51 protein-coding genes (1 of these 51 only partly in view) are annotated in these 57,253 nt (G+C 72.4%); 16 read left to right on the top strand and 35 right to left on the bottom strand.

The features are described 5' to 3' along the window. The 8 genes in view from hisF to hisD are tightly spaced (at most 2 nt apart) and all read right to left on the bottom strand, a layout consistent with a single transcriptional unit that may run on beyond the window. A protein-coding gene (hisF, locus tag ACIBW6_RS24675; RefSeq protein ID WP_399063082.1) for an imidazole glycerol phosphate synthase subunit HisF crosses the window boundary here: on the bottom strand, positions 1-359 show its start. Its footprint begins 397 nt before the window's first position; the window shows 359 of its 756 coding nt (coding positions 1-359); its start codon is at positions 357-359; the stop codon falls past the left edge of the window. Then, complete coding sequence (locus ACIBW6_RS24670; RefSeq protein WP_399063080.1) at positions 356-787, bottom strand: RidA family protein; 432 nt, start codon at positions 785-787, stop codon at positions 356-358. The genes hisF and ACIBW6_RS24670 overlap by 4 nt, the downstream gene beginning before the upstream one ends. After that, on the bottom strand, positions 784-1,518 hold the full coding sequence (gene priA, locus ACIBW6_RS24665) for a bifunctional 1-(5-phosphoribosyl)-5-((5-phosphoribosylamino)methylideneamino)imidazole-4-carboxamide isomerase/phosphoribosylanthranilate isomerase PriA (protein ID WP_399063078.1): 735 nt from the start codon (positions 1,516-1,518) through the stop codon (positions 784-786). The genes ACIBW6_RS24670 and priA overlap by 4 nt, the downstream gene beginning before the upstream one ends. A gap of 2 nt (positions 1,519-1,520) precedes the next feature. Beyond that, positions 1,521-2,177 (bottom strand): imidazole glycerol phosphate synthase subunit HisH, encoded by a 657-nt coding sequence (gene hisH, locus ACIBW6_RS24660; RefSeq protein WP_399063076.1) that lies wholly within the window; start codon positions 2,175-2,177, stop codon positions 1,521-1,523. 2 nt (positions 2,178-2,179) lie between these two features. Further along, complete coding sequence (locus ACIBW6_RS24655; RefSeq protein ID WP_356491198.1) at positions 2,180-2,344, bottom strand: hypothetical protein; 165 nt, start codon at positions 2,342-2,344, stop codon at positions 2,180-2,182. A 2-nt stretch (positions 2,345-2,346) separates the two neighbouring features. Next, the gene (gene hisB / locus ACIBW6_RS24650; protein ID WP_324768309.1) at positions 2,347-2,940 is read right to left on the bottom strand and encodes an imidazoleglycerol-phosphate dehydratase HisB; all 594 of its coding nucleotides are present in this window, start codon (positions 2,938-2,940) and stop codon (positions 2,347-2,349) included. Continuing rightward, positions 2,937-4,055 carry a histidinol-phosphate transaminase gene (locus ACIBW6_RS24645; protein ID WP_399063074.1) on the bottom strand — a complete coding sequence of 373 codons (1,119 nt, stop codon included), beginning with the start codon at positions 4,053-4,055 and terminating at the stop codon, positions 2,937-2,939. The genes hisB and ACIBW6_RS24645 overlap by 4 nt, the downstream gene beginning before the upstream one ends. After that, positions 4,052-5,377 carry a histidinol dehydrogenase gene (gene hisD / locus ACIBW6_RS24640; protein ID WP_399063072.1) on the bottom strand — a complete coding sequence of 442 codons (1,326 nt, stop codon included), beginning with the start codon at positions 5,375-5,377 and terminating at the stop codon, positions 4,052-4,054. The genes ACIBW6_RS24645 and hisD overlap by 4 nt, the downstream gene beginning before the upstream one ends. Positions 5,378-5,646: 269 nt before the next feature. Here hisD and ACIBW6_RS24635 point away from each other — a divergent pair, with 269 nt between their 5' ends. The 6 genes from ACIBW6_RS24635 to ACIBW6_RS24610 all read left to right on the top strand — a co-directional run bounded on the left by ACIBW6_RS24635 (position 5,647) and on the right by ACIBW6_RS24610 (position 11,158). Continuing rightward, positions 5,647-7,161 (top strand): oxidoreductase, encoded by a 1,515-nt coding sequence (locus ACIBW6_RS24635; RefSeq protein ID WP_399063127.1) that lies wholly within the window; start codon positions 5,647-5,649, stop codon positions 7,159-7,161. A 113-nt stretch (positions 7,162-7,274) separates the two neighbouring features. Next, positions 7,275-7,568 (top strand): hypothetical protein, encoded by a 294-nt coding sequence (locus tag ACIBW6_RS24630; protein WP_399063070.1) that lies wholly within the window; start codon positions 7,275-7,277, stop codon positions 7,566-7,568. Between the two features lie 142 nt (positions 7,569-7,710). After that, entirely contained in the window at positions 7,711-8,679 is a 969-nt protein-coding gene (locus ACIBW6_RS24625) for a hypothetical protein (protein WP_399063126.1), read from the top strand. A gap of 11 nt (positions 8,680-8,690) precedes the next feature. Beyond that, entirely contained in the window at positions 8,691-9,476 is a 786-nt protein-coding gene (locus ACIBW6_RS24620; protein ID WP_399063068.1) for an LON peptidase substrate-binding domain-containing protein, read from the top strand. Positions 9,477-9,493: 17 nt separating this feature from the next. Next, the gene (gene ybaK, locus ACIBW6_RS24615) at positions 9,494-9,994 is read left to right on the top strand and encodes a Cys-tRNA(Pro) deacylase (RefSeq protein WP_399063066.1); all 501 of its coding nucleotides are present in this window, start codon (positions 9,494-9,496) and stop codon (positions 9,992-9,994) included. 210 nt (positions 9,995-10,204) lie between these two features. Further along, entirely contained in the window at positions 10,205-11,158 is a 954-nt protein-coding gene (locus ACIBW6_RS24610; RefSeq protein WP_399063124.1) for a dihydrodipicolinate synthase family protein, read from the top strand. Positions 11,159-11,206: 48 nt separating this feature from the next. On the opposite strand, the gene ACIBW6_RS24605 is transcribed toward ACIBW6_RS24610, so the two are convergent. The 4 genes from ACIBW6_RS24605 to ACIBW6_RS24590 form a co-directional block, all read right to left on the bottom strand. Beyond that, positions 11,207-11,890 carry a DUF2567 domain-containing protein gene (locus ACIBW6_RS24605; RefSeq protein ID WP_399063064.1) on the bottom strand — a complete coding sequence of 228 codons (684 nt, stop codon included), beginning with the start codon at positions 11,888-11,890 and terminating at the stop codon, positions 11,207-11,209. Positions 11,891-11,924: 34 nt separating this feature from the next. After that, the gene (locus ACIBW6_RS24600) at positions 11,925-12,752 is read right to left on the bottom strand and encodes an ABC transporter permease (protein ID WP_399063062.1); all 828 of its coding nucleotides are present in this window, start codon (positions 12,750-12,752) and stop codon (positions 11,925-11,927) included. Beyond that, on the bottom strand, positions 12,749-13,729 hold the full coding sequence (locus ACIBW6_RS24595) for an ABC transporter ATP-binding protein (protein ID WP_399063122.1): 981 nt from the start codon (positions 13,727-13,729) through the stop codon (positions 12,749-12,751). The genes ACIBW6_RS24600 and ACIBW6_RS24595 overlap by 4 nt, the downstream gene beginning before the upstream one ends. 184 nt (positions 13,730-13,913) lie before the next feature. After that, complete coding sequence (locus tag ACIBW6_RS24590) at positions 13,914-15,152, bottom strand: NYN domain-containing protein (RefSeq protein WP_399063060.1); 1,239 nt, start codon at positions 15,150-15,152, stop codon at positions 13,914-13,916. Positions 15,153-15,439: 287 nt separating this feature from the next. Between ACIBW6_RS24590 and ACIBW6_RS24585 the strand changes: the two genes are divergently transcribed. Beyond that, positions 15,440-15,631 (top strand): hypothetical protein, encoded by a 192-nt coding sequence (locus tag ACIBW6_RS24585; protein WP_399063058.1) that lies wholly within the window; start codon positions 15,440-15,442, stop codon positions 15,629-15,631. Positions 15,632-15,725: 94 nt separating this feature from the next. On the opposite strand, the gene dnaE is transcribed toward ACIBW6_RS24585, so the two are convergent. Next, positions 15,726-19,265 carry a DNA polymerase III subunit alpha gene (gene dnaE / locus ACIBW6_RS24580; protein ID WP_399063056.1) on the bottom strand — a complete coding sequence of 1,180 codons (3,540 nt, stop codon included), beginning with the start codon at positions 19,263-19,265 and terminating at the stop codon, positions 15,726-15,728. 178 nt (positions 19,266-19,443) lie between these two features. Here dnaE and ACIBW6_RS24575 point away from each other — a divergent pair, with 178 nt between their 5' ends. The 3 genes from ACIBW6_RS24575 to ACIBW6_RS24565 all read left to right on the top strand — a co-directional run bounded on the left by ACIBW6_RS24575 (position 19,444) and on the right by ACIBW6_RS24565 (position 22,424). Beyond that, positions 19,444-20,775, top strand: a complete 1,332-nt coding sequence (locus tag ACIBW6_RS24575; protein WP_399063053.1) for a DUF2252 domain-containing protein — start codon at positions 19,444-19,446, stop codon at positions 20,773-20,775. 92 nt (positions 20,776-20,867) lie between these two features. Beyond that, positions 20,868-21,548: a hypothetical protein gene (locus tag ACIBW6_RS24570; RefSeq protein WP_399063051.1), complete on the top strand. Its 681-nt coding sequence runs from the start codon at positions 20,868-20,870 to the stop codon at positions 21,546-21,548. A gap of 57 nt (positions 21,549-21,605) precedes the next feature. Beyond that, positions 21,606-22,424 carry a thioredoxin domain-containing protein gene (locus tag ACIBW6_RS24565; protein WP_399063049.1) on the top strand — a complete coding sequence of 273 codons (819 nt, stop codon included), beginning with the start codon at positions 21,606-21,608 and terminating at the stop codon, positions 22,422-22,424. 38 nt (positions 22,425-22,462) lie between these two features. Here the strand turns inward: ACIBW6_RS24565 and ACIBW6_RS24560 are convergent, their stop codons facing one another. Beyond that, positions 22,463-23,032 carry a dienelactone hydrolase family protein gene (locus ACIBW6_RS24560; protein WP_399063047.1) on the bottom strand — a complete coding sequence of 190 codons (570 nt, stop codon included), beginning with the start codon at positions 23,030-23,032 and terminating at the stop codon, positions 22,463-22,465. Between the two features lie 62 nt (positions 23,033-23,094). On the opposite strand from ACIBW6_RS24560, the gene ACIBW6_RS24555 reads away from it, so the two are divergent. Then, positions 23,095-24,204: a mechanosensitive ion channel family protein gene (locus ACIBW6_RS24555; protein WP_399063044.1), complete on the top strand. Its 1,110-nt coding sequence runs from the start codon at positions 23,095-23,097 to the stop codon at positions 24,202-24,204. Positions 24,205-24,235: 31 nt separating this feature from the next. On the opposite strand, the gene ACIBW6_RS24550 is transcribed toward ACIBW6_RS24555, so the two are convergent. The 5 genes from ACIBW6_RS24550 to ACIBW6_RS24530 all read right to left on the bottom strand — a co-directional run bounded on the left by ACIBW6_RS24550 (position 24,236) and on the right by ACIBW6_RS24530 (position 29,261). After that, positions 24,236-25,822, bottom strand: a complete 1,587-nt coding sequence (locus ACIBW6_RS24550; RefSeq protein WP_399063042.1) for a Na+/H+ antiporter — start codon at positions 25,820-25,822, stop codon at positions 24,236-24,238. A 198-nt stretch (positions 25,823-26,020) separates the two neighbouring features. Continuing rightward, a complete protein-coding gene (locus tag ACIBW6_RS24545; protein WP_399063040.1) occupies positions 26,021-26,497 on the bottom strand; it encodes a GNAT family N-acetyltransferase in 477 nt (158 codons plus the stop codon). After that, a complete protein-coding gene (locus tag ACIBW6_RS24540) occupies positions 26,494-27,435 on the bottom strand; it encodes an RluA family pseudouridine synthase (RefSeq protein WP_399063039.1) in 942 nt (313 codons plus the stop codon). Before ACIBW6_RS24540 ends, ACIBW6_RS24545 begins: the two co-directional genes overlap by 4 nt. A gap of 111 nt (positions 27,436-27,546) precedes the next feature. Then, on the bottom strand, positions 27,547-28,137 hold the full coding sequence (lspA, locus tag ACIBW6_RS24535; RefSeq protein ID WP_399063037.1) for a signal peptidase II: 591 nt from the start codon (positions 28,135-28,137) through the stop codon (positions 27,547-27,549). An 86-nt stretch (positions 28,138-28,223) separates the two neighbouring features. Further along, entirely contained in the window at positions 28,224-29,261 is a 1,038-nt protein-coding gene (locus ACIBW6_RS24530; RefSeq protein WP_399063034.1) for a TraR/DksA C4-type zinc finger protein, read from the bottom strand. A 380-nt stretch (positions 29,262-29,641) separates the two neighbouring features. Between ACIBW6_RS24530 and ileS the strand changes: the two genes are divergently transcribed. Beyond that, entirely contained in the window at positions 29,642-32,779 is a 3,138-nt protein-coding gene (ileS, locus tag ACIBW6_RS24525; RefSeq protein ID WP_399063032.1) for an isoleucine--tRNA ligase, read from the top strand. A 193-nt stretch (positions 32,780-32,972) separates the two neighbouring features. Here ileS and ACIBW6_RS24520 read toward each other — a convergent pair whose 3' ends face one another. The 16 genes from ACIBW6_RS24520 to rsmH all read right to left on the bottom strand — a co-directional run bounded on the left by ACIBW6_RS24520 (position 32,973) and on the right by rsmH (position 51,061). Then, positions 32,973-34,157, bottom strand: coding sequence for a DivIVA domain-containing protein (locus ACIBW6_RS24520; RefSeq protein ID WP_399063030.1), 1,185 nt, complete (start codon positions 34,155-34,157; stop codon positions 32,973-32,975). Positions 34,158-34,203: 46 nt separating this feature from the next. Then, complete coding sequence (locus ACIBW6_RS24515) at positions 34,204-34,494, bottom strand: YggT family protein (RefSeq protein ID WP_399063028.1); 291 nt, start codon at positions 34,492-34,494, stop codon at positions 34,204-34,206. Positions 34,495-34,566: 72 nt separating this feature from the next. Next, on the bottom strand, positions 34,567-35,217 hold the full coding sequence (locus ACIBW6_RS24510) for a cell division protein SepF (RefSeq protein WP_356491173.1): 651 nt from the start codon (positions 35,215-35,217) through the stop codon (positions 34,567-34,569). A gap of 126 nt (positions 35,218-35,343) precedes the next feature. Then, positions 35,344-36,072, bottom strand: coding sequence for a YggS family pyridoxal phosphate-dependent enzyme (locus ACIBW6_RS24505; RefSeq protein WP_399063025.1), 729 nt, complete (start codon positions 36,070-36,072; stop codon positions 35,344-35,346). A gap of 6 nt (positions 36,073-36,078) precedes the next feature. Further along, on the bottom strand, positions 36,079-36,819 hold the full coding sequence (pgeF, locus tag ACIBW6_RS24500) for a peptidoglycan editing factor PgeF (RefSeq protein ID WP_399063023.1): 741 nt from the start codon (positions 36,817-36,819) through the stop codon (positions 36,079-36,081). A 31-nt stretch (positions 36,820-36,850) separates the two neighbouring features. Next, a complete protein-coding gene (gene ftsZ, locus ACIBW6_RS24495; protein ID WP_399063021.1) occupies positions 36,851-38,080 on the bottom strand; it encodes a cell division protein FtsZ in 1,230 nt (409 codons plus the stop codon). Between the two features lie 288 nt (positions 38,081-38,368). Beyond that, complete coding sequence (locus tag ACIBW6_RS24490) at positions 38,369-39,181, bottom strand: cell division protein FtsQ/DivIB (protein ID WP_399063018.1); 813 nt, start codon at positions 39,179-39,181, stop codon at positions 38,369-38,371. Between the two features lie 28 nt (positions 39,182-39,209). Further along, positions 39,210-40,298 (bottom strand): undecaprenyldiphospho-muramoylpentapeptide beta-N-acetylglucosaminyltransferase, encoded by a 1,089-nt coding sequence (gene murG / locus ACIBW6_RS24485; RefSeq protein WP_399063015.1) that lies wholly within the window; start codon positions 40,296-40,298, stop codon positions 39,210-39,212. Between the two features lie 6 nt (positions 40,299-40,304). After that, complete coding sequence (ftsW, locus tag ACIBW6_RS24480; protein WP_399063013.1) at positions 40,305-41,618, bottom strand: putative lipid II flippase FtsW; 1,314 nt, start codon at positions 41,616-41,618, stop codon at positions 40,305-40,307. Between the two features lie 116 nt (positions 41,619-41,734). After that, positions 41,735-43,177 carry a UDP-N-acetylmuramoyl-L-alanine--D-glutamate ligase gene (murD, locus tag ACIBW6_RS24475; protein WP_399063011.1) on the bottom strand — a complete coding sequence of 481 codons (1,443 nt, stop codon included), beginning with the start codon at positions 43,175-43,177 and terminating at the stop codon, positions 41,735-41,737. Continuing rightward, entirely contained in the window at positions 43,159-44,232 is a 1,074-nt protein-coding gene (gene mraY / locus ACIBW6_RS24470) for a phospho-N-acetylmuramoyl-pentapeptide-transferase (protein WP_399063009.1), read from the bottom strand. The genes murD and mraY overlap by 19 nt, the downstream gene beginning before the upstream one ends. Next, positions 44,229-45,623, bottom strand: a complete 1,395-nt coding sequence (gene murF / locus ACIBW6_RS24465; protein ID WP_399063006.1) for a UDP-N-acetylmuramoyl-tripeptide--D-alanyl-D-alanine ligase — start codon at positions 45,621-45,623, stop codon at positions 44,229-44,231. The genes mraY and murF overlap by 4 nt, the downstream gene beginning before the upstream one ends. A gap of 4 nt (positions 45,624-45,627) precedes the next feature. Further along, the gene (locus ACIBW6_RS24460; RefSeq protein ID WP_399063003.1) at positions 45,628-47,367 is read right to left on the bottom strand and encodes a UDP-N-acetylmuramoyl-L-alanyl-D-glutamate--2,6-diaminopimelate ligase; all 1,740 of its coding nucleotides are present in this window, start codon (positions 47,365-47,367) and stop codon (positions 45,628-45,630) included. A gap of 59 nt (positions 47,368-47,426) precedes the next feature. Then, positions 47,427-49,391, bottom strand: coding sequence for a peptidoglycan D,D-transpeptidase FtsI family protein (locus tag ACIBW6_RS24455; RefSeq protein ID WP_399063001.1), 1,965 nt, complete (start codon positions 49,389-49,391; stop codon positions 47,427-47,429). A 4-nt stretch (positions 49,392-49,395) separates the two neighbouring features. Beyond that, a complete protein-coding gene (locus tag ACIBW6_RS24450) occupies positions 49,396-49,893 on the bottom strand; it encodes a hypothetical protein (protein WP_399063120.1) in 498 nt (165 codons plus the stop codon). Positions 49,894-50,104: 211 nt separating this feature from the next. Further along, positions 50,105-51,061: a 16S rRNA (cytosine(1402)-N(4))-methyltransferase RsmH gene (gene rsmH, locus ACIBW6_RS24445; protein WP_399062998.1), complete on the bottom strand. Its 957-nt coding sequence runs from the start codon at positions 51,059-51,061 to the stop codon at positions 50,105-50,107. Between the two features lie 405 nt (positions 51,062-51,466). Between rsmH and ACIBW6_RS24440 the strand changes: the two genes are divergently transcribed. From ACIBW6_RS24440 to ACIBW6_RS24425, 4 genes are all read left to right on the top strand, one after another. Continuing rightward, positions 51,467-52,009, top strand: a complete 543-nt coding sequence (locus ACIBW6_RS24440; protein WP_399062996.1) for a beta-class carbonic anhydrase — start codon at positions 51,467-51,469, stop codon at positions 52,007-52,009. Between the two features lie 217 nt (positions 52,010-52,226). Then, on the top strand, positions 52,227-53,267 hold the full coding sequence (locus ACIBW6_RS24435) for an AAA family ATPase (RefSeq protein ID WP_399062993.1): 1,041 nt from the start codon (positions 52,227-52,229) through the stop codon (positions 53,265-53,267). Beyond that, a complete protein-coding gene (locus tag ACIBW6_RS24430) occupies positions 53,267-54,691 on the top strand; it encodes a DUF58 domain-containing protein (protein WP_399062990.1) in 1,425 nt (474 codons plus the stop codon). The genes ACIBW6_RS24435 and ACIBW6_RS24430 overlap by 1 nt, the downstream gene beginning before the upstream one ends. Further along, positions 54,688-57,105, top strand: coding sequence for a DUF3488 and DUF4129 domain-containing transglutaminase family protein (locus tag ACIBW6_RS24425; RefSeq protein ID WP_399062988.1), 2,418 nt, complete (start codon positions 54,688-54,690; stop codon positions 57,103-57,105). The genes ACIBW6_RS24430 and ACIBW6_RS24425 overlap by 4 nt, the downstream gene beginning before the upstream one ends. The last annotated feature ends 148 nt before the right edge of the window (positions 57,106-57,253 follow it).

Genomic DNA, 57,253 nt, shown 5'->3' with positions numbered 1-57,253 from the left:
CGCTCCGCGATCTCGCGGATCAGCTCGGGCCGGGCGATGGCGGCGGTGTTCACCCCGACCTTGTCCGCTCCGGCGCGCAGCAGCTTGTCCACGTCGTCGGCGGTGCGCACGCCGCCGCCGACGGTGAGCGGGATGAAGACCTGCTCGGCGGTGCGGCGCACCACGTCGTACGTGGTCTCGCGGTCGCCGGAGGAGGCCGTGATGTCCAGGAAGGTCAGTTCGTCGGCGCCCTCGGCGTCGTAGACCTTGGCCATCTCGACCGGGTCGCCCGCGTCGCGCAGGTTCTGGAAGTTGACGCCCTTGACGACGCGGCCGTTGTCGACGTCGAGGCAGGGGATGACCCGTACGGCGAGGCTCACTGTGCTTCTCCTGCGTGCGCGGGCGCGGCGCCCGGCTGCGGGCGGAACGCCTCGACCTCCACCTCGACGACCAGGCTGGGGTCGATGAAGCCGGAGACGATGATCATGGATGCGGCGGGGCGGACGGCGCCGAACAGCTCCTTGTGGGCGCGACCCACGTCGTCCACGTCCCGGGCGTGGGTGAGGTACATCCGGGTGCGCACCACGTGCTCGGGGCCGAGGCCCAGGTCGCGCAGGGCCTTCAGGGCGACCCCGAAGGCGTTCACCGTCTGCTCGTACGGCGTGCCCGCGTCGATCACGCCGTCGACCACGGAGGTGCAGCCGGAGACCAGGACGAGCCCGGTCGGCAGCTCCACCGCGCGCGCGTACCCGATGGTCTCCTCGAAGGGGCCGCCCGAGGGGTACCGCTTCACCTCGTCGGCGCTCATGCGGCGACCGCCTCCAGCGCGGCCTCCAGCGTGAACGCCTTGGCGTACAGCGCCTTGCCGACGATCGCGCCCTCCACGCCCAGCGGGACGAGCCCGGCGATGGCGCGCAGGTCGTCGAGGGAGGAGACGCCGCCGGAGGCGACGACCGGGCGGTCGGTGGCCGCGCAGACGTTCTTCAGCAGCTCCAGGTTCGGCCCCTGCAGCGTGCCGTCCTTGGCGATGTCGGTGACGACGTAGCGGGCGCAGCCCTCGGAGTCGAGGCGGGCGAGGGTCTCGTAGAGGTCGCCGCCGTCACGGGTCCAGCCGCGGCCGCGCAGCGTGGTGCCGCGCACGTCGAGGCCGACCGCGATCTTCTCGCCGTGCTCGGCGATGACCTTGGCGACCCACTCGGGGGTCTCCAGGGCGGCGGTGCCGAGGTTGACGCGGGTGCAGCCGGTGGCGAGCGCGGCGGCGAGGGTGTCGTCGTCGCGGATGCCGCCGGAGAGTTCCACCTTGAGGTCCAGCTCCGCCATGCGCACGGCGACCTCGCGGATCAGCGCGCGGTTGTCACCGGTGCCGAACGCGGCGTCCAGGTCGACCAGGTGCAGCCATTCGGCGCCGGAGGTCTGCCAGGCGAGGGCGGCCTCCAGCGGGGAGCCGTAGGAGGTCTCGCTGCCGGACTCGCCATGGACGAGGCGGACCGCCTGGCCGTCTCGGACGTCGACCGCGGGGAGGAGTTCGAGCTTGCTCATGGCTAAAGGGTTCCGATCCAGTTCTTCAGCAGCTGGGCTCCGGCGTCGCCGGACTTCTCGGGGTGGAACTGCGTCGCCCACAGTGCGCCGTTCTCCACGGCGGCGACGAAGGGCTCGCCGTGGGTGGCCCACGTGACCTGGGGCGCCCGCAGGTGCGGGTTGTGCACGTCGAGCTGCCAGTCGCGGACGGCGTAGGAGTGCACGAAGTAGTAGCGCTCGCCGGCGTCGAGGCCGGCGAAGAGGGTGCTGTCCTCGGGTGCCCGGACGGTGTTCCACCCCATGTGCGGGACGATGTCGGCCTTCAGCGGCTCGACGGCGCCGGGCCACTCGTCCAGGCCCTCGGTCTGCACGCCGTGCTCGATGCCGCGGGCGAAGAGGATCTGCATGCCGACGCAGATGCCCATGACCGGGCGGCCGCCGGCGAGGCGGCGGCCGATGATCCAGTCGCCGCGGGCCTCCTTGAGCCCCGTCATGCAGGCGGCGAAGGCACCGACGCCGGGCACGAGCAGCCCGTCCGCGTTCATCGCCGTGTCGTAGTCGCGGGTGATCTCGACGTCGGCGCCCGCGCGGGCGAGGGCGCGCTCGGCGGAGCGCACGTTCCCGAAGCCGTAGTCGAAGACGACGACCTTCTTGGTCGTCGCGGTCGTGGAGGAGGTCATGGTCAGTTCCAGTAGTCCAGCCGCAGCACGCCCGCGATCAGGCAGAAGGCCGCGCTGAGGGAGAGCAGGGTGATGAGGCTCTTGCCCATGCCCTGCTTGGCGAACGAGTAGACGCCGCCGAGCAGGAACAGGCCGACGACGATGAGGACGGTCGCGAGGCCGTTCATGGCTAGAGGGCGCCCTTCGTCGAGGGGAGGATGCCGGCGGCGCGCGGGTCGCGCTCCGAGGCGTAGCGCAGGGCCCGGGCGAGGGCCTTGAACTGGCACTCCACGATGTGGTGGGCGTTGCGTCCGTACGGCACGTGGACGTGGAGCGCGATCTGCGCCTGCGCGACGAAGGACTCCAGGATGTGCCGGGTCATCGTCGTGTCGTACTCGCCGATCATCGGCGCCATCTTCTCGGGCTCGGTGTGCACGAGGTAGGGGCGGCCGGAGAGGTCGACGGTGACCTGGGCGAGCGACTCGTCCAGCGGGACGGTGCAGTTGCCGAAGCGGTAGATGCCGACCTTGTCGCCGAGCGCCTGCTTGAAGGCGGCGCCGAGGGCGAGGGCGGTGTCCTCGATGGTGTGGTGCGAGTCGATGTGCAGGTCGCCCTCGGTCTTGACGGTGAGGTCGAAGAGGCCGTGCCTGCCGAGCTGGTCGAGCATGTGGTCGTAGAAGCCGACGCCGGTCGCCACCTCGACCTTGCCCGTCCCGTCCAGGTCGATCTCGACGAGGACCGAGGTCTCCTTCGTCGTCCGTTCCACGCGTCCGATGCGGCTCATGCGCCACGCTCCTGATCGTCCATTGGGGCTTTCTTCACTGCGCGGGCCGCGTCGAGGAACGCGTCGTTCTCCCCGGGGGTGCCGACGGAGACCCGCAGCCGTCCGGGCACGCCGTTGTCGCGGATGAGGACACCGCGGTCGAGGAAGGCCTGCCAGACGGCGTGGGGGTCCTGGAAGACGCCGAACTGGATGAAGTTGGCGTCGGCGACGGTGACGTCGAAACCGAGCTCCTCCAGCTCGGCGACCACCCGGTCGCGTTCGCTCTTGAGCTGTTCCACGTAGCCGAGCAGGGTGTCGGTGTACTCCAGGGCGGCGAGCGCCGTGGCCTGGTTGACGGCCGACAAGTGGTAGGGCAGGCGCACCAGTTGGACCGCGTCGACCACGGCCGGGTCGGCGGCGAGGTAGCCCAGGCGCAGCCCGGCCGCGCCGAACGCCTTCGACATGGTCCGCGAGATGACGAGGTTCGGGCGGCCCTCGATCAGCGGCAGCAGCGAGTCGCCGTGGCTGAACTCGGTGTACGCCTCGTCGACGATCACCATGGCGCCCGGGCCCGCGGCCTCGTACAGCGCGAGGACGTCCTCGGCCGCCACCGCGTTCCCCGTAGGGTTGTTCGGGCTGGTGACGAAGACGACGTGCGGCTCGTGCGCGCGGATCGCCTCGACGGCGGCGGGCACGTCGAGGGAGTAGTCGGCGGTGCGCGGGGCGCTGATCCAGCCGGTGTTGGTGCCGCGCGCGAGCAGCGGGTGCATCGAGTACGAGGGCTCGAAGCCGAGGGCGGTGCGGCCGGGGCCGCCGAACGCCTGGAGCAGCTGCTGGAGCACCTCGTTCGAACCGTTGGCCGCCCAGACCTGCGCGAGGCCGACCTGGTGGCCGGTCGTGCGCGTCAGGTACGCGGCTAGCTCGGTGCGCAGCTCGACCGCGTCCCGGTCCGGGTAGCGGTTGAGGTTCCGGGCGGCGTCGGCGACGCGCTCGGCGATCCGCGCGACGAGCGGCTCGGGCAGCGGGTAGGGGTTCTCGTTCGTGTTCAGCCGGACGGGTACGTCCAACTGGGGCGCGCCGTACGGGGACTTGCCGCGCAGCTCGTCCCGGACGGGAAGGTCGTCGATGCCGGTCACTTGGTGGGCGGGACCTTCCACTCGAAGCGGGCCTTGAGCGCGGCGCCGTGGGCGGGCAGGTCCTCGGCCTCGGAGAGGGTCACCACGTGCGGGGTGATCTCGGCGAGGGCGTCGCGGCTGTAGTCGACGACGTGGATGCCGCGCAGGAAGGACTGCACGGACAGGCCCGAGGAGTGGCAGGCGCAGCCGCCGGTGGGCAGGACGTGGTTGGAGCCGGCCGCGTAGTCGCCGAGCGAGACCGGGGACCAGGGGCCGACGAAGACCGCGCCCGCGTTGCGCACCTTTTCGGCCACGGCGGCCGCGTCCGCGGTCTGGATCTCCAGGTGCTCGGCCCCGTAGGCGTTGACGACGGCGAGGCCGTCGGCGACGGAGTCGACGAGGACGATCGCGGACTGCTTGCCGGCGAGGGCGGGCTCGATCCGCTCCTCGCGGTGCTTGGCGACCGCGACCTGCGCCGCCAGCTCCTTGGCGACCCCCTCGGCCAGCTCCTCGCTGTCGGTGACGAGGACGGAGGCGGCGAGCGGGTCGTGCTCGGCCTGGCTGATCAGGTCGGCGGCGACGTGCACCGGGTCGGCGGTGGCGTCGGCGAGGACGGCGATCTCGGTGGGGCCCGCCTCGGAGTCGATGCCGATGACACCGGTGAAGTAGCGCTTGGCGGCGGCCACCCAGATGTTGCCCGGGCCCATCACCATCGGGGCGGGCGGGCAGGACTCGGTGCCGTAGGCGAACATCGCGACGGCGGTGGCGCCGCCGGCCGCGTACACCTCGTCGACGCCGAGCAGCGCGCAGGCCGCCAGGATCGTCGGGTGCGGCAGGCCGCCGAACTCCTTCTGAGCCGGTGAGGCGAGCGCGATCGAGGGGACCTCGGCCTCCTGCGCCGGGACCACGTCCATGATCACGGAGGACGGGTAGACGGCGCGGCCGCCGGGCGCGTACAGCCCGACGCGGTCCACCGGGACCCACTTCTCGGTGACCGTGCCGCCCGGCACGACCTGCGTGGTCTCGGTGGTGCGGCGCTGGGCGCGGTGCACGATCCTGGCGCGCCGGATCGACTCCTCCAGGGCGGCGCGGACGGCGGGGTCCAGGGTGGCCAGGGCGTCGGTGATCGCCTCGGCCGGGACGCGCACGCTCTCAAGCGTGACGCCGTCGAATTCGGCCGCGAAGTCGATCAGCGCCGCGTCGCCGCGATGATGCACGTCCTCGCAGATCGGCCGCACCTTCTCCAGGGCGGCCGTGACGTCGAAGTCGGCACGGGGCAGCAGCGAGCGCAGGGCCTGACCCTCGGGGAGGGCGGCGCCGCGCAGATCGATTCGAGAGATCACACACCAATTCTCGCAGACGCCCGAGCGGCACCGGCCGCCCGTATCAATGGCTGATACACGGCGGCTTTCGGCCGTTGTCGCGCAACAGGCTTGCGGGCACTCACTTTCAGTGTTCGAGCCGTCACCCAGCGGGCATGAACGGTTGTACGAAACCCGCGAGTAGCAGGTGCCCGAGGGGTCCATGGGGAGGAGGAACAATCGTGGTCGACGCGGTGACCGGCAGCGGTGACGGGGACGTGCCCGAGGGGCTGACCCCCACGGAGGCGGGCATGTGGCTGGCCTTCCGCAACGGCACGGTCTACGACCTGCGCAGCGGGGTCGTGGCGGCCGACGACCCGCACGGCGGGCAGCCCTGGGGACCCGAGCGGAGCGTCCGGGCGCGGGTCGTGGCATGGCTGCTGCTCGACGGGCCGCCCGCGCTCTCCGGCCGGGTCGCCTCGCTCAAGCTGACCGGCCTGCAGATCACGGACGTGCTCGACCTCGCGGGCGGCTCGGTCGGCCCGTACGTGGAGCTGAAGCAGTGCCGCTTCGAGAAGGAGGTGCTGCTGCCCGAGGCCCGCTTCTCGACGGTCCGGCTCGTCGACTGCTCGGTGCCGCGCCTGGAGGGCGCCCGGGTGCACACCGAGGGCGACCTGCACCTGCCGCGCTGCCGGTTCCACCACGGCATCCGGCTGACCGACGCCCACATCGGCACGGACCTGCTGCTCAACCAGGCGGTCGTCTTCCGCGACCGGCGCGGCAAGTCCGTCATGGCCGACGGGCTGACGGTGGGACAGGACCTCCAGGCCGAGATGGTGGAGACGCACGGCGAGGTCAGCCTGCGCGGCGCCACGGTCGGCGTCTCGCTCTCGCTGCGCGGCTGCCGGCTGAGCAACACCCAGGGCCGGCTCGCCCTGAACGCCCCGCAGCTGACCGTCGAGCGCACCCTGTACCTGACTCCGGCCGGCCTCGGCGTGCCGCTCCTGGCGGGCGGGGTGACGCCCGCGCGCGGCACCCAGGTGCAGCGCTTCAGCTGCGTCGGCGGGATCCGGCTCGACGACGGCCGGTTCGGCGACGCGGTCGACCTGGACGCGGCGCTCTTCGTCCTGGAGGACGACCAGGAGATATCGCTGCGCCGGGTGCAGACCCCCGAGCTGCGCTTCCTCGGCGAGCGGCCGCGGCGCGGCCGGATCGTGCTCTCCGGCGCGAAGGTGGTCAACCTGGTCGACAAGGCGGCCGGCTGGCCCGGGCCCGGGCAGTTGCGGATGGGCGGGTTCACGTACGAGAACCTCATACCGTTCGGCCCCTTCCCGCTGGCCCAGCGCCTGGAGTGGCTCGCCGCCGCGACCCCCGAGTACAACCCGGAGCCGTACGAGCGGCTCGCCACGGTGCTGCGCAACAGCGGCGAGGACTCCGACGCCCGCGCGGTGCTGCTCGCCAAGCAGCGCCGCCGCCGCGAGACGCTGCCGCCCGCCGCGAAGGTGTGGGGCTACCTCCAGGACTGGACGGTCGCCTACGGGTACCGGCCGGGCCGGGCCGCGGTGTGGATGGCGGTGCTCTGGGCGGTCGGCGCGCTCGCCTTCAGCCGCGCCTCGCACCCGCCGATGAAGCCCGGCGAGGGCCCGCAGTGGAACGCGACCCTGTTCGCCCTCGACCTGCTGCTCCCGGTGATCGACCTCGGCCAGTCCAGCAGCTGGCAGCTGCGCGGCGGCTGGCAGTGGGCCGCGGCCGCGATGATCATCCTCGGCTGGATCCTGGCGACGACGGTGGCGGCGGGCACGACGCGATTGTTGCGGCGCAACTGAGGCGGGGCGGTGAGCCCCGGGGGGGGGCGGGGTGCCGGGTGCCGGTGCCGGGTGCGGGTGGCGGTGGCGGTTCCGGGTGCGGGCGCCGGTGGCGGTGCCGGGTGCCGGTGGCAGTGGCGGCGCTGGTGCCGGTGGCGCTGCCGGTGCCACTGCCGGTGCCGGTGCCGGTGCCGGTGCCGGTGGCACTGCCGGTGCCGATGCCGGTGCCGGTGGCACTGCCGGTGCCGATGCCGGTGCCGGTGGCACTGCCTGTGCCGGTGGCAGTGGCGGTGCCGGTGCCGGTGGCACTGCCTGTGCCGGTGGCAGTGCCGGTACCGGTGCCGGTGGCACTGCCTGTGCCTGTGGCAGTGGCGGTGCTGGTGCCGGGAAGCGCAACCCGGCGCCAGGGAGGGCGGACTCGGTGCTGAGGGGTGGGGCCGCCGAATTGTTACCGGTGCGTAGGCAACTATCGGGCCGCCCACGCCGTCATTCCAGCGCCACCCCCGTTCCCGTACGCGCGTAGAGGAGGCAGCCGTGCCGTTCCTGCGTGCCTTCATCCGCACCGCCCGCATGATCCGCCACACCGGAGCCCTGGCCGCGGGCCTGCCGCCGGACGACGAGGTGCTGCTCGACGCCCCGGACGAGCGGCTGGCGCCCGCCCTGGTCGCCGCGGGGCGCGGCGAGTTCCGGGCCGCCGCCGAGGTCCTCGCCCGCACCCGGGAGCGGGCCGAGTGGGAGAACCGCGACCGCTACGTGCTGCGCCTGGCCGCGTTCGCCGCGTCCCGCACCGAGTGGTTCGACGCCTGGCAGCGGACCGCGCCGCACGACCCGGACCTGCTCCTCGTCAAGGCCGAGCTGGCGGTGGCCCGCGCCTTCGCCTCCCCGGCCCGGGCCGAGCTGCTGCGCGAGGTCGCCCCGCTGATCACGGCCGCGGCCGAGGCCTACCCCGGCGATCCGGTGCCCTGGCGGGTGGCCCTGGACCACGCCCGCGGCACGAACGCCCCGCACACCGCCTTCGAGGCCGTGTGGGCGCAGGCGGTCCGCCGCTCCCCGCACCACTACGGCTGCCACGTCGCGGCCCTGCAGTACCTGTCGGCGGCCTGGTACGGCTCGCACGCCGAGTGCTTCGACTTCGCCGAGCGGGCCGCGCAGGACGCCCTGCCGGGCTCGCTGCTTCAGGCCCTGCCCGCCCGCGCCGCCTTCGCGTACCTGACGGCGCGGGTCCCGCAGGGCGTGCCGCGCGCCCGGCTGGACGCCGCCGCCGACCTCGCGATCGGGCTGTCCCGCCGCTACGACGCGGCCGACCCCTGGCCCGCCGAGGTCCGCAATCTGCTGGCCTGCGTCCTCATCGAGCTGGAGCGCTGGCCGGACGCGCTGGAGCAGCTGCGGCTGCTCGGCCCGTACGCGACGTCGTTCCCCTGGGACCGGCTCGCGGACGACCCGCTGGAGCGGTTCCTGGAGCTGCGCGACGGCGTCCGCATCGAGGTCGCGGCCACGCTCCCGCTGCGCGGCGGACCGGGCGGCTGCGACGCCCATTAGGCTTGAGCGTCGTGACCACCGTCCGGCTTCCGCTCTTCCCGCTCAACTCGGTGCTGTTCCCGGGGCTCGTGCTCCCGCTGAACGTGTTCGAGGAGCGCTATCGCGCCCTGATGCGCGACCTGTTGAAGGCCTCACCCGCCGATCAGTCCGGCCCCGACGCCGACCCGGCCGTCTCCGACGAGCCGCGCCGCTTCGCCGTCGTCGCGATCCGCGACGGGCACGAGGTCGCGCCCAGCGCGTCCGGCATGCCCGACGACACCACCACCAAGGAGGCGGGCGCGGGGCCCGCCGCCGGGTTCGGCGACGACCCGCTGGCGTCGTTCCACGACACGGGGTGCGTCGCGGACGCGGCGACGATCCGCGAGCGCGCCGACGGCAGCTTCGAGGTCCTCGCCACCGGCACCCGCCGGGTCAAGCTGCTCTCGGTGGACGCCTCGGGCCCGTATCTGACCGCCGAGGTCGAGGAGCTGCCCGAGGAGGACGGGGACGAGGCGGGCGCGCTCGCCGAGGGCGTGCTGCGCGCGTTCCGCTCCTACCAGAAGCGGCTGGCCGGCGCGCGCGAGCGCTCCCTCGCGACGGGCGCGGAGCTGCCCGACGACCCCTCGGTGGTGTCGTACCTGGTCGCGGCGGCCGCGATGCTGGACGTGCCGACCAAGCAGCGGCTGCTCCAGGCCCCGGACGCGGCGTCCCGGCTGCGTGACGAGCTGAAGCTGCTGCGCGCCGAGACGGCGATCATCCGGCACCTGCCGTCGCTGCCCGCGGCGGATCTGACGCGACAGGCGACCAGCCTCAACTGACGTAGGGATTCGGCACGGTGGCGAAGAAGGCCAAGAAGCAGCAGGCGGCGGGGACGCCCGCGACGGTGGCGCTCACCGCCGCGGGTACGGCGTTCACGGTCCGTGCCTACGAGCACGACCCGGCCCACCCCTCGTACGGTGAGGAGGCCGCCGAGGCGCTGGGCATCTCGCCCGACCGGGTCTTCAAGACGCTGGTCGCGGACGTCGACGGCCGGCTGACCGTGGCCGTCGTGCCGGTGGCGGGCCAGCTCGACCTGAAGGCACTGGCCGCCGCGGTCGGCGGCAAGCGCGCCGCGATGGCGGACCCGGCGCTCGCCGAGCGGACCACCGGTTACGTCCGCGGCGGCATCTCCCCGCTCGGCCAGCGCAAGAGACTGCCCACGGTGGTCGACTCCTCGGCCCAGGAGCACGCGACGGTCTGCGTCTCGGCGGGCCGCCGGGGCCTGGAGGTCGAGCTGGCGCCCGGCGACTTGGCGGCCCTGACCGACGCGGTCCTCGCCCCCATCGGCCGCCCCTGACCCCGGCCCCGGAGCGGGCCCGCCCGGTGCCCGTCCCCGAGCCCCTCGGCCGCGCGACGCCCCGCCGTCGTTCACCCAGCGTTCCCCCGCCCGACGCCCCCTTGACACCGCTCGAACCGGTGCCGCACTGTCACCCTGGACATGGGACGTCCCATGTCCAGGGTCATGCCCTCGCCCGCTCGCCGAACCACGCCCCGGGAGACCACCGCCATGCCGCTGCGCGCCCCGTTTCCCGCACCGCTCCGCGGCGTCGTCCCGCCGCTGGTCACCCCGCTCACCGCCGAGGGCGACGTGGACGTCGCGTCGGTGCGGCGGCTGGTGGGGCACCTCGTCGGCGCCGGGGTGCACGGCCTGTTCCTGCTGGGCTCCAGTGGTGAGGCGGCGTACCTCACGGACCTCCAGCGCCGCACGGCCCTGGAGGCCGCGGTGGAAGCGGCGGCGGGCCGGGTGCCCGTGCTCGCGGGGGTCATCGAGACGACGACCGCCCGGGTCCTGGAGCGGGCGAAGGACGCGGTGAAGGCGGGCGCGGGCGCGCTGGTGGCGACCGCGCCGTTCTACACCCGCACGCACCCGGCCGAGATCGAGACCCACTTCCGGCGGCTGCGGGCCGGCGCGGAGCTGCCCGTGTTCGCGTACGACATCCCGTCCGCGGTCCACAGCAAGCTGCGCCGGGACACCGTCCTCGCGCTGTCCGCCGACGGCACGCTCGCCGGGCTCAAGGACTCCAGCGGCGACGAGGGCTCCCTGCGCCGCCTGCTCGGCCCGCTGCGCGCCGCCGCCCCCGCCTTCACCGTGCTCACCGGCGCCGAACTCACCGTGGACGGCGCCCTGCTGGCCGGGGTCGACGGTGTCGTCCCGGGCCTGGGCAACGTGGACGCCCGCGCGTACGTACGGCTCTACGAGGCCGCCCGCGCCGGCGACTGGGCGGCGGCCCGGCGCGAACAGGACCGGCTCGCCGCGCTGTTCGCGATCGTCGACGCCGGCGACCCGGCCCGGATGGGCGGTTCGTCCTCGGCGCTCGGCGCGTTCAAGGCCGCCGTCCACCTCCAGGGGATCATCGCCTGCCCCGCGACCGCGGCGCCGCAGCTCCCGCTGGACGCCGCCGAGACCGCCCGGGTACGGGACCGGCTCACCGACGCGGGCCTGCTACCCGGCGGCCCGTGACCCCCGCCCTCCCCGGCCTGCCGTGACCCACAGAGCTCCCCGGGCCCCTCAGGCCTGCGTGCCCGGCGGCTCCTGCGCGGGGCGCGGGGCGTGGTCGTAGTAACCGGCGTACGGGTCCGGGTCACGGGGTCCGAACAGGCCGGTGAGCCCGAGGTGGACGACGAGCGCGGCCAGCGGCCAGGCGAGCAGCGCCCCCTTGGCCTTCAGTTCGAGCGGCGCGTCGAAGACGACCCCCTTACCGACCTCCTTGGCGTGCGCGGCCACGTCCTGCGCGGGACCGAGCCAGATCCCGAACCGCCAGGCCAGCACCCCCGCGAGCAGGCTGCCGAGGGTGAGCCCCACCACCAGCGGGACGCCGCCGCGCCTGCGCCACAGGAAGACCCCGAGGCCGGTCACGACGCCGAACGCGAGACCGAGCAGGGTGAACGTTCCGTCGACCCCGATGGCCTGCTCGCCCTCGGTGTCCTTGAGGTAGACCGCCGTACTGTCCGACACGAGCGGGATCCGCGGCGCGAGCCACAGCCACACCGCCCCCAGCAGCAGTCCGGCGAGGGCGACCGCCACCGTCACGAGGGCGGCCTCGCGCAGCTCTGTGCGGAGCCCCGGCCCGTCCTGCGCCCGCTGCGGCGCGGGCGGCAGGTGTCCGGTCATCGGGTCGGGGGCCTGCCAGGGGTCACCGTGCCCGTTGTTGTGCGGAGGTTGATGAGGCGGCGGCGTCAGCGGTGCGGTCACCCTGCCATCGTGCCAGGCGCGTCCGCCGGGCGCGTCACCGGACGGCTGCCCGGCGGTAGGCCCAGGTCGCCACGGCCAGCGAGGCGGCGCCGACGGCCGCGCAGACGCCCAGGTCGAGCAGGACGGTGGACCAGTCGGGGTGGCCGCCGAAGGTCCGCGCGAAGGCCTCGACGCCGTACGTCGAGGGCAGCAGGTCCCGCGCGTACTGCACGAACTGCGGCATCCGGTCGGCCGGCAGCACCCCGAGCAGCAGCGCCGCCGACATGCCCAACTGGCCGAGCAGCGTCGCCAGTTCGGGCCGGGGCGCGAGCAGCCCGAGCGCGGCGCCGAGCCCGGCGAGGGCGGCCCCGGCCAGCGGGATCACGGCGGCCAGCACCCACAGGTGGGTCAGCGGCAGGTCGAACATGGCGCAGCCGGCGACCGCGGTGACGACGGTGCCGGGCACGGTGAACGAGGCGTAGGCGCCCGCGGCGCCGAGCACCACGGAGGCGGGCGGCACCGGCAGGGTCGCGTAGTGGTCGAGGCCGCCGGCCGCGCGCAGCTGCCCGAAGTACTGGGCGAGGAGGTTGAGCGCGACGAACGCGACGACCAGCACCGCGGAGCCCGCGACGACGGCCCGCGCCTCGGTGCCGCCCTGGTCGACGACGCCCCGCATGAGGATCATGATCCCGATGGACTGGAAGGTCGCCACGAACAGCAGCGGGATGCGGGCCACCCGGGCCCGGGAGAGCTGGGCGCGGTAGACCGCGGCGAGCGCGGGCAGGAACCGGGCCCGGGGCGCGAGCCCGTCGTCGAGGGGCAGGGCCGGCGGCCGGTGCCCGCGCTCGTGCTCCCGCACGGCTTCGGCGGATACGGCGGTCATGCCTTCACCAGGCCCTTCACGCTGCTGCGGCTGCCGCCGAGCGCCAGATAGACGTCCTCCAGGCTCGGCGTGGCGAGCGTGAAGTCGTCGAGGGAGTCGAAGGCCGGGCCGCCGGTGACCGCGGCGACCGCGGCGCGGGCCGCGTCCGGCGCCAGCCGCAGCGACCAGCGCCGCCCGGCCTCCACCGCGTGCTCGTGCAGCCGGGCCACCTCGGGCAGGTGCAGGGGGGCCTGCTCGCGCCACACCAGCTCGACCCGCACCTCCCCGGCGACGCGGTCCTTGAGCCCGGCCGGGGAGTCGCAGGCGATGACCCGCCCGGCGTCGAGGACGGCGACGCGGTCGAGGACGGTCTCGGCCTCGATGACGTTGTGGGTGACCAGCAGGACGGTCGTGCCGCGCTCGGCCCGCCGCCGGTCCACGGCGGCCCAGACGGCGCGCCGGGCGACGGGGTCCATGCCGGTCGTCGGTTCGTCGAGCACGAGCAGGGGCCGGTCGCCGACGAGGGCGGCGGCGAAGCAGGCGAGGCGCCGCTGGCCGCCGGAGAGCTTCTTGAGCGGGCGGGCGGCCAGCGGGGCGAGCCCCAGCTCCTCCAGGACGGCGTCCCGCTCGGCCCGGGCGTCGCGCAGGGCCAGTCCGCGCAGCCGCCCGGTGGTCTCGGCGGCGAGCGACACGGTCAGCTCGTCGAGGGCGGTCGACTCCTGGCCGAGATAGGCGAGGATGCGGGCGGCCCGCTCGGGGTGGCGCACGATGTCGTGGCCGAGGATCTCCACGCTGCCGGCGTCGGGCCGCATCAGCCCGGTCAGCTGGCGGACGAGGGTGGACTTGCCGGCGCCGTTCGGCCCGAGGAGGCCGAAGATCTCCCCCCGCCCGATGTCGAGCCGGACGTCGTCGGTGGCCCGCACCGGCGGGGTGCCGGGGGCGCCGCGCCGCCCGCGGACGGCGGGATAAGTCTTGCTGAGACCGCGCACCGCGCACACCACAGCGGCCCGTTTGTGGTCCGGGGCGGCATCATCGGTGCGCGTACTCACGAGGAACGAGAGTACGGGGTCCGGGCCGCCTCATTGCGCGCGGGGCCGGACAAATGAGGCGGGTGGCGGCGCCGGGGGCGACCCGGCGCCGGTCGGGGCGGCGGCCCGGCGGCGCCCCCCGCCTGCGGGGTCGTCACTCCCCCGCGGTGGCGTGCTCCGCGGTGCGCACGTCGATCTCGCGCCAGAATCCGGCCCGGATCGCGTACCGGTCGTGCTCGTCGATCTGGTCGTCCTTGTGGGCGAGGAGGCCGAACCGTGCCGCGTAGCGCAGCAGCTCCCCGTCGATGCGGTGCGGCACCCGCGGGTACATGCCGCCGAGCTTGCCGAGCCGGGCCGGGTCGGCGAGGCGCGCCATCCACCGGCGGGCGAAGACCTGGCCCACCTCGTACGGATCGCCGCTGACCGCGGTGATGTCCTCCTCGCGGTCGGCCCAGCGCTGCTCCGCGGTGGTCAGCTGGGCCAGGGTGGGCAGCGAGGCGGCCTCCGGGGGCTCGCCACCGCCGCCGGGCCGCTCGACCCAGCCCTTGTCGGAGGACCAGCGCAGCGTCGCGCTGGTGGGGTGCTGCGCGGCCGCTGGGGCCGCACCGGCGGGCCCGCGCAGGGCGGCCAGGTCCTTGGGGGTGGGGACGCCCTTGACGGCGGCGGCGCGCTCCTCGGCGTCGTGCTGCGGGCGCGCGGCGGGCTCGTGCTGGGCGGGCTGCGTGTCGGCGCCCTCGTCGACCGCGCGGCCGGCGCCGGTGTGGGCGGACTCGGGCAGCGGCGCGGAGAGGATCGCGGCGATCTCGGGGCGCGGCACGGGCTGCGGGGCGCAGATCCCGCCCGGTTCCTTGGCGCGGACGGCCTGGGTGATCCAGGCGCGGTCGAGCACGCGCCGCTCGTCGGCCTCGGCGACGAGGTCCTCGGACTGGTTGTAGTCGCCGTCGGCGGCCTGGACGGCCCAGAGGTGGACGGCGACGCCGTGTTCCTTGGCGGCCATCATGCCGGGCAGCAGATCGCCGTCGCCGGTGACGAGGACCACGTCGGAGCAGGCGCGGTTGCGGGCGAGCTCGGTCAGCTCGGCGTGCATGGCCGCGTCCACGCCCTTCTGCGCCCAGCGTCCGTCGCTGCGGGTCAGGGCGCCGAGCCGGACGGTGACGCGGGGCATCACGCGCAGCCTGCGGTGCTCGGGCTGCGGGACCCGGTCGGGGGCGCCGTCGAACCAGTAGATGCGCAGCAGCTGGCGCTCGGTCTCGGCCTCGGCGCGCTCGCGCAGGCCCTGGATGAGGGCGGCGTGGTCGACGTGGATGCGGGAGCGGGAGGGCTCGCCCGCGAGGAGGCTCGCGGCGGCCCCCAGGAGATACCCGGCATCCACCAGGACGATGCAGCGGTCCACGCGATCCACCCTCTTTCGCCGACTTACGACAGTCCGGACGCGCTCACGGGGCGGCGCCCGCGGATTCGCTTCGGGTTTCCTTCGAGTCTGCCCGACGGCACGGGGGTTAACGGCCCGAACTCGATCTTCGGCGTGGCGGATGCGGTGAAGGCGCGGCGGGTGCGCCCCGATCCTCCGTGTCACGCACGGTAATTGCCCGATATGCGATCTTTATCAGGCTATGTGAATCTGAACGCGAACCTGGCCCCGAGATCTCCCAATCTCCCCCCAATAGGAGGCAGATCAATATGGCCAAGAACAAGAATCGCAAGCAGTCCGGCGACCAGAACCGCGCTTCGGGTGCGGAGCGCGGCCGCGAGGAAGCCCAGAAGTCCACCATGGAGGCCCAGTCGACGTCACAGGCGACGCTGGAGCCGCAGGCGATGGGCAGCCCGTCGGACGTCGCCCGTAAGCACAAGAAGCGCTTCGGGCACAACTGACGCACCGCTCAAACACAGTTGGTACGTGCCGAGGGGCGCACCCAGGATCCGGGGTGCGCCCCTCGACGTACGTACGGCGGTGGCGCGGGCCGGGTCAGCCGGCCAGGCAGGCCGGGCCGAGCAGCACCTTCAGGTCGCCGTAGAGCGCCGGGTCCGGCTTCACGCGGTGCCGGTCGAGCCGCAGCACCGTGGTCTTGCGCGGCCCCTGGAGCCTGATCCGCACCTCGCTGTCGCCCCGGTGGTTGCTGAGGATCTCGCCGAGGCGGCTGATCATCGGCGGGGTCACCTTGAGCGCCGGGATGGTGAGGACCACGGGCGCGTTGGTGCCCGCGTTCGACAGGTCGGGGACCTGCATCTCCATGGCGACTAGCCGCGGCACGTCCTCACGCTTGTCGAGGCGGCCCTTGACGAACACCACGGCGTCCTCGACCAGTTGGGTCGACACGAGCTGGTAGGTCGCCGGGAAGAACATGCACTCGATGGAGCCGGCGAGGTCCTCGACGGTGGCGATCGCCCACGCGTTGCCCTGCTTGGTCATCTTGCGCTGGAGGCCCGAGATGATGCCGCCCACGGTGACGACGGCGCCGTCGGAGAAGTCGCCGCCGGTCAGCTGGCCGATGCCGGCGTCCGCCTTGTCGGAGAGCACGTGCTCCAGGCCGAAGAGCGGGTGGTCGGAGACGTACAGGCCGAGCATCTCCCGCTCCTGGGCGAGCAGATACGTCTTCTCCCACTCGTCGGCGGAGAACTCCACGTCGAGGCCGAAGCCCGGCTCGCTGCTGTCCGCCTCGCCCATGCCGCCGAAGAGGTCGAACTGGCCCTCGGCCTCCTTGCGCTTGACCGCGACCACGTTGTCGATCATCGGCTCGTACTGCGCGGTGAGGCCCTTGCGGGTGTGCCCCATCGTGTCGAACGCGCCCGCCTTGATGAGCGATTCGGTGGTGCGCTTGTTGCACGCGGCGGCCTCGACCTTGTCGAGGTAGTCGGGGAACGAGTCGAACTTCCCCTTCGCCTTGCGCGAGCGGATGATCGAATCCACCACGTTCGTACCGACGTTGCGGACGGCCTCCAGGCCGAAGAGGATCGTGTCGTCGCCCTGCGCGGCGAAGTTGTGGACCGACTCGTTCACGTTCGGCGGGAGCACCTTGATGCCCATGCGGCGGCACTCGTTGAGGTAGACCGCGGACTTGTCCTTGTCGTCCTTGACGGAGGTGAGCAGCGCCGCCATGTACTCGGCCGGGTAGTTGGCCTTCAGGTAGGCGGTCCAGTAGGTGACCAGGCCGTACGCGGAGGAGTGCGCCTTGTTGAACGCGTACCCGGCGAACGGCACCAGGACGTCCCACAGGGCCTGGATCGCCGCGTCGGAGTAGCCGTTCTTCTTCGCGCCCTCCTGGAACAGGACGAAGTTCTTCGCCAGCTCCTCGGGCTTCTTCTTGCCCATCACGCGGCGCAGGATGTCGGCCTCGCCGAGCGAGTAACCGGCGATGATCTGCGCGGCCTTCTGCACCTGCTCCTGGTACACGATGAGGCCGTAGGTCAGGCCGAGCGTCTCCTTCAGGGGCTCTTCGAGCTCCGGGTGGATCGGCGTGATCTCCTGGCGGCCGTTCTTGCGCTCCGCGTAGTTCGTGTGCGAGTTCATGCCCATCGGGCCCGGCCGGTACAGGGCCGAGACGGCGGAGATGTCCTCGAAGTTGTCGGGCTGCATCTGGCGCAGCAGCGAGCGCATCGGGCCGCCGTCGAACTGGAAGACGCCGAGGGTGTCGCCGCGGCAGAGCAGTTCGAAGGTCTTCGGGTCGTCCAGCGGCAGCGAGAGCATCTCCAGGTCGATGCCCTTGCCGGCCCGGACCATCTTGACGGCGTCGTCCATGATGGTCAGGTTCCGCAGGCCCAGGAAGTCCATCTTGAGCAGGCCGAGCGACTCGCACTGCGGGTAGTCCCACTGCGTGATGGTGACGCCGTCGGTGTGCCGGGTCCACAGCGGGGCGTGGTCGACGATCGGCTCGCTGGACATGATCACGCCGGCCGCGTGCACGCCCATCTGCCGGACCAGGCCCTCGACGCCCTTGGCGGTGTCGATGACCTTCTTGACGTCCGGCTCGTTCTCGTACATCCCGCGGATCTCGCCCGCCTCGCCGTAGCGGGGGTGCTGCGGGTCGGTGATGCCGGACAGGTCGATGCCCTTGCCCAGGACGTCGGCGGGCATCGCCTTGGTGAGCCGGTCGCCCATCGCGTACGGGTAGCCGAGCACGCGCGCGGAGTCCTTGATCGCGTTCTTGGCCTTGATCTTTCCGTACGTGCCGATCATGGCGACCTTGTCGGCGCCGTACTTCTCGGTCACGTACCGGATCACCTCGACGCGCCTGCGCTCGTCGAAGTCGATGTCGACATCGGGCATGGAGACGCGCTCGGGGTTGAGGAACCGCTCGAAGATCAGTCCGTGCGTGATCGGGTCGAGGTCGGTGATGCCCATGGCGTACGCGACGATCGAGCCGGCCGCGGAGCCACGGCCGGGGCCCACCGCGATGCCGTTGTTCTTGGCCCACATGATGAAGTCGGCGACGACCAGGAAGTACCCCGGGAACCCCATCTGGATGATGATGTCCATCTCGTACTCGGCCTGCTTCTGCCGGTCCTCGGGGACGCCGGCCGGGTAGCGGCGCTCCATGCCGACCCGGACCTCCTCCTGGAACCAGGTGACCTCGGTGAAGCCCGCCGGGATCTCGAACTTCGGCATGAGGTCGCGCTTCTCGAACATGCCGGTGGTGTCGATCTGCTCGGCCACCAGGAGCGTGTTGCGGCAGCCCTCCTGCCACGCGTCCGAGGAGTCGACGGCGTACATCTCGTCCGTCGACTTCAGGTAGTAGCCCGTCCCGTCGAAGCGGAAGCGGTCCGGGTCGGAGAGGTTCTTGCCGGTCTGGATGCACAGCAGGGCGTCGTGGGCGGTCGCCTCGTGCGCGTACGTGTAGTGCGAGTCGTTCGTCACCAGCGGCGGGATGCCGAGCTTCTTGCCGATCTCCAGCAGGCCGTCGCGGACCCGGCGCTCGATCTCGATGCCGTGGTCCATCAGCTCCAGGAAGTACCGGTCCTTGCCGAAGATGTCCTGGTACTCGGAGGCGGCCTTCAGGGCCTCGTCGAACTGGCCGAGGCGCAGGCGGGTCTGCAGCTCACCGGAGGGGCAGCCGGTGGAGGCGATCAAACCCTCGCTCCACTGCGCGATCGTCTCCTTGTCCATGCGGGGCCACTTCTGCAGCCAGCCCTCGGCGTACGCGTCCGAGGAGAGCTTGAAGAGGTTGTGCAGCCCCGTCTTGTTCGCCGCCCAGATCGTCTTGTGCGTGTAACCACCCGAACCGGACACGTCGTCGCGCTTCTGGTGCGGCTGGCCCCACTGGATCTTGCGCTTGTTGCGCCGCGACTCGGGGGCGACGTACGCCTCGATGCCGATGATCGGCGTGACGCCCGCCTTCTGGGCGGAGTGGAAGAAGTCGTACGCGCCGTGCAGGTTGCCGTGGTCGGACATCGCGATGTGCGTCATGCCCATCTCGTTGCACGCGTCGAACATGTCCTTCAGCCGCGCGGCACCGTCCAGCAGCGAGTACTGGGTGTGGACGTGCAGGTGCGTGAAGGGCGGCTTGGTCACGGGTGGGGCTCCAATGGCGAACAAGGGGCGAACGCGGCGGGGACAGCTTGGAAGTCTACGACCGCGATGTGACAGCCGACGGGCACTCCGGAGTACCGTCGGGCGTTGGACGGGGCAGAACACCCGTCCTGCGTGTCACATGAGCCCACGCACCATCCGTACCAGGAGGCACCCGGCGATGTCGGTCCCGCAGCCCACCGCTGAGCAGCGCGGCGAGGAGATCCTCGCCGTCTTCGACACCGCCTTCGGCGAACTCCTCGCGGCGGACCCCGCGGCGTTCCGGGTCAAGTTCCGCAAGATGGCCGCCTCGGCGTTCGCCTTCTACCGCGGCACCGCGTGCCTGTTCTACCGGGACGTGGAGCGCGAGCAGCACGGCGGCCCCTACCTGGACGACCGCACCAGCCGGGTGTGGATCCACGGGGACCTGCACGCGGAGAACTTCGGCACGTACATGGACGCGACGGGCCGGCTGATCTTCAATGTGAACGATTTCGACGAGGCGTACGTCGGCCCGTTCACCTGGGACCTGAAGCGGTTCGCCGCCTCGGTGGCGCTGGTCGGCTACGCCAAGGCGCTGGGCGACGACCAGATCACCGACCTGGTGCGCACGTACGCGGCGGCCTACCGCGAGCGGATCCACGCGCTGGCCACGGGCGCCAAGAGCGACGAGGTGCCGCCCTTCACGCTGGACACCGCCGAGGGCCCGCTCCTGGACGCGCTGCGCGACGCCCGCTCGCTGACCCGCTTCGGGCTGCTCGACTCGATGACGGTGATCCGCGACTTCGAGCGCCGGTTCGCCGACGGCGGCGGCTCCATCGAGCTGGACGCGGCGACCCGGTACAAGGTCCTCGCGGCCTTCGACGGCTATCTGGAGACGCTGCCGGAGTCCTCCCTGACCCGCCCGGACTCGTACCGGGTGAAGGACGTGGTCGGGCGCCGCGGCATCGGCATCGGCTCGGCGGGGCTGCCCTCGTACAACATCCTGCTGGAGGGCAACAGCGACGCGTTGGAGAACGACGTCGTGATCTACATGAAGCAGGGCCAGACCCCGGCCGTCTCCCGGCACATCACGGACGCGGCGATCCGGGGCTACTTCCAGCACGAGGGCCACCGCACGGTCATCTCGCAGCGCGCGTTGCAGGCGCACGCGGACCCGTGGCTGGGCTGGACCGAGCTGGACGGCTCCGGCCAGCTCGTCGCCGAGGTGTCGCCGTATGCGGTGGACCTGGACTGGGGCGACATCGACGACCCGGAGGAGATCGCGGCGGTCGTCGCCGACCTCGGCCGGGCCACGGCGGCGATGCACGCGGCGGCGGACGACCAGTCCGGCGAGTCGCTCGTGCCGTTCTCCACGGAGCGCGCCATCGACGCGGCGATCGCCGCGGACGAGGAGGGCTTCGCGGGCCTGCTGGTCGACTTCGCGCACACGTACGGGGCACGCGCGCGCGGCGACCACCAGATCTTCGTGGACCTGTTCCGCAACGGCCGCATCCCGGGGCTGCCCGCCTGACCGCCGCGGGGGCCCTCGCCCCCGCACGATTCCATAACGCACAGGCACCCTTTAGCCATCGCCTACCACCGGTCATGGCACACTCTGCCGCGATGGACGACATATCCGGGACCCAGCTCAGAGCCGTGCGCGCGGCGCTCTTCACGGCGCTCGTCGTGACGCTCTCCGCCGCGTCGCACGTGCTGCTGTCCCGGGCCCCGCTGCCGCTCACGACGGTCGCCGCGACCGCGGCGGCCGTCTTCGTGCTCGCCCACGCGCTGGCGGGCCGCGAGCGCGGCTTCGGCCGGATCGCGGCGCTGCTCGTCCCGCTGGAGCTGGCCGCCGACACGGTCTTCACCACCGGCCAGCACGTCTGCTACGGCGAGGCGGGCGGCCCGGTCGCCGGTCCCCTGCGCTCGTTCGGCCTCGACGTGCTGTGCGGCGGGAGCGTCGGCACCCCGCTGGCCCGGATGACCGGCGGCACCGGCGAGCGGGCCGCCACCCTGCTCGCCCACAGCGACCCGGCGGCGTCCTGGCTGCTGCTCGGCGCGCACGTCGCGGTCGGGCTGCTCGCGGCCGGCTGGCTGCGCCGCGGCGAGCAGGCCCTGGCCCAGCTGCTGCGCGCGGTGGCCGCCTTCGCCTTCCGGCCGCTGCTGACGGCCTGCGCCGCCGACCGGGTCCGCCTGGAGCCGCTCCCGCGGCGGCCGCGCCCCGCCGCCCGGGTGCCCGCCGCCCGCGCGCGGCTGCGGCTGCACTCCGTGGGACGGCGCGGACCGCCGTGCCTGGCCGCCTGAAGCCAGCGCACGACAGTCCCCGAACCCCTCTCTGACATTCCACGGAGCAGACAGATCATGAGTAAGCGCAACAGCCAGCAGGCGAAGTCGGCGGCCCGCGAGCGGCTGCGGGCCGAACGCGAGCGGCAGGCCAAGAAGGACAAGGCGAAGCGGCAGGCGGTCGTCGCCGGCTCCATCGTCGCGGTCCTCGCGATAGCCGGCGTCGTGAGCTACCTGGTCGTCCAGGGCAACAAGCCCGACTACTGGGAGGCCGCCAAGAAGGACGCCCTCGTCGCGCCCAAGAACACCAGTGGCAAGAACAACACCACGGTCGTCCTCGGCAAGGACTCGGCCAAGAAGACGATCATCGCGTACGAGGACTCGCGCTGCCCGGTCTGTGCCGCCTTCGAGCAGACGGTCGGCCCGACGGTCAAGAAGGACGTCGACGCGGGCAAGTACAAGCTCCAGTACGTCGGCGCGACCTTCCTCGACAACAACCTCCAGGGCGAGGGCGCCAAGAACGCGCTGAGCGCCCTCGGCTCCGCCCTGAACGTGTCGAAGGACGCCTTCTGGGACTACAAGGAAGCCCTCTACTCCAAGAAGTGGCACCCGGAGGAGACCTCCGACAAGTTCAAGGACGACGCGTACCTGATCAAGGTCGCGAACACCGTCCCCGAGCTGAGGAACGACAAGGCCTTCCAGAAGGACGTCAAGGACGGCACCTTCGACCGGTGGGCCCTGGAGATGTCGAAGAACTTCGACAACAACAAGTACGGGGTCGAGGGCACGCCCTCCTTCGTCGTCGACGGCAAGAAGCTCACCGGCTCCGACGGGCAGAACGCGCCGGGCACCGTCGAGGAGTGGAACGCCGCGGTGGACAAGGCCCTCAAGGGCTGAACCGCGCCGAGAGGGCCGTCGTCGCCTGCTGAAGGCCCCTAGAGCGCGTCCAGGAAGCCGAGCGCCACCCGCCAGGTGGCCTCGGCGGCCTGCGCGTCATGGTCCGGCAGCTCCGGGTCCGTGTAGAGGTGACCGGCCCCCGGATACCGGTAGACCTCCACGTCGGCCCCCGCCCGCCCCATCTGGAGATACCAGGCACTCAGCCAGTCGTCCGTCTCGAACGGATCGGGCTCGGCGACGTGCAGCTGGACCGGCAGCCCGTCCACCGACGCGTTCGCGGCCAGGTCGGACGTGCCGTGCAGAAGCAGCAGCCCCCGCGCCTTCTCGTCGCCGAGGGCAAGCGTCTGCGCGACCGCGGCGCCGAACGAGAAGCCCGCGTACACCAGGCCGCGGTCGGAGTAGGGCGCGGCGGCCAGCACGGCCCGCTTGAGCAGTTCGTCCTTGCCGATCCGGTCCCGGTGGGCCATGCCCTCCTCGACGGTGTCGAAGGTGTGCCCCTCGAAGAGATCCGGGGTCCACACCTCGTGCCCGGCGCCGCGCAGCCGCTCCGCGGCGGCCTCCACGGCGGGCCGCAGACCGAACGTGGAGTGGAAAAGCATGATGTTCATGGGGCCCATGGTGCCAGGAACGCCACAGGTTAGAGCAGGCCGATCCCGGTTACGGTCGAGGGATGGAGAACGTACTGCGCCCGCTGATCGTTGTCGGTGGCTCGGTCGTGCTCACACTCCTTCTCGGGTGGGCCGTCGACCGTCTGCTGCAACGTACCGACCGACGCCATCACGAGACTCCTCTGTGGGGACTGCTGCGCCGCTGCCGCCTGCCCTTGCAGTTCACGCTCTGCGCGGCTCTGCTGAGAGGCTCCTACGACCAGGCCGAACTGACGAAGGAACACTCGGCCGGGGTCGGCCAGGCGCTGACCCTGGTCCTGATCGGCGCCACCGCCTGGCTGATCGTGCGGATCGCGACCGCCGTCGTCGAGTCGTCCTACGCCCGCTACGCCACCAGCCACCGCGACGCGGCCCGGGTCCGCCGGGTGCGCACCCAGGTCACCCTGATCCAGCGCATCGTCATCGCGGTGGTGGGCGTCGTGGCGGTCTCCGCGATGCTGCTCACCTTCCCCGCGTTCAAGGCCGCGGGCGCCTCCCTGCTGGCCTCGGCGGGCATCCTGGGCATCGTCGCCGGTGTCGCCGCCCAGTCGACGCTCGGCAACCTCTTCGCGGGCTTCCAGATCGCCTTCGGCGACATGGTGCGGATAGGCGACACGGTCGTGGTGGACGGCGAGTGGGGCACGATCGAAGAGGTCACCCTCACCTATCTCGCCGTGCGGACCTGGGACGAGCGCCGGATCACGATGCCGGTGTCGTACTTCACGTCCAAGCCGTTCGAGAACTGGTCGCGCGGCGGCTCCCAGATGACCGGCACCGTCTTCTTCCACCTGGACCACAGCGCCCCGGTGCCGCAGATGCGCGAGAAGCTGCACGACATCCTGCTCGACTGCGCCGCCTGGGACGGCCGCGACTGGAGCCTGGCCGTCACCGACTCCACGCCCAGCACGATGCAGGTCCGCGCGGTGGTCACGGCCAAGGACGCGGACGACATCTGGACCGTACGGGTCCGGGTCCGCGAGCAGCTGCTGCGCTGGCTGACCGACCACCACCCCTACGCGCTGCCCCGGATCAACACGGCGACGGCCCTGATCGGCCCCGGAGAGATCGGCACGACCCTGCCGGCGCACGACCTCATGCGGGACGGGCACGCGCCCCGCACCGGCCGGGGCTGAGCGCCCGCCGTCCACCCCGCGGAGCCTGCGCTCAGCGCAGGCTCCGCACGTCCAGCTGGCGCAGCACCCGGTCGACGACCTCCGGGACGGCGCCGGGCTCGCTGCGCGCCGCGAGCACCTCGTGCCGGGCCGCCGAGAGCATCTCGCCCTGGATCCGGCGCACCCGCTTGATCCGGGCGAACCGCTTGGCCTGCGTCGCCCGCCGCTCCTCCGCCCCCAGCTCCGGATTGATCCGCAGCCCGATGTCGTAGGCCCGCCGCAGCATCTGCTCCTGGACGTCCTCGGGCAGCTCCTCGACCTCCTCGATCTCCTTGAGGCGGCGTTTCGCGGCCTTGGCGGCGCGCAGCGCGAGGCCCTTCTCGTACTCCTGCTCCAGTTCGGTGTCGGCCTGCACCCCGAGCTTCTTCACCAGCCACGGCAGGCTGAGCCCCTGGAGCACCAGGGTGGCCATGATCACACCGAAGGCGATGAAGACGATCTCGTCGCGCTTGGGGAAGGGCGAGTCGTCGTCCATGGTCAGCGGGATGGCGAGGGCCAGCGCGACGGAGGCCACACCGCGCATTCCGGACCACCACATGATGACCGTCTCGCGCCAGCTGACCGGGATCTCCTCGGCGACGTCGCGCCGCGCGTGCAGCCGCTGCGTCACCCAGGTCATCGGCAGCAGCCACAGCAGGCGGACGACGATGACGACCCCGACGACGGCGGCCGACCAGCCGAGCATCTGGCCCCAGTGGCCCTCGGCGGTGCGGACGACGTTGTGGACCTCCAGGCCGATGAGGCCGAAGGCGACACCGGTGACGAGGGTGTCGACGACGTCCCAGAAGGCGCGGCCGGTCAGCCGCGTGAGCACGTCGTCGGCGTCGAAGGCCCGCTCGGCCAGGAACATCGCGGTGGTCAGGACGGCCAGCACGCCCGAGCCCTTCAGCTCCTCGGCCAGCACGTAGGAGGCGTACGGGACCAGGAGGGTGAGCCCGATCTGGAGGGTGGCGTCGCCGAGGTAGCCCATCAGGCGGTTGGCGGCCCAGCCCAGCGCGACGCCGACGGCGACGGCGACGACGGCGGAGAGCACGAGCTGGAGCGCGGCGTGCGGCAGCGAGAAGCTGCCGCTGACGGCGGCGGCGATCGCGACGTGGTAGAGCACGATCGCGGTCACGTCGTTGAACAGGCCCTCGCCCTCCAGGATCGACACCAGGCGGCGGGGCAGGCCGAGCTGTCCCGCGACGGCGGTCGCGGCGACCGGGTCGGGCGGTGCCACGAGGGCGCCGAGCGCGACGGCGGCGGCGAGCGGCAGCCCCGGCACCACGGCGTTCGCGACGAAGGCGACCGCGGCGGTGGTGACGAAGACGAGCGCGACCGCGAGCAGGAAGATGGGCCGTTTGTTCGCCGCGAACTGCCGCCAGGAGGTGCGGTGCACGGCCGCGTACAGCAGGGGCGGCAGGACCAGCGGGAGGATCAGGTCCGGCGGGATGTCGACGTTCGGGACCGCGCGGATCAGGGCGAGGACGATGCCGAGCAGCGTCATCAGGACCGGGGCCGGCAGCCCGAGCCGGTCGCCGAGCGGCACGCTCAGGACGGCCCCGAGCAGCAGCACGAACAGCAGGGCCAGTTGATCCACGGGTGCTCCGACCAAGGTCGACGATCAAGAACGTTCGGCCTCCAGAGTGCCACGCAACCCCGTCCCGACCGGTGATCATCCGGGCCCCGTCATATCGAGGCGCGCCACCGGACGCGCCCCTGGAACGGCGCACGCGGTGCGCGTTTCAGGGGCGCGGGAAACTGCGCGACCAGCCACGACGAAAGCGGCACGCGACCGCTATGCCAGGGACTTCCTCATCGCCAGATGAGGAATCCCGGCGTCCGGGAACTCGGGGCCGTACGCGACGTACCCCAACCGCTCATAGAACCCGAGCGCATGCGTCTGCGCGTGGAGATCGACCGCGGCAAGACCCCGCGCGCGGGCAGCGTCCTCGACGGCCCGCACCAGGGCCGCGCCCACGCCAAGACCCCGGGCCACCTTCAGCACGGCGAGCCGGCCGAGCGCCCCGACATCCGGTGTCCCGCCGTTCTTCGCCGCCGCGGCGGCGCCCGTCAGCAACCGCCCGGCCCCCAGCGGCAGCCCGTCGTCCCGCACCGCCAGCACATGGACCGCCCCGGCGTCGTACGCGTCGTACTCCAGCTCCTCCGGCACGCCCTGCTCGTCGACGAAGACCTCCCGGCGCACGGCGAAGCAGGACTCCCGGTCCGCGTCGGTCCCGGCGACGCGGACGGCGTAGCCCGGCGCGGAACTCATTCGCTCTCCGCCCGCACCCGGTCCAGCGCGACCTGGAGGTCCTCGGGATACTCGCTGGCGAACTCGACCCACTGCCCGTCCGCCGGGTGCTCGAACCCGAGCCGCACCGCGTGCAGCCACTGCCGGGTGATGCCCAGCCGCTTGGCGAGCGTCGGATCGGCGCCGTACGTCAGGTCGCCGACGCAGGGGTGCCGGTGCGCGGACATGTGCACGCGGATCTGGTGCGTGCGGCCGGTCTCCAGCTTGATGTCGAGCAAGGAAGCGGCCCGGAACGCCTCGATGAGGTCGTAGTGCGTGACCGAGGGCTTGCCCTCCGCGGTCACGGCCCACTTGTAGTCGTGGTTCGGGTGGCGGCCGATGGGGGCGTCGATGGTGCCGCTCATCGGGTCGGGGTGGCCCTGCACGAGCGCGTGGTAGCGCTTGTCCGGCACCCGCTCCTTGAACTGGCGCTTCAGCGACGTGTAGGCGCGCTCGGACTTGGCGACCACCATCAGTCCGGAGGTGCCCACGTCGAGACGGTGCACGATGCCCTGCCGCTCGGCGGCGCCTGACGTGGAGATCCGGTACCCGGCGGCGGCGAGCCCGCCGATGACGGTCGTGCCGGTCCAGCCGGGGCTCGGGTGGGCGGCGACGCCGACCGGCTTCACGATGACCACGATGTCGTCGTCGTCGTGCACGATCTCCATGCCCTCGACGGGCTCGGCGACGATCTGCACGGCGGCGGGCGCCTGCGGCATCTCCACTTCCAGCCAGGCCCCGCCGTGCACCCGCTCGGACTTGCCCACGACCGAACCGTCCACCGTCACCTTCCCGGCGGCGGCGAGCTCGGCGGCCTTGGTGCGGGAGAAGCCGAACATGCGGGAGATGGCGGCGTCGACGCGCTCGCCCTCCAGGCCGTCGGGCACGGGCAGGGTTCGGATCTCGGGAATCGTGCTCACCCGTCGAGTATGCCGGAGCGCACCGGGGGCCCCGCACCACGGCCCCCGGCACCGCGCGCGCGGTGCGCCGGCGGGCCGTGACCCCGGTCACCGGAGCCCGGCTGGGGCCCGTCAGTCCTTGTGGACGGTCCCGTCCGGGTCGATGCCGCGGAAGGAGAGCAGCACGATCAGGATGCCGCCGCAGACGATCGCGGAGTCGGCGAGGTTGAAGACCGGGTAGTTCTTCGGCGCGATGAAGTCGACGACGGCTCCTTCGAAGACGCCGGGGGCACGGAAGATCCGGTCGGTGAGGTTGCCGAGCGCCCCGCCGAGCAGCAGCCCGAGGGCGATCGCCCACGGGGTGCTGTACAGCTTCTTGGCCAGCCGCGCGATGACGACGATCACGGCCGCCGCGATCACGGTGAAGACGATCGTGAAGGCCTCGCCGATGCCCCAGGCGGCGCCGGGGTTACGGATCACTTCGAGCTGCAGCCAGTCCCCGAGGACCTGGATGGAGTCGCGGTGCTCCAGCTTCGCGACCACGAGCAGCTTGCTGCCCAGGTCCAGGGCGTACGCCAGTACGGCCACGGCGAACAGCGCGGCGATGCGCCGCCTGCCCCGGGCCGGCGCGGCCGACGAGCCGGCCCCGCCGTCCTTCTCCGGCTCCGCTGCCCCCGCCTCGGGGGAATCCGGCGTACCGATGATGCGCTCCGCCTCTGCCACGTGAGTCCCTCAACCTAGGTACCTGACTGAGGACGAGAGTACGGCACACCCGGGCGGCCCCACAGGGACGGTGCGGCCCCCGGGCCTCAGTACCGGCGCTCCTGCTTCTGCTTGCACTCCACGCACAGGGTGGCCCGGGGGAAGGCCTGCATCCGCGCCTTGCCGATCGGGTTCCCGCAGTTCTCGCAGAGCCCGTAGGTGCCCGCGTCGAGCCGGTCGAGGGCCCGCCGGGTCTGCTCCAGCATCTCGCGCGCGTTGGCGGCCAGCGCCATCTCGTGCTCGCGCGTGATGTTCTTCGTCCCGGTGTCGGCCTCGTCGTCCCCGGCCCCGTCGCCCGAGTCCCGCATGAGACCGGCGAGCGCGGTCTCCGCCGCCTCGATCTCGCTGCCGAGCCGCAGCGCCTCGCTCTGCAGTTCGGCCCGCGCCTCGCCGACCTCGTCCGGCGTCCAGGGGTCCTCGCCGGGCCGGACGGCCAGCTCCCCCGGTTCCACGGCGGCCTCCCGCGCCTTGGGAACCGCGCCGGGCTGCTGCGCCGCCGTGGCCGTGCCCTGAGTCTTCTTCGCAACCACCGTCGTGGCTCCCGTCGTCTTCGCGGCCTCGGCCGCGCCCTCGGTCGCGGAGGCGACCGACTTCTTCACCGCACCCTTGCGCCCTGCGGGCCGCTCACCGGCACCACGCTCCGTGGTGTCGGCCTTCTTGGCCACCCGGCTCGCCTTCTTGGTCGTACGTTTCCCCGCGGGGGCCTTCTCGGCACCCGCGGCCGCACTCTCGCTCTTCCCTGTAGACGCGGCATCGGTGCCCGCCGCCTCCTTGGCCGTGCCCGCGCTCGCGGTCTTCTTCTCGGCCGCCCGTTTCGCGGCCGGTGCGGCCGTGCTCTTCTTCTTCGCCACCATGGCCGCGGCCCCTTCACGAATTGTGATCTTGCACGCGAATCGTGCTGGGACGATAAATCGACTTCCGGCCCGCGGCAACGGGGCGCGCGGCCCGTCCCGGTCCCGCCTGTGGCCCCCGCACGGCGCGCGGGCGCGGGCCGCGGGCCGCTCCCTGCCTGCTGGGCCCGGCGATCCGCCCGTCCGGCGACCGGCGCGCGGGCGGCCTGGACCGGTCACCTTCCGCATCGGCATTCGGGTCAGCGCGTACGGCCCGGGGGCCGTGCCCCGCACCCCGCCGATATCCGGTCGGCCCCCGCGCCCCGGCGCCGTACACTGGGCGCAGCGAGAAGCGTGGATGGGGCCGAGTAGCGGCGTACGCAGCCAAGAGCGATCCGGGGTCGGTGGAAGCCCGGGGGCGAGCGCGACGTGAAGATCACCCCGGAGCCGCCGGAAGAACGCCGCAGTGCGCGCGCAGCGGTCAGTAGACCCGGCATCGCGACCCCAATGAGGGGGCTCACCGGAGCACACCACGCCCCGGGGGCCAAGGAGGGTGGTACCGCGGGAGCGCGCCGCACACGGCGCAGCAGCTCTCGTCCCTCCGACGGAAGAGCACGTCCGCCGGAGGAAGACTGATGACGCAGTACCGCCAGGTGCCCGCCCAGGTCGATCTGCCCGCCCTCGAGCACGCGGTGCTCGACTTCTGGCGCGAGCAGAAGATCTTCGCCAAGACCCTGGAGCAGTCCGAGGGGCGCCCCGAGTGGGTGTTCTACGAGGGCCCGCCGACCGCCAACGGGATGCCGGGCGCCCACCACATCGAGGCCCGCGTCTTCAAGGACGTCTTCCCGCGTTTCCGCACCATGCGCGGTTACCACGTGGCCCGTAAGGCGGGCTGGGACTGCCACGGCCTGCCGGTGGAGCTGGCGGTCGAGAAGGAGCTCGGCTTCAGCGGCAAGAAGGACATCGAGGCGTACGGCATCGCCGCGTTCAACGACAAGTGCCGCGAGTCCGTGACCCGGCACACCGACGCCTTCGCCGACCTGACGACCCGCATGGGCTACTGGGTCGACCTCGACGACGCGTACGTCACGATGGACCCGCAGTACATCGAGTCGGTGTGGTGGTCGCTGAAGGAGATCTTCGCCAAGGGCCTGCTCGTCCAGGACCACCGTGTCGCCCCGTGGTGCCCGCGCTGCGGCACCGGCCTCTCGGACCACGAGCTGGCGCAGGGCTACGAGACCGTCGTCGACCCCTCGGTCTACGTCCGTTTCCCCCTCACCTCCGGCCCGCTCGCCGGCCAGGCCTCCCTGCTCGCGTGGACCACCACCCCCTGGACCCTGCTGTCGAACACGGCGGTGGCCGCGGGCCCCGACATCACCTATGTCGTCGCCACCGACGGCCAGGAGAAGCTCGTCGTCGCCGAGCAGCTCGTCGAGAAGGCGCTCGGCGAGGGCTGGGAGCCCACCGGCGAGGCCTTCACCGGCGCCGAGATGGAGCGCTGGACGTACCAGCGCCCGTTCGACCTCGTCGAGTTCCCGGCCGAGGCCCACTACGTGGTCAACGCCGACTACGTGACGACCGAGGACGGTACGGGGCTGGTGCACACCTCCCCCGCCTTCGGTGAGGACGACCTGAGGATCTGCCGTGCGTACGGCCTGCCGGTGGTGAACCCGGTCCGCCCCGACGGCACCTTCGAGGAGGACATCCCGCTCGTCGGCGGCGTCTTCTTCAAGAAGGCCGACGAGGTGCTGACCGAGGACCTCGGCAACCGCGGCCTGCTCTTCAAGCACCTCCCGTACGAGCACAGTTATCCGCACTGCTGGCGCTGCCACACGGCGTTGCTCTACTACGCGCAGCCGTCCTGGTACATCCGCACCACGGCCGTCAAGGACCGTCTCCTTGAGGAGAACGAGAAGACCAACTGGTTCCCGGACACCGTCAAGAACGGCCGCTTCGGCGACTGGCTGCACAACAACATCGACTGGGCCCTGTCCCGCAACCGCTACTGGGGCACCCCCCTGCCGATCTGGCGCTGCGAGGACGACCACCTCACCTGCGTCGGCTCCCGCGCGGAACTGACCGAACTGACCGGCACCGACCAGTCCCGGCTCGAACCCCACCGCCCCTACATCGACGCTGTCACCTTCCCCTGCACCCACGACGGCTGCACACACACCGCCACCCGCGTCCCCGAGGTCATCGACGCCTGGTACGACTCGGGTTCGATGCCCTTCGCGCAGTGGGGCTACCCCTACAAGAACAAGGAACTCTTCGAGTCCCGCTACCCCGCCCAGTTCATCTCCGAAGCCATCGACCAGACCCGCGGCTGGTTCTACACCCTGATGGCCATCGGCACCCTCGTCTTCGACAAGTCCTCCTACGAGAACGTGGTCTGCCTGGGCCACATCCTCGCCGAGGACGGCCGCAAAATGTCCAAACACCTCGGCAACACCCTCGACCCCGTCCCGCTGATGGACCGCCACGGCGCCGACGCCGTCCGCTGGTTCATGGCCGCCGGCGGCTCCCCCTGGGCAGCCCGCCGCGTCGGCCACGGCACCATCCAGGAAGTCGTCCGCAAAACCCTCCTCACCTACTGGAACACGGTCGCCTTCCAGGCCCTGTACGCCCGCACCGCGGGCTGGGCGCCCAGCGCGGCGGACCCGGCCCCGGCCGAGCGCACGGTCCTGGACCGCTGGCTGCTGTCCGAGCTGCACCAGCTCACCGACGAGGTCACCACGGCCCTGGAGGCGTACGACACCCAGCGCGCCGGCAAGCTGCTCTCGGCCTTCGTCGACGACCTGTCGAACTGGTACGTGCGCCGCTCGCGCCGCCGTTTCTGGCAGGGCGACGAGGCCGCGCTGCGCACCCTGCACGACGTGGTGGTGACCGTCACCCAGCTGATGGCGCCGCTCACGCCGTTCATCGCGGAGCGGGTCTGGCAGGACCTGGTCGTCCCGGTCACCCCCGGGGCCCCGGAGTCGGTGCACCTGTCCACGTGGCCCGAGGCCGACCGCTCGGCGGTCGAACCGTCCCTGTCCACGCAGATGGACCTGGTCCGCCGCCTGGTGGAACTGGGCCGCGCCACGCGCGCGGAGTCCGGCGTCAAGACCCGGCAGCCGCTCTCGCGCGCGCTGATCGCGGCCACCGGCTTCGAGGCGCTCTCCCCCGAGCTGCGCGCGCAGATCACCGAGGAGCTGAACGTCTCCTCGCTCGCCACGCTCGCGGAGGTCGGCGGCTCGCTGGTCGACACGACGGCGAAGGCGAACTTCCGGGCGTTGGGCAAGCGGTTCGGCAAGCGCGTCCAGGACGTGGCGAAGGCGGTCGCAGCGGCGGACGCGGCGGCACTCTCCCTCGCCCTGCGCGAGGGCACCGCGTCGGTCGAGCTGGACGGCGAGAGCGTCCCGCTCGCCCCCGACGAAGTCATCATCACGGAGACTCCGCGCGAGGGCTGGTCGGTGGCGTCCGACTCCGGCGCCACCGTCGCGCTCGACCTGGAGCTGACGGACGAGCTGCGCCGGGCCGGCCTGGCCCGTGACGCGATCCGCCTGATCCAGGAAGCCCGCAAGAACAGCGGCCTGGACGTCGCGGACCGCATCGCCCTGCGCTGGACGTCGACGGACCCGGCGGTGATCTCGGCCCTGTCCGAGCACTCCGGTCTGATCGCGGACGAGGTCCTGGCGACGGACTTCGCCCAGGGCGAGGCGGAGGACACGTACGGCGAGCCGTTCACGGACGAGGGCCTGTCGCTGACGTTCCGCCTCCGCAAGGCGTAGCACAGCCGCGGGCAGCAGCTGCAACCCCATGGCTGAGGGGGAGGCCCCGCCGGAGACATCCGGCGGGGCCTCCCCCTTTTCCCGAATCCTTTGGCGCTCCCGGTGACGCAAAAAGGCCGCGGCCCGGATCGCTGTACACGATCCGGGCCGCGGCCTGAATGAACGCCGGCGCCTGCTACAGGCGCGGAGCGCCTTAGTTGTCGTCCTCGTCGATGAGGAACCCGCGCATCGGCGAGGGCGCCTGCTGCATCGGCTGCGGCGCCTGCGGCCGCACCGGTGCCATCGGCTGCGTCATGGCCGGCGACATCTGCTGCTGGCCGCCGCCGTACGACGGTCCACTCTGCTGATTGCCACCCATGCCCTGGTTCCCGCCGTAGGACGGGGCACCCGCGCCGGCCGGAGCCATCGAGGGCGCCGGGGACGGCGGCAGCGAAGCGGTCGCCGGGGTCCGCGGCGGGGCCAGCGAGTCGTCGGCCTGGGTCTCCAGCTGGCGCAGCTGCGACTCCAGGTAGGACTTCAGCCGCGTGCGGTACTCGCGCTCGAAGCCGCGCAGGTCCTCGACCTTACGCTCCAGCGTGGCGCGGGCGGACTCCAGGGAGCCCATCGCGACGCGGTGCTTCTCCTGCGCGTCCCGCTCCAGCGCGTCGGCCTTCGCCCGGGCGTCCCGCTCCAGACCCTCGGCGCGGCTGCGGGCCTCACCGACGATCTTGTTGGCCTCGGAGCGGGCCTCGGCGATCGCCTGGTCGGCGGTCTGCTGGGCCAGCGAGAGGACCCGCGCGGCGCTGTCGCCACCGGGGCCGCCCTGGCCGGGCTGCTGCATCTGCGGAGGACCGCCGTGGCCGCCCATGGGGCCGCCCATCGGTCCGCCCAGCTGCGGCTGGCCGCCCATCTGGCCCTGCATCGGACCCTGACCCATCGGGCCCTGGCCCATCGGACCGGGACCCTGCGGGCCGGGTCCCTGCGGACCGTGGCCACCGGGACCGGCCGGAAGCTGCGGAGCGCCGCTCGGCAGCTGCGGCGGGCCGCCCATGGGGCCGCCCATCTGCTGCTGCGGCGGGCCCGATATCCCGGCGGGCACCGGGGCGCCGGGACCGCGCATACCCTGCGGGGGTCCCTGCTGGTCCTGGGGTCCGCCCTGGCCCTCGGGGCCACCGGGACCGCCGGGGCCCTTGCGCATACCGCCCTGCTGCTGGTTCTGCGCGGCGGCGCGGGTGGCTGCGGCCAGCTTGGCGCGCAGGTCCTCGTTCTCGCGGAGCAGGCGGGTCAGTTCGGCTTCGACCTCATCGAGGAAGGCATCGACCTCGTCCTCGTCATAGCCTTCTCGGAGGCGGACGGTCGTGAACTGCTTGTTCCGCACGTCCTCGGGGGTCAACGGCATCTCTTCACCTCAACGTAGTCGTCGGCATTCGGCAAGACCGTATCGTTCACACAGACACCGACCTGACGACGGTGATCAGGATGTAGACGATGATCATCAGTACGAAGAAGGACAGGTCGAGCGCCACGCCCCCGAGACGCAGCGGCGGGATGACCCGCCGCAGAAGCTTGAGCGGTGGATCAGTGACAGTGTAGGTGGCCTCCAGAACGACCACCATCGCCTTGCCGGGTTGCCACGAGCGGGCGAACTGGAAGACGTAGTCCATGACCAGCCGGAAGATCAGCACGATGAGGAAACACATCAGCGCGATGTAGACCACATCCAAAACCACGCTCATGTCGGTGGTTCCCTCTCCCCTGTTTCTCGTGCCTCACTGGCGGTGAGCCAGCCGTCGAACCGATGCTGCGTCTCAGCTCTGGTTGAAGAACCCACCCTCTGCGATACGGGCCTTGTCCTCCGCCGTGACATCGACGTTAGCAGGAGACAACAGGAACACCTTCTGGGTCACCCGCTCAATGCTGCCGTGCAGACCGAAGACGAGACCGGCGGCAAAGTCGACAAGTCGCTTCGCGTCGGTGTCGTCCATCTCCGTCAGATTCATGATCACCGGAGTGCCCTCACGGAAGTGTTCCCCGATGGTACGGGCCTCGTTGTAGGTCCGGGGGTGCAGCGTGGTGATGCGGTAGGGCTCCCGCTCGGACACGACCTTGGGCATGATCACCGGTGCGTTCTTCTCCAGGCTCTGACGTTCAGGTGTGATGGATGCCACGGGGGCGATTCGCGCCGGACGTCCGGAATCAGCAGGGACCGACGCGGGCTGGCGCACCGGCTCGCGCGGGGCGGGCGGCTGTACTACTCGTACCGATTCGTCCGCTTCTGCGGCGCGGGAGTTGTGTGACTGATGCGACGGTTCGTGCCGGTCGTGCCGTCGAGGGGCACGCTCGGGCTCAGGGTCGAGCTCGGGTTCGAAGTCGTCGTCGGGGTCGAACCCCCGGCCGTCGTACCCATCGTCCTCCACGAGGCCGAGGTAGACCGCCATCTTGCGCATCGCGCCGGCCATGCTCTGAGTCCTCCGCTCTGTGGTGGATCGGCTGACGTCAACCAAAGTGCCCGCGATCCACGTGATCTCCCCGCTCATCAGCGAGAATGACCATATTTTCTGCTGTGGTCCGACTTCTTGGCGACGTTACCCGAGCCTGGGTCGGACTCCGAGTACCGCCGTACCGACGCGCACATGTGTCGCTCCGGCCGCCACGGCCTGCTCGAGATCCGAACTCATCCCTGCCGACACCATGTTCGCAGCCGGATGAGCCGCGCGCAGGACAGTCGACAAATCCATGAGCCGCTCGAACGCCGCCTGTTGCCGCCCGGCGTAGGCCCCGGTGAGCGGGGCGACGGTCATCAGTCCGCCGAGCCGCAGGCCCGGCGTCGCGGCCACCCGCGCGGCCAACTCCTCGACCCCGCCGACGCCCACGCCCCCGCGCTCGCCCCGGCCGTCCTCCTGCGCGTCGAGCGCGACCTGGATCAGGCAGCCGACCTCGCGCCCCGCCCGCTCGGCCTCCTTGCCGAGCGCCGTGACGAGCTTCACCCGGTCCACGGACTGCACCAGATCGGCATAACCCACCACGGAACGCACCTTGTTGGTCTGCAACTGCCCGACGAAGTGCCAGGTGAGCGGCAGGTCCGCGCACTCCTGCGCCTTGGGGGCGGCGTCCTGGTCGCGGTTCTCCGCGACGTGCCGCACCCCGAGTCCGGAGAGAATCCGCACATCGGAGGCGGGGTAGGTCTTGGTGACCACGATCAGGGTCACGTCGTCGCGCCGGCGGCCGGCCGCCGCACAGGCCTTGGCGATACGTTCCTCCACCGCGGCCAGGTTCGCGGTGATTTCTTCCGTGCGTCCCTGAAGGTCCGTCATGTCGTATCAATCCAGCCAGACATAGCCCGCGAGCCGGCCCGTGGTCCGGTCACGACGGTAGGAGAAGTGGTCGTGCGACTCGCGCGTGCAGACCGGCGACCGCTGCCGGTCGCGCACCCCGAGCCGCTCCAGCTGGGCGTGGACGCCGGCGCTCACGTCGACGGCGGGGGTGCCCCAGCTGGTCTCGGCGTACGCCGCCGGTTCCACCGCGGCGACCTCCGCCCGCATCCGCTCCGGCACCTCGTAGCACCGGCCGCAGACCGCGGGGCCGGTGCGGGCCACCATCCGGGCCGGATCCGCGCCGAGCCCCACCATCGCCTCGACCACCGCGGGGACGACTCCGGCGACCATGCCGGGCCGTCCCGCATGGGCGGCGGCCACGACACCGGCGACCGGGTCGGCCAGCAGGACCGGGGTGCAGTCCGCGGTGAGCACGGCGAGCGGCAGCAGGCGCCGGGTGGTGACCAGGGCGTCGACGGCCGGGATGTCGGCGTCCGTGGCCCAGGGCCCGTCCACCACCGCCACGTCGGGGCCGTGCACCTGGTTCATCCACACGGTCCGGGACGCCTGGAGGCCGAGCGCCTCGGCCGCCAGCTCCCGGTTGCGCAGCACGGCGGCGCGGTCGTCGCCCACCGCGCCGCCGAGATTGAGCTCCTCGTACGGAGCGGCGCTCACCCCGCCCCACCGGTCGGTGAAGGCGAAGTGCGCGCCACTCGTCGTACGTACGGTCTCCCGCTGACCTATCACTGCCGTGCGGTTCCCCTCGTGCCCGGGAACGTCACTTCAGGAAGTCCGGGACGTCCAGCTCCTCGGCCTGGCTGTCCGGGTAGGACGGCCGCGGGACGTGGGGCTGGGTGACCGGGGCGGCGGGCGCCTCGCTCACCGGGGCGGGCGCCTCGGTGGGCTCGGCCGGCTTCTGCTCCTCGCGCTGCGTGACGCTGCCGAGGCCGCCGAAGGCCGGACGGGCCGGTTCCGGGGCCGGCGCCGGACGGGAGGCCGGTACCGGGTCCTCGCGCTTGGCCGACGACGAGCCCATCACGGTGTCCCGCTTGGCCGGTGGCTGTCCGCCGTCGAACCCGGCGGCGATGACCGTGACCCGCACCTCGTCGCCGAGGGCGTCGTCGATCACGGCGCCGAAGATGATGTTCGCCTCGGGGTGCGCCGCCTCGCTGACCAGCTGGGCCGCTTCGTTGATCTCGAAGAGGCCGAGGTCGCTGCCGCCGGAGATGGAGAGCAGCACCCCGCGGGCGCCGTCGATGGACGCCTCCAGGAGCGGCGAGGAGATCGCCATCTCGGCGGCGGCCACCGCGCGGTCGTCGCCGCGGGCCGAGCCGATGCCCATGAGCGCCGAACCGGCCTCGGACATGACCGACTTGACGTCGGCGAAGTCGAGGTTGATCAGGCCGGGCGTGGTGATGAGGTCGGTGATGCCCTGGACACCGGAGAGCAGGACCTGGTCCGCCGACTTGAAGGCGTCGAGGACGGAGACCTGGCGGTCCGAGATGGACAGGAGCCGGTCGTTCGGGATGACGATGAGGGTGTCGACCTCTTCGCGGAGCTCGGCGATGCCGTCCTCCGCCTGGTTGGCCCGGCGACGCCCCTCGAAGGTGAAGGGGCGCGTGACCACGCCGATCGTCAGGGCGCCGAGCGAGCGGGCGATGTTGGCGACGACGGGTGCGCCGCCGGTGCCGGTGCCGCCGCCCTCACCGGCGGTGACGAAGACCATGTCGGCCCCCTTGAGGACCTCCTCGATCTCCTCGCGGTGGTCCTCGGCCGCCTTGCGGCCGACTGCCGGATTGGCTCCGGCGCCGAGTCCGCGGGTGAGTTCACGGCCGACGTCGAGCTTGACGTCCGCGTCGCTCATCAACAGAGCTTGCGCGTCGGTGTTGATGGCGATGAACTCGACGCCCTTGAGACCGACCTCGATCATCCGGTTGATGGCATTGACACCACCGCCGCCGACACCGATGACTTTGATGACTGCGAGGTAGTTCTGCGGTGCTGCCACGTCGAAGGCCTCTCGCCTCGAGTTACGTGTCGCCGCCTCGCGTTCTGCCGAGGAGACGACTGATGTCGAATGGGGACGGTCCGGACTACTAGTCGACTGCCGACCCGAACCCTAACGGTGAAGTTTAGGGTTACCAGTGTGTCTGTTCCCTGGACTCTTCCGAACCTGACACTAAGTCGACAAGTGGCGCACGTTCAACGAACACGCCGAACCTCCCGTTTTTCTTTTCACCCTATGTGATCAGCCGTAGCGCTGCCCAACCAGGGTGCTGGCCTGCACTGATGTGCGTCAACTCCCCGATGAGGCAGGGGCGGTGGGCACACTCACGTCATAGTGCCGGGCCTTGGGAGCGGCTTTCATGAGGAGGGTGAGCACATGCGCCTTGCGTTCCCCTTCCTCGGCGCTTCCCCAGACCACCTCGCGCCCGCCGGTGAGTTCCAGCGCGATGTCGTCGTACGAACGGGCCTTGACGGTACGGGTGTCCCGGGCGACCGCGCCGGGCAGGCGGTCCGCGACCCGGACGGCCTCCCGGACCAGCCGGTCGGGTCCGAAGCGTCGCAGACTCGCGGCCGCGCCGCCGCTGTTCGGCGTCAGTTCCAGCCGGGGAACGCCCTTGGGCGCCTTGTCGACTGTCGCGAAACGCACGCCCTCGTGGTCCACCTCGACGAACTTGCCCGCGTTCGCCGCGCTTTCGACGACGAGGACAGGTTGACGCTCCGTCACTTTCAGCCCGATCTCGTGCGGCCAGGAACGCTCCACGTCCACCGCGTCGATGCGCGGCAGCTTCCGGCGGATCCGCTCCGCGAGGGCGTCGGTGTCCACGGTCACCAGCGGGGCGCCGACCGGTGCCGCGGCGGCGGCGCGCACCTGCGCGGGTGTGATGACACCGGTGCCGGAGACGGTGACGCGCTCCACGCGCAGCCACTGCGAGCCGTACAGGAGCCAGCCGCCGCCCGCGCCGGCCAGGACGAGCAGGACCCCGGCCGGCAGCAGGACCCGCAGGCCGGGCAGGCGCAGCCTGCGGGGCGGCGGGGGCGGGCCGGATGCGGACGCCTCGGCGTCGTCCCGTTCGCCGCGGTCCGCGGTGGTCGCTCCGGCCACGCTGCCCTGCCTCACCTGTCGTACGCCCCTAGCGGCGTGAGTTGATCGCCTCGTACACCATTCCGACGAGCAGGTCGTCGGCGTCCCGGCGGCCGAACTCCGAGGCGGCCCGGGACATCTCGTACAGCCGGTGCGGGTCGGCCAGCACCGGCAGGACGTTGCCCTGGACCCACTCGGGGGTCAGTTCGGCGTCGTCGACCAGCAGGCCGCCGCCCGCCTTGACCACCGGCTGGGCGTTGAGCCGCTGTTCGCCGTTGCCGATGGGCAGCGGGACGTAGGCGGCCGGGAGCCCGACGGCGGAGAGCTCGGCGACGGTCATCGCGCCCGCGCGGCAGAGCATCATGTCGGCCGCGGCGTACGCGAGGTCCATCCGGTCCACGTACGGTACCGGGATATAGGGGGGCATTCCCGGCATCTGCTGCACCTGCGGCAGTTCGTTCTTCGGGCCGACCACGTGCAGGATCTGGATGCCGGACTGCTGGAGCAGCGGCGCGACGCGCTGTACCACCTCGTTCAGGTGGCGGGCGCCCTGCGAGCCGCCGGAGACCAGCAGCGTCGGCAGGTTCGGGTCGAGGCCGAACGTGGCGCGCGCCTCGGGGCGGACCGCCGCCCGGTCCAGCATGGCGATGGTGCGGCGCAGCGGGATGCCGATGTAGCGGGAGTCACGCAGCTTGCTGTCCGGGGTGGAGACGGCGACGCCCGCCGCGTACCGGGAGCCGATCTTGTTGGCGAGGCCCGGCCGGGCGTTGGCCTCGTGCACGACGATCGGGACGCCCGCGCGCTTGGCGGCGAGGTAGCCGGGCAGCGCGACATAGCCGCCGAAGCCGACGACGCAGTCCGCCTTCGTGCGCTCCAGGATCTGCTCGGCCGCCTTGATGGTGCCGCGCAGCCGCCCGGGAACCGTGATCAGCTCCGGGGTGGGTTTGCGGGGCAGCGGCACGGCGGGGATCAGGGCCAGGTCGTAGCCGCGCTCCGGTACGAGACGGGTCTCCAGGCCGCGCTCCGTGCCGAGCGCCGTGATCCCCACGGTCGGGTCCTGCCTGCGCAGGGCGTCCGCGAGGGCGAGCGCCGGCTCGATGTGGCCGGCGGTCCCCCCACCGGCGAGTACGACATGCACCGAAATTCACCGCTCTCCGGACGTACGCGCCGAGGCGCGCCGTCGCATCGTGTTCCATCTCATCCGAGGCTGCCGCATGGCCAGGGCCGCCCGCGCCGCGGGCTCGTCCCGCGCGAACGCGATCAGCAGGCCTACGGCGAACATGGTCGGCAGCAGCGCGGACCCCCCGTACGAGAAGAGCGGGAGCGGGACCCCGGCGATCGGCAACAGGCCGAGCACCGCACCGATGTTGACCACGGCCTGCGCCGTGATCCAGGTGGTCACGCCTCCCGCGGCATATCTCACGAAGGGGTCCTCCGTGCGTCCGGCCACGCGGATACCCGCATAGCCTAGAGCCGCGAACAGGGCGAGCACCGACAGCGTCCCGGACAGGCCCAGTTCCTCACCGGTGATGGCGAAGATGAAGTCGGTGTGCGCTTCGGGAAGTTGGCCCCATTTCTCCACGCTGGCGCCGAGGCCGGAGCCGAAGAATCCGCCGGACGCCAGGGCGTAGATCCCGTGCAGTCCCTGCCAGCACATGTCGTCGGGGCCCGCGTCGGCGCGGCCCAGGCAGGCGAGCCGGGCCATCCGGTTCGGGCTGGTCTTGATGAGCATGATGCCGATCGCGCCGGCCACGGACAGGACGCCGACGAAGAGCCGGGTGGGGGCGCCGGCCAGCCACAACAGGCCGAAGAGGATGGCCGTGAGCAGGATCGCCGTGCCCATGTCGCCGCCGAGCATGATCAGGCCGAGCAGCAGGAAGGCCATCGGGACCAGCGGCACCAGCATGTGCTTCCACTGGTTGAGCAGGCGCTTGTCGTGCTTGCGCGCCAGCAGGTCGGCGCCCCACAGGATGAGCGCCAGCTTCCCGAACTCGCTGGGCTGGAGCATGAACGGGCCGCCGAGCGAGATCCAGTTCTGGTTGCCGTTGATCGACACTCCTATCCCCGGCACCTGCACCAAAACCATCAGGAAGACGCTGACGGCGAGGATCGGGTAGGCGAGGGCCCGGTGGAGCTTGACCGGCATCCGCATGGCGAGCACCAGCAGGAGCGAGCCGAGGACGGCCGCGACGAACTGCTTGCGGAAGAAGTAGGAGCTGGACAGGCCCATCTGGAGGGCCGTGATCATGGACGCCGAGTAGACCATCACCAGGCCGAGCCCGGTGATGAGCAGCGCGGAGCCGAGGATCAGGTAGTACGCGGTGAGCGGCCGGTCCCAGGCACGCCGTGCCTGCGTGTACAGGCGGCGGGCGGGGTTGGCGCGCGCCCGGTAGACCCGGCTGGTCCTGCGCGGCGGCGCCGGGGGGCGCTTGGTGGTGCGTGCGCTGCTACCGGCCATGGCCGCTCCCCCACGGTGCGCCGTACTGCTTGCTCGGCGTGCAGGCTTGTCGGTGGTCCGCTGCCACGTTCCCCTCCCAAGGGGTGCCCGGCGTCACCGGGCGCCCGAAGGTACCGTCAGACGCCGGCGGCGCCGAGTTCGCGCACCGCTTGTGCGAACGCCTCGCCGCGCTTGTTGTAGTTGGTGAACATGTCCATGGACGCGCAGGCCGGGGCCATCAGCACGGTGTCCCCCGGACGGGCGAGCCGTGCCGCCTCCTGGACCGCCGCGGACATCGCCCCAGTGTCGGTCCGGTCGAGGTCGACGACCGGGACTTCCGGCGCGTGTCGCTCCAGGGCTTCGCGGATCAGGGCCCGGTCGGCGCCGATCAGGACGACGCCCCGCAGCCGCTTCGCGGCGTCCGCGACCAGCTCGTCGAAGGTCGCGCCCTTGGCGAGGCCGCCGGCGATCCACACGATCGACTCGTACGCGGCCAACGAGGCCTGCGCGGCGTGGGTGTTGGTCGCCTTGGAGTCGTCCACGTAGGCGACCTCGGCGACGTCGGCGACGTGGGCGATGCGGTGGGCGTCGGGGGTGAAGGCGCGCAGTCCGTCGCGGACGGCGCCCGGCTCGACGCCGAAGGCGCGGGCGAGGGCGGCGGCCGCGAGGGCGTTGGCGATGTTGTGGGGGGCCGCCGGGGTGACGTCGGTGACCTCGGCCAGTTCCTGGGCGCTGGTGCGCCGGTCCTCGACGAAGGCCCGGTCGACCAGGATGCCCTCGACGACGCCGAGTTCGGAGGGGCCGGGGGTGCCGAGGGTGAAGCCGATCGCCCGGCAGCCCTCCTCGACGTCGGCGGCGCGGACCAGGCGCTCGGTGGCCGGGTCGGCGAGGTTGTAGACGCAGGCGACCTGGTTGCCCTCGTAGATGCGGCCTTTGTCGGCGGCGTAGGCCTCCATGGAGCCGTGCCAGTCCAGGTGGTCGGGCGCGAGGTTGAGGACGGCGCCGGAGTGGGCGCGCAGCGAGGGCGCCCAGTGCAGCTGGTACGAGGAGAGCTCGACGGCGAACACGTCGTAGGCGGCGTCCCCTTCGAGGACGACGTCGACGATCGGTGTGCCGATGTTGCCGACGGCCGCCGTGCGCAGGCCGGCCGCGGTCAGGATCGACGCGAGCATCTGCGTGGTGGTGGTCTTGCCGTTGGTGCCGGTGACGGCGAGCCAGGGCGCCGCGTCGGGGCCGCGCAGCCGCCAGGCGAGCTCGACGTCGCCGATGACGTCGACGCCCGCGTCGGCGGCCGCCGCGAAGAGCGGCGAGGAGGGCTTCCAGCCGGGCGAGGTGACGACCAGTTCGGTGCCCTCGGGCAGCGTGGTGGCGTCCCCCAGGCGGACGGAGATGCCCTCTTCCTCAAGGAGAGCCGCCTTGTCGCGCTGGGCGGGGCCGTCGCCGCCGTCCACGACGGTGACGGACGCGCCGAGGCCGGCCAGGGCGCGGGCGGCGCTGAGGCCGCTCACGCCGAGACCGGCGACGGTGATGGCAGTCCCCTGCCAGGAGCCCTGACCAGATGTCACTTCTTGGCTGCCCATCCTGCGTAGAAGAGGCCGAGTCCGACGATCACGCACATGCCCTGGATGATCCAGAAGCGGACCACCACAAGGACTTCGGACCACCCCTTGAGTTCGAAATGGTGCTGGAGCGGCGCCATGCGGAAGACGCGCTTTCCGGTCATCTTGAACGAGCCGACCTGGATGACCACGGACATCGTGATCATCACGAAGAGGCCGCCGAGCAGGGCGAGCAGCAGTTCGGTGCGCGAGCAGATCGCGAGGCCGGCGAGGGCGCCGCCGAGCGCCAGCGAGCCGGTGTCGCCCATGAAGATCTTGGCGGGCGAGGTGTTCCACCACAGGAAGCCGAAGCAGGCGCCCATCAGGGCCGACGCGACCACGGCCAGGTCCAGTGGGTCTCTGACCTCGAAACACGCCGCTGGGTTGGTGAGGGTCTGCGCGTTGGCGCAGGACTCCTGGAACTGCCAGACGCCGATGAAGGTGTAGGCGCCGAAGACCATCACGGAGGCGCCGGTGGCGAGGCCGTCGAGGCCGTCGGTGAGGTTCACGCCGTTCGACATCGCGAGGATCATGAACAGCGCCCAGACGACGAAGAGCACCGGGCCGATCGTCCAGCCGAAGTCCTCCACGAAGGAGAGCCGGGTGGAGGCCGGGGTCTGCCCCCGGGCGTCGGCGAACTGCAGGGAGAGCACCGCGAAGGCGATGCCGACCGTGAGCTGCCCGGCCATCTTCGCCTTGGCCCGCAGACCGAGCGAGCGCCGCTTGACGATCTTGATGTAGTCGTCGAGGAAGCCGACCAGGCCCATGCCGGCCATCAGGCCGAGCACGAGCAGGCCCGACAGGGTCGGGGTCGCGCCGGTGATCAGCTTCGACAGGAAGTACGCGATGAGGGTCGCCAGGATGAAGGCGATACCACCCATGGTCGGCGTACCGCGCTTGGCATGGTGCTCGCGCGGGCCGTCGTCGCGGATGTACTGGCCGTAGCCCTTGCGCGCGAGGAGCTTGATGAGCAGCGGCGTACCGATCAGGGTCAGGAAGAGCCCGATCACGCCCGCGAAGAGGATCTGCTTCATCATCGGGCATCGACCTCGCCCTCGAGCAGCGCCTGTGCCACGCTCTCCAGGCCCACCGACCTGGAGGCCTTCACGAGCACGACGTCACCCGGGCGCAGCTCGCTGCGCAACAGGTCGATCGCCGCCTGTGCGTCGGACACGTGCACCGACTCCTCACCCCACGAACCCTCGTTATAGGCGCCCAGTCGCAACCAGGACGCTTCCCTGCCCCCGACTGCCACGAGCTTGCTGACGTTGAGCCGGACGGCGAGCCGTCCGACCGCGTCGTGCTCGGTCAGCGCCTCGTCGCCGAGCTCGGCCATCTGCCCGAGCACCGCCCACGTCCGCCGCCCCCGGCCCATGGCCACCAGCGCGCGCAGGGCCGCTCGCATGGACTCGGGGTTCGCGTTGTAGGCGTCGTTGACGATCGTGACGCCGTCCGAACGCTCGGTGACCTCCATCCGCCAGCGGGACAGGGAGCCCGCCTCGGAGAGCGCCAGCGCGATCTCCTGTACGGACATGCCAAGGTCATGGGCGACGGCGGCCGCGGCGAGCGCGTTCGACACGTGGTGCTCACCGTACAGGCGCAAGGTCACTTCGCTGCACCCGGTGGGTGTGTGAAGGCTGAAGGCAGGCTGTCCGTTCTCCGTGAGCCGGACATTCTCGGCACGTACGTCGGCTTCCGCGGCCTCCCCGAAGAGCAGCACCTTCGCCTTCGTACGGGACGCCATGGCCCGTACGAGCGGATCGTCCGCGTTGAGGATCGCGGTGCCGTCGGCGGGCAGCGACTCGACCAGCTCGCCCTTCGCTTGTGCGATCTGCTGCTTGCCGCCGAACTCGCCGATGTGCGCGGAGCCCACGTTCAGGACGACGCCGACCCGGGGCGGGGTCAGGCTCGTCAGGTACTGGATGTGGCCGATGCCGCGGGCACCCATCTCCAGGACGAGGAACCGCGTCTCGTCGGTGGCGGACAGGGCGGTCAGCGGCAGGCCGATCTCGTTGTTGAACGAGCCGGGCGTGAAGATCGTGGGGGCCTTGCGGCGCAGCACCTGGGCGATCAGGTCCTTGGTGCTGGTCTTGCCGGCCGAACCGGTCAGCGCGACGAGGGTGGCGCCGAGCCGCTCGACGACGTGCCGGGCGAGGGCGCCGAGCGCCGCCTGCACGTCGTCGACGACCACGGCGGGCACGCCGACGGGGCGGGACGCCAGGACGGCGGCCGCGCCCTTGTCCACGACCTCGCGCGCGTAGTCGTGGCCGTCCACGCGCTCGCCGGCGAACGCGGCGAACAGGCTGCCGGCCTCGACCTTGCGCGAGTCGATCACGACCGGCCCGGTGACCTGGACCTGCGGTTCCGGTATGTCGTACGTCTGCCCGCCGGTGACTGAGGCGATCTCGGCGAGGGAGAGGGCGATCACAACTTCATCCCTGGGTTTGCTCGATGGCTTCGCGAAGCACCAGGCGGTCGTCGAAGGGACGCACCACCCCGGCGATGTCCTGGCCCTGTTCGTGGCCCTTGCCCGCGACGAGCACCGTGTCGCCGGGCCGGGCCCGGGCGACGGCCGCGGCGATGGCGGCGGCCCGGTCCTCGAAGACGGCGACGTCGCCGCGCTCGTGCGCCGGGACGTCGGCGGCGCCCGCCAGCATGGTGGCGAGGATGGCGAGGGGGTCCTCGCCGCGCGGGTTGTCGGAGGTGAGGATGGCCGTGTCGGCGAACCGGGCGGCGGCGGCGCCCATCGGCATCCGCTTGGTCCTGTCCCGGTCGCCGCCGCAGCCCAGCACGATGTGCAGCTTGTTCTCGGTGACCTTGCGCAGCGCCCGCAGGACGGACTCGACGGCGTCGGTCTTGTGCGCGTAGTCGACGACGGCGAGGTACTTCTGGCCCGCGTCCACGCGCTCCAGGCGGCCCGGCACCCCGGGGACGGCGGCGACGCCGTCGGCGGCGGTCTGCGGGTCGATCCCGGCGACGGCGAGGGTGACGACGGCGGCGAGGGTGTTGGCCACGTTGAAGGCGCCCGGCAGCGGGGCCCTGGCGGCGATCCGCTGCCCCTGGGGGCCGACGACGGTCAACGTCGAGCCGAGCGGGCCGACTTCGACGTCCTCGGCGCGCCAGCCGGCGTCGGGGTGGCCCTCCGCGGAGAACGTGACGACGGGGTACCCCGCCGCCGCGCACTGGGAGACCAGCCGCCGCCCGTACTCGTCGTCGAGGTTCACCACACCCTGTTTGCTGCGTGCGTGTGTGAACAGCTGCGCCTTGGCCTGGAAGTAGTCCTCCATGCCGGAGTGGAACTCCATGTGCTCCGGGCTGAGGTTGTTGAAGACGGCGACGTCGAAGACGCAGCCGTCGACCCGGCCGAGCACGAGGGCGTGGCTGGAGACCTCCATGGCGACGGCCTCGACGCCGCGCTCGCGCATGACCGCGAAGAGCGCCTGGAGGTCGGTGGCCTCCGGGGTGGTCCGCTCGGACTTGATGCGCTCGTCGCCGATGCGCATCTCGACGGTGCCGATGAGCCCGGTCGAGCGGACCGACTTCAGGCCGCCCTCGACGAGGTACGCCGTGGTGGTCTTGCCGGAGGTGCCGGTGATGCCGATCTGGAGCAAATCCGTGCCCGGGTGGCCGTAGATCGTGGCGGCCAGCTCGCCCATGGCGGCGCGCGGGTTCTCCACGACGAGCGGCAGCAGCCCGGCCTCGGCGACGCGGTCGGCGCCGGCCGGGTCGGTGAGGGCGGCGACCGCGCCGAGGGTGGCGGCCTGGGCGGCGAAGTCGGCGCCGTGGGCGCGGGCGCCGGGCAGGGCCGCGTACAGGTCGCCGGGGCGCACGGCGCGGGAGTCGTGGGTGATGCCGCGGACGCCGGGGAGGCTCGCTGCCGCGTCGGCCGTCCGGGGCACGGGGACACCCAGCTGAGCTGCCAGTTCCGCGAGGGGGGTGGCGGAGACCTCGACCGGCCGCGGCGGCCCGGGATACGTCACGGGTGCGCCCTTCTGGGTGGTTTGGGACTGATCAGCGTGTGGCACGGCGGTGAGCGTACCGGGCGCACCCCCCGCTGGGCTAAAAGAGGGCCCTCGGCGCGCAGCACCGTCGTTCGAAGGCGGTGCCGGGCGGCGGGCGGGAGAGGGGTGCGGCGGCCGGTGGTTCCCGGCGTCCGGGGTGTTGGTTGTCACGAGCTCTTCAGGGTGTCTTCACCGGGTGAGGTGATCATGGTCACGGCAGGTACTGGCCGTCATGGCTTGAACGTGACGGGCAACCGTGCGGACTTGGTGCCCGTGGGCGGGACTTGGAGGGTCTTCAGGGCGAACTCCATGACCTGCTTGTAGATGGGCCCGCAGATCTGACCGCCGAAGTAGCTGCCCCGGGTCGCGTTCTGGATGGCGCAGTAGACGGTCACGCGCGGCTTGTCGGCGGGCGCGAAACCGGCGAACGAGGACGTGTACCCCTTGTAGCGGCCGGTGTCGGGGTCGACGCGGTTGGCGGTGCCGGTCTTGCCGGCGACGCGGTAGCCGGGGATGCGGGCCTTGGTGCCGGTGCCTTCCTCGTCGTCGACGACCGACTCCAGCATCTTCGCGACCGTCTTGGCCGTCCTGGCGCTGACGACCCGGGTCTCCTTGGGCCGGGGCGCGGGCGTGAACCGGCCGTCGGGGCCCTTCTCGCCCCGCACGAAGGTCGGTTCGATGCGGACGCCGTCGTTGGCGATCGTCGAGTACACGGAGGCCGCCTGCATGGCGTTGATGGAGAAGCCCTGCCCGAAGGGGATCGTGTACTGCTGCGACGTCGACCACTTGCCGGCCGGGGCGAGGATGCCCGCGGTCTCGCCGGGGAAGCCGAGCCCGCTGGGCCGGCCGATGCCGAACTTGCGCAGGTAGGAGTAGAGGGTCCGGTTGGCCTTCGGCTGGGTGGCGCCGAGCTGGCCGGTGGCGAGGATCGTGCCGATGTTGCTGGACTTGGCGAGGACGCCGTTGAGCGTGAGGTGCCAGGTCGCGTGGTCGATGTCGTCCTGGAAGAGCCGGTCGCCGCGGTGCAGCCGGTTGGGCACCGTGACGTGGGTCAGCGGCGTGGCCGCGTTCTCCTCCAGGATCGCCGCCATCGACATGACCTTGGCGGTGGAGCCGGGCTCGAAGGCGTCCTGGAGCGCGGCGTTGCCCAGGGCCGTCGCGTTCGCCTGCGACAGGTCGTTGGGGTCAAAGCCGGGCGCGTTCGCCATCGCCAGGACCTCGCCGGTCTGCGTGTCCTGCACTATGACGTAGCCGCGGTCCGCCTGGGACTTGGCGACCTGCTCGCTGATCGCGTCCTGCGCGGCCCACTGGATGTCACGGTCGATGGTCAGCTCGACGTCCGAACCGGCCACCGCGGGCTGCTCGGTGCTGCCGGCGGTCGGCACCTGCTGCCCGCCGGACTGGGCGTAGCGGATCTTGCCGTCCTTGCCCGCGAGCTTCTTGTCGAGCTGCTGCTCGACACCGCCGCCGCCCTTGCCGTCGGCGTTGACCCAGCCCAGTATCCCGGCGGCGAGGTCCTTGTTGGGGTACACGCGCTTGCTGCTGGGGTCGGCGAGGACCCCGGCGAGCACGCCGCCCGCCCGGCCCTCGGCGTTCGCCTTGTCGTTCAGCGTCGACCTGAGGTCCTTGATCTGCTTCCAGACCTGCGGCGTCTGCCGGGCGGCCAACCGCACGTACCGGGTGTCCTTGGTCCGCAGCTTCGCGGCCAGCTGGCCCGCGTCCACCCCGACGATCGGCGACAGGAGCGCCGCCGCCTGCTCGGGCGCGTCCTTGAGCCGGGTGGCCTTCTCGGTGAACAGCGTCGGGTCCGCGGTGATGTCGTACGCGTCCACGCTCGTCGCCAGGGAGACGCCGCTGCGGTCGGTGATGTCGCCGCGCTCGGCGGCGATGGTGTGGCTGACGTACCGGTTCAGCTCGGCCTTGGCCGCGTACGCGCTCGCGTCGACGCCCTGCACCTGCAGGAGCCGTACGACGAAGACCAGCAGGACGAGCGTGAGGCCCAGGCTCACCATGCGCAGCCGGGGCCGGGGGCTGCCCAGGCGCAGCGGAGCGCTCGCCCGGCCCGCCCCGGCGCGCGGGCGCCGCGCGGCGGGGCGCCCGCCGGGGCCCGGGCGCCGCTGGGGAGCGGGCCGGGACGTGCGGGCCGAGCGCGCGGGTCCTGGCACGCGGCGGCGCGGGGGCTCCCTGTCGGTCATGGCGTCACCTGCCGGGGTTCGAAGGAGCGGGGGCCGCGGGCGTCGCCGGGGCCGGCTGCGCGGGCACGGGGGTGGGGGCGGCGGGCGGCGCCGTGGTCGGCTGCGGCGCGGCCGGGGACGTGGCGAGGGCCTCCGGCGGGGGCGCGGGCCGGTACGCCGGCGCGGTGAGCGCGGCCTTGCTCGGCACCCCGCGGACCGTGCCGTCCGGGGCGAGGAAGGCGGGGTCGCCGCCCGTCACCATGCCGAGTTCGCGGGCGCGGCGCCGGAGGGCGTCGGGGGCCGAGTAGGAGTCGACGTCGCGCTGGAGTTGCTGTTCGTCGTCGGTCAGCTCGGTGGTCTGCTTCTTGAGCTTGCTGAGCTTGAACGATCCTTCGTTGAGCGAGGAGTTCAGCAGCAGCAGGGTGATGAGGCCGCCGCCGAGGAGCAGGACGACGAGGAGGACGAACGGGGTCCGCGCGGCCTGCGCGCCGCCGCCCGGCGCGACCGGCAGGAGCCGCGCCAGCCGGGCGGCCCGGCCGGCGGGCGGGGCGCCGGCGCCGCCGGGTTTCCTGGGTTTCCCGGCCGGGGGTGCTTGGGCCGCGGGCGCCTTCGCCTTGGGGGCGGGAGCGCGTCCGGGACCCCGGGCGCCGCGGGCCCCTCGCGCTCTCCCGGCCTCGTTGCCGTCCTTCGAGCCGCTCCTGGCGGTCATGACCACCTCTCCACGCGCGCGTGCCTCACTCGGCGACCTCCTCGCGGATGCGCTGCGCACCCCGCAGCCGTGCCGGAGCGGCCCGGCGGTTCTCGGCGACCTCTTCCTCCGTGGGGAGTTCGGCACCGCGGGTGAGCAGCTTGAGCCGGGGCTGGTAGCGCTCGGGGACGACGGGCAGTCCGGGCGGCGCCGTGGTGGCGGCACCGGCCGCGAAGACCTGCTTGACCAGCCGGTCCTCCAGCGAGTGGTACGACAGGACGGCGATCCGGCCGCCGACCGCGAGCGCGCCGACGGCGGCGGGGACGGCCCGCTCCAGCACGCTCAGCTCGCCGTTGACCTCGATGCGCAGCGCCTGGAAGGTGCGCTTGGCGGGGTTGCCGCCGGTGCGCTTGGCGGCCTGCGGCAGTGCGTCGCGGATCAGGTCGACGAGCCGGGCGCTGTTGCTGAACGGCTCCTTCTCGCGCTCGCGCACGATGGCCGAGACGATCCGCTTGGCCTGCTTCTCCTCGCCGTACTGGCGCAGGATCCGCACCAACTCGCCCGGCGCGTACGTGTTCAGGACCTCGGCGGCGCTCACCCCGGCGCTCTGGTCCATGCGCATGTCCAGCGGCGCGTCCTGCGCGTAGGCGAAGCCGCGGTCGGCCTCGTCGAGCTGCATGGAGGAGACGCCGAGGTCGAACAGGACGCCCTGGACGCGCGGGATCTCCAGCCGCTCCAGGACCTCGGGCAGCTCGTCGTAGACGGCGTGCACGAGCGTGGCCCGGTCGCCGAAGCGGGCGAGGCGCTCGCCGGACAGGCGCAGCGCTTCCTTGTCGCGGTCGAGGGCGACGAGCCGGCACGAGGGGAAGGTGGCGAGGAGGGCCTCACTGTGCCCGCCGAGGCCGAGCGTGCAGTCGACGACGACCGCCCCCGGCTGGGCGAGTGCCGGGGCCAACAGGTCCAGGCAGCGCTGGAGCATCACCGGAACGTGTCGCTGACTCAAGGGGCCCTCTCAGGTCCGGCGGGCGGTCGTACGCACTGCCGGGTCCCCGCCCGCTCCTGAAGGGGATGGGGTCCGTCGGCGCCGGGGAAGGGACGCCGGCCGACCGGAGCGGGAGGAGGCCGAGCCGTACGTACGCGCCGCGCACGCGGGGAGCGTCCGGCGGCGCCGGGATCTCCGTGTTGCTTCGTTATTGGGGTTCGGCGTCACTTTAGTCCACGGTGCCCCTCGGTCAATCAACCGCCCTGCGCGTCGCGGACCGGCGGGTGGGCGCCGCGCGGCCGGCCGGTTCACCCGTTCGGACGCGGCCGGGCCCGGCTGTGGAGTGGCTCACAACAAGGCGCGATCACGTTCTTTGTCCCCTCCCACAGCGGGCTCCGGGCGTCCCCGCCGACTACCGTCGTCACCATGACGACTTCTCCTGCCAGCTCCTCCGACAACGCCATAGCGGGCGCCGCCTCCGTGACCGACCGCTGTGTCGAGGCGAACGCGCGGTACGCCGCCGCGTTCAGCGACCCCGGCCTGAGCGCGCGCCCCGCCGCGCGCGTCGCCGTCGTCACGTGCATGGACGCCCGCCTCGACCTGTACCCCGCGCTCGGCCTGGAACTGGGCGACTGCCACTTCATGCGCAACGCGGGCGGCGCCGTCACCGACGACGTGATCCGGTCGCTGACCATCAGCCAGCGCGCGCTCGGCACCCGCAGCGTGCTCGTCGTCCACCACAGCGGCTGCGGCATGGAGGGGCTCGGCGAGGAGTTCCGGCACGAGCTCGAACTGGAGGTCGGGCAGCGGCCCAGCTGGGCCGTGGAGGGGTTCGCCGACGTCGAGCAGGACGTCCGGCAGGCCGTCGAGAAGGTGCGCACCTCGCCCTTCCTGCCGCACACCGACGACGTGCGCGGCTTTGTCCTCGACGTGAAGACGGGCGAACTGCGGGAGGTCCAGCCCCGCTGACCTCACAGCAGGCATGCCCTCAAAAGGTCGTAAGGCCTGACATATCGCGGCCAGTTGTCCACAGGCGAGTGACACGAACCGGTTACGGCAACAAGAATGCGTGTGTGGCACCCCGCGCGAGCGACGGAACTCCTCGCGCGTGGTGTCCGTGTTTCGGGGTGGGCCGGTCACGCATCGCAGAGCGTCGGCCCGGGAGCGTAGGGCCGAGGAGGGCCGGGTGACGACCTATGACGATCGAGCGAGCCTCACTGATCTGACCACCACCGTGGAGCGGGTGCGCGAGTCGGTGGAGGGTGTGATCGAGGGCAAGCCGGAGGTCGTACGGCTTTCGCTGACGGTGCTGCTGGCGGAGGGGCACCTGCTCATCGAGGATGTGCCGGGTGTCGGCAAGACGATGCTGGCCAAGGCGCTGGCGCGGTCCATCGACTGCTCGGTGCGGCGCATCCAGTTCACGCCCGACCTGCTGCCCTCGGACATCACCGGGGTCTCCATCTGGGACCAGCAGCGCCAGGACTTCGAGTTCAAGCCGGGGGCGATCTTCGCGCAGATCGTGATCGGCGACGAGATCAACCGGGCGTCCCCGAAGACGCAGTCCGCGCTCCTGGAGTCCATGGAGGAGCGCCAGGTCACCATCGACGGCAGGACCTACGAACTGCCGAGCCCCTTCATGGTGGTGGCCACGCAGAACCCGGTCGAGATGGAGGGCACGTACCCGCTGCCCGAGGCCCAGCGCGACCGCTTCATGGCGCGCGTCTCCATCGGCTATCCCAGCCCGGAGGCCGAGTTGCAGATGCTCGACGTCCACGGGGGCGCCTCGCCGCTGGACGATCTCCAGCCGGTGGCGCACGCGCACGACATCGTGAAGCTGGTCGACGCCGTGCGCACCGTCCATGTCGCCGACCCCGTCCGGCGCTACGCGGTCGACCTGGTGGCGGCCACGCGCACCCACCCGGACCTCAGACTCGGCGCGTCGCCGCGCGCGACGCTGCATCTGCTGCGCGCGGCCAAGGCCGCGGCGGCGCTCGGCGGCCGGGAGTACGCGCTCCCCGACGACGTGCAGGCGCTGGCCGTCGCGGTGCTGGCGCACCGGCTGCTGCCCACCGCGCAGGCCCAGTTGAACCGGCGCACGGCCGAGCAGGTCGTCCACGACATCCTCCAGCGCATCCCGGTCCCGGCGGCCGAGACCCGCGCGCCCCAGGGCTATCCCACGGCTCCTCCGCTCTACGGCCAGCAGCCGCCCGGCGCCCGGGGCCTGTGATGGCGGCAGGGGGGTACCCCGCGGCGGACCCCGGGGGCGGTTTCACGGGCGGCGACAGCGCGCCGGACGGTACGGGCGGCACGACGGACGGCACGGGCGACAAAGGGGACAAGAGCGGCCTGCGCACCGCGCTCGCCGGGCTGACCACACGCGGCCGGTCGTTCCTCGCGGCCGGGATCGCCGCGACGGTCTGCGCGTACGTCCTGGGGCAGAGCGATCTGCTCCGGGTCGGTCTGCTGCTGACGGTCCTCCCCCTGGTCTGCGCGGGCGTGCTGTACCGCACCCGCTACCGGGTCGCGGGCAGCCGCCGCCTCTCCCCGGCGCGGGTGCCCGCCGGTTCCGAGGCGCGGGTGCACCTGCGGATGGACAACGTCTCGCGGCTGCCCACCGGCCTGCTCATGCTCCAGGACCGGGTGCCCTACGTGCTCGGGCCGCGCCCCCGCTTCGTCCTGGACCGCGTCGAGGCGGGCGGCCGCCGCGAGGTGTCCTACCGGGTCCGCTCGGACCTGCGCGGCCGCTACCCGCTGGGCCCGCTGCAACTGCGCCTCACCGACCCGTTCGGCATGTGCGAGCTGACCCGGTCCTTCGCCACGTACGACACCCTGACGGTGATCCCGCACGTGGAGCCGCTGCCGCCGGTCCGGCTGGCCGGCGAGGCCACGGGGTACGGGGACGGGCGGCAGCGCTCGCTCGCGCTGGCCGGTGAGGACGACGTGATCCCGCGCGGCTACCGGTACGGCGACGACCTGCGCCGCGTCCACTGGCGCTCGACGGCCCGCTACGGCGAGCTGATGGTGCGTCGCGAGGAGCAGCCGCAGCGGGCCCGCTGCACCGTGCTGCTCGACACCCGCGGGCCGGCCTTCCAGGGCGCGGGCCCCGACTCGGCGTTCGAGTGGGCGGTGTCCGGCGCGGCCTCCGTCCTGGTCCACATGCTGGAACGGGGCTTCTCCGTCCGGCTGTTGACCGACAGCGGCAGCGCGGCACCGGGCGAGGGCACGGACGGTTTCGCGGGCGTCGGCCAGGGGTCGGCGGACGCGGCGGGCCTGCTGATGGACACGCTCGCCGTCGTCGACCACTCCGACACGTACACGCTCTCCGCCGCCTACGACGTGCTGCGCGGGGGCAACGAAGGACTTCTGGTCGCCTTCTTCGGCGACCTGGACGAGGAGCAGGCCGCGGTGGCCGCACGGATGCGGCAGCGCAGCAGAGGGGCGATCGCCTTCCTCCTGGACGGCGCCGGCTGGTCGCAGGGGCCGGGCGCGCCGGTCTCACCGCAGTGCGCGCGGCGGCTGCGTCTGCTCCAGGAGGCGGGCTGGACCGCGGTGGCCGTGCCGCCGGGCGCCTCGGTCGTCTCCATGTGGCGGCAGGCGGACCGCGAGCGCACCGGGACCGCGGCGCCGACCAGCACGGGAGGCCGGTCATGAGCGGCGGTGCGCGGCTGACGGTCTGTGCCACGCTGGCCACCTTCCTGGCCTCGTGCGCACTGCTCCCCCTTGTCGACAGGTCGACATGGATCCTCCAGGCCGGGATCCTGCTGGTGATCCAGGCCGCGGTGGGCGCCGCGGCCCGCAGGGTGCCGCTGGCGCGGCCGCTGACGGTCGCGGCCCAGGCCCTGGTCTCCCTGCTGCTGCTCACCCTCGTCTTCGCGCACGAGCAGGCGCTCGGCGCGATCGTGCCGGGCCCGGAGGCCTTCGGGCGGTTCGGCGCGCTGCTGGAGGCGGGCGGCGACGACATCGGCCGGTACATGATCCCGGCGCCGCTCACGGACGGCATCCGGCTGATGCTGGTCGGCGGCGCGCTGGTGATCGGCCTCATGGTGGACGCGCTCGCGGTCACCTTCCGCAGCGCGGCGCCGGCGGGCCTGCCGCTGCTGGCGCTGTACTCGGTCGCCGCGGGGCTCTCCGACAGCTGGATCGACTGGCTGTGGTTCCTCGGCGCGGCCGGCGGCTATCTGCTGCTCCTGCTCGCGGAGAGCCGGGACCGGCTGTCGCAGTGGGGCCGGGTGTTCGGCGGCACCGGGCGGGTGCCCGGCGGACCGGGCCAGGACGGCCGGACCGGCGCGCTCGCCCCGGTGCGCACCGGCCGCCGCATCGGTGTGCTGGTGCTCGGCATCGCCGCGATCGTGCCGTACTTCCTGCCGGCCATGGACGGTGGCCTGATCGGTCCGTCCGGCTCCGGTGTGGGCCCCGGTTCGGGCGGCGGCGGCACCATCTCCGCGGTCAACCCCCTGGTCTCGCTGCAGAACAGCCTGAACCAGCCGGAGGACCGCACGGTGATGTCCTACCGGACCGATGCCGAACAGACCTCCGACATGTATCTGCGGATCGTCGCGCTCGACGAGTTCGACGGCACGACGTGGCGCCCCTCGGTCCGCAGCATCACCGACGTGCCGTCCCCGCTGCCGGGCCCGCCGGGCCTGGACGCGGGCATCGGCAGGACCGAGGTCAGGACCCGGATCTCCGCGGCCGACTGGTACGCGCAGGACTGGCTGCCGATGCCGTACCCGGCCACCCGGGTGGCGATCGACGGGCGCTGGCGCTTCGAGCAGGTCGGCCGGACCCTGGTGGGCGACCACGGGCAGACGACGCGCGGCAAGTCGTACACCGTCGACAGCCTGATCGTGCGGCCGACCGCGGAGCAGTTGCGGGACGCCGGGGCGCCGCCCGCGGACATCGCGCGCGAGTTCACCAAGGTGCCGGGCTCACTGCCGGACGTGGTGCGCAGGACCGCGCAGCGGGTCACGGCGGGCGCGACGGACAACTACGAGCGCGCGGTCGAACTGCAGGACTACTTCGCCGTGAACGGCGGCTTCACGTACAACACCGAGGTGCAGGCGGGCAGCGGGTCCGCGGCCATCGCCCGGTTCCTGAAGCAGAAGGAGGGCTTCTGCGTCCACTTCTCCTTCTCGATGGCGGCGATGGCCAGGACGCTGGGCATCCCGGCCCGGGTCGCGGTCGGCTTCACGCCCGGCTCCCCGGCGGGCGGGGGCTCGTACACGGTGGGCCTGCGCGACGCGCACGCCTGGCCGGAGCTGTACTTCGAGGGGGTGGGCTGGACCCGCTTCGAGCCGACGCCGAACCGCGGCTCGGTCCCGGAGTACACGCAGGACACCGCCCCGGTGGGCGGCCCGAGCGACCCGGCGGCGCCGAGCGCGTCCGCCTCCTCGGCGCCCTCGGCCGCGCAGCCCTCGTCGTCGGAGAGCTGCTCGGCGGCGCAGCGCCGGGACGGCAGCTGCGGTGACACGTCTCCGGCGGTCGCCGGGGAGACCCCGGACGACGGCCCGCCGATCGGGGGCATCCTGCTGGTGACCCTGGCCGCCCTGGTGGTCGTCGTGGTGCCGCTGCTGCCGATGATGTGGCGGCGCCGGGTCAGATCGCTGCGGCTCGGTCCGGCCGGGCGGACGGACACCGACATCGGCGCGCGCACGCTGGCGGCCTGGCGGGAGGTCACGGACACCGCCTGGGATCACGGCATCGCCCCGGACGAGGCGCGGACCCCGCGCCGGACGGCGGACCGCATCGTGCGGCTGGGCCAGCTGGAGCCGCCGGCCGCCGCGGCCCTCGGCCGGGTGGCCCGGGCGGTGGAGCAGGTGCTGTACGCGCCGCGGCCGGTGCCGGTCGCGGGCCTGGGCGAGGACGTGCGGCACGTGTACGCCGCGCTGCACGCCAAGGTGAGCGGCCCGGCGCGGCTGCGGGCGACGCTGGCGCCCCGCTCGGCCGTCCGGGTGGTCTGGGCGCTCTCGCGGCGCTGGGAGTCGTTCCGGGTCCGGCTCCGGGAGCGCTGGTCGGCGGTGCTCGCCCGGCGCTCCCGCCCTCACCCGACGGGGCAGGAGAGTTGACCGCGGCCGCTGAGCACGGCGTGGGGCCCCGCCCCCCCCGGGGGGGGGGGGCCCCCGGCGCGTTGCCGGACCTCAGTGTGCCGGGGCGGCGACATGCCCGGGCAACCTAGGGACAATGCTCCGGGGAGCGGGTCCAACCCCCCCCCGC

Origin of the sequence: Streptomyces sp. NPDC049813 (assembly GCF_044465085.1) — a bacterium.
Classification (GTDB): Bacteria; Actinomycetota; Actinomycetes; order Streptomycetales; family Streptomycetaceae; genus Streptomyces.
The sequence above is the reverse complement of the archived record's forward strand: the minus strand, read 5'-3'. Positions and strand labels throughout refer to the sequence as shown.

Bases quoted from the DNA above. Each gene is read 5' to 3' on its own strand.
- ACIBW6_RS24670 (WP_399063080.1), bottom strand. From the start codon at position 787: ATGAGCGCCGACGAGGTGAAGCGGTACCCCTCGGGCGGCCCCTTCGAG.
- priA (WP_399063078.1), bottom strand. From the start codon at position 1,518: ATGAGCAAGCTCGAACTCCTCCCCGCGGTCGACGTCCGAGACGGCCAG.
- hisH (WP_399063076.1), bottom strand. From the start codon at position 2,177: ATGACCTCCTCCACGACCGCGACGACCAAGAAGGTCGTCGTCTTCGAC.
- ACIBW6_RS24655 (WP_356491198.1), bottom strand. From the start codon at position 2,344: ATGAACGGCCTCGCGACCGTCCTCATCGTCGTCGGCCTGTTCCTGCTC.
- hisB (WP_324768309.1), bottom strand. From the start codon at position 2,940: ATGAGCCGCATCGGACGCGTGGAACGGACGACGAAGGAGACCTCGGTC.
- ACIBW6_RS24635 (WP_399063127.1), top strand. From the start codon at position 5,647: ATGTGGCTGGCCTTCCGCAACGGCACGGTCTACGACCTGCGCAGCGGG.
- ACIBW6_RS24625 (WP_399063126.1), top strand. From the start codon at position 7,711: ATGATCCGCCACACCGGAGCCCTGGCCGCGGGCCTGCCGCCGGACGAC.
- ACIBW6_RS24610 (WP_399063124.1), top strand. From the start codon at position 10,205: ATGCCGCTGCGCGCCCCGTTTCCCGCACCGCTCCGCGGCGTCGTCCCG.
- ACIBW6_RS24600 (WP_399063062.1), bottom strand. From the start codon at position 12,752: ATGACCGCCGTATCCGCCGAAGCCGTGCGGGAGCACGAGCGCGGGCAC.
- ACIBW6_RS24585 (WP_399063058.1), top strand. From the start codon at position 15,440: ATGGCCAAGAACAAGAATCGCAAGCAGTCCGGCGACCAGAACCGCGCT.
- ACIBW6_RS24575 (WP_399063053.1), top strand. From the start codon at position 19,444: ATGTCGGTCCCGCAGCCCACCGCTGAGCAGCGCGGCGAGGAGATCCTC.
- ACIBW6_RS24570 (WP_399063051.1), top strand. From the start codon at position 20,868: ATGGACGACATATCCGGGACCCAGCTCAGAGCCGTGCGCGCGGCGCTC.
- ACIBW6_RS24565 (WP_399063049.1), top strand. From the start codon at position 21,606: ATGAGTAAGCGCAACAGCCAGCAGGCGAAGTCGGCGGCCCGCGAGCGG.
- ACIBW6_RS24560 (WP_399063047.1), bottom strand. From the start codon at position 23,032: ATGAACATCATGCTTTTCCACTCCACGTTCGGTCTGCGGCCCGCCGTG.
- ACIBW6_RS24555 (WP_399063044.1), top strand. From the start codon at position 23,095: ATGGAGAACGTACTGCGCCCGCTGATCGTTGTCGGTGGCTCGGTCGTG.
- ACIBW6_RS24545 (WP_399063040.1), bottom strand. From the start codon at position 26,497: ATGAGTTCCGCGCCGGGCTACGCCGTCCGCGTCGCCGGGACCGACGCG.
- ACIBW6_RS24530 (WP_399063034.1), bottom strand. From the start codon at position 29,261: ATGCCGATGCGGAAGGTGACCGGTCCAGGCCGCCCGCGCGCCGGTCGC.
- ileS (WP_399063032.1), top strand. From the start codon at position 29,642: ATGACGCAGTACCGCCAGGTGCCCGCCCAGGTCGATCTGCCCGCCCTC.
- ACIBW6_RS24520 (WP_399063030.1), bottom strand. From the start codon at position 34,157: ATGCCGTTGACCCCCGAGGACGTGCGGAACAAGCAGTTCACGACCGTC.
- ACIBW6_RS24515 (WP_399063028.1), bottom strand. From the start codon at position 34,494: ATGAGCGTGGTTTTGGATGTGGTCTACATCGCGCTGATGTGTTTCCTC.
- ACIBW6_RS24510 (WP_356491173.1), bottom strand. From the start codon at position 35,217: ATGGCCGGCGCGATGCGCAAGATGGCGGTCTACCTCGGCCTCGTGGAG.
- ACIBW6_RS24505 (WP_399063025.1), bottom strand. From the start codon at position 36,072: ATGACGGACCTTCAGGGACGCACGGAAGAAATCACCGCGAACCTGGCC.
- ftsW (WP_399063013.1), bottom strand. From the start codon at position 41,618: ATGGCCGGTAGCAGCGCACGCACCACCAAGCGCCCCCCGGCGCCGCCG.
- murD (WP_399063011.1), bottom strand. From the start codon at position 43,177: ATGGGCAGCCAAGAAGTGACATCTGGTCAGGGCTCCTGGCAGGGGACT.
- mraY (WP_399063009.1), bottom strand. From the start codon at position 44,232: ATGATGAAGCAGATCCTCTTCGCGGGCGTGATCGGGCTCTTCCTGACC.
- ACIBW6_RS24455 (WP_399063001.1), bottom strand. From the start codon at position 49,391: ATGACCGACAGGGAGCCCCCGCGCCGCCGCGTGCCAGGACCCGCGCGC.
- ACIBW6_RS24440 (WP_399062996.1), top strand. From the start codon at position 51,467: ATGACGACTTCTCCTGCCAGCTCCTCCGACAACGCCATAGCGGGCGCC.
- ACIBW6_RS24430 (WP_399062990.1), top strand. From the start codon at position 53,267: ATGGCGGCAGGGGGGTACCCCGCGGCGGACCCCGGGGGCGGTTTCACG.
- ACIBW6_RS24425 (WP_399062988.1), top strand. From the start codon at position 54,688: ATGAGCGGCGGTGCGCGGCTGACGGTCTGTGCCACGCTGGCCACCTTC.